The 50,490-nt window shown below is 71.3% G+C and carries 46 protein-coding genes and 2 riboswitches (1 of these 48 running past the window's edge); of the genes, 19 read left to right on the forward strand and 27 right to left on the reverse strand.

All coding sequences use genetic code 11. The features are described 5' to 3' along the window. Together ACFOY2_RS07530 and ACFOY2_RS07535 are read right to left on the reverse strand one after the other, a co-directional pair. Window positions 1–887: the 5' portion of a helix-turn-helix transcriptional regulator gene (locus tag ACFOY2_RS07530; protein ID WP_379527201.1), read on the reverse strand. The gene continues 2,125 nt to the left of window position 1, outside the view; only the first 887 of its 3,012 coding nucleotides appear in the window; the start codon lies at window positions 885–887; the stop codon falls past the left edge of the window. A 489-nt stretch (window positions 888–1,376) separates the two neighbouring features. After that, complete coding sequence (locus ACFOY2_RS07535; RefSeq protein ID WP_379527202.1) at window positions 1,377–2,486, reverse strand: M24 family metallopeptidase; 1,110 nt, start codon at window positions 2,484–2,486, stop codon at window positions 1,377–1,379. A gap of 143 nt (window positions 2,487–2,629) precedes the next feature. On the opposite strand from ACFOY2_RS07535, the gene ACFOY2_RS07540 reads away from it, so the two are divergent. Together ACFOY2_RS07540 and ACFOY2_RS07545 are read left to right on the forward strand one after the other, a co-directional pair. Next, the gene (locus ACFOY2_RS07540) at window positions 2,630–3,865 is read left to right on the forward strand and encodes a PP2C family protein-serine/threonine phosphatase (RefSeq protein ID WP_379527203.1); all 1,236 of its coding nucleotides are present in this window, start codon (window positions 2,630–2,632) and stop codon (window positions 3,863–3,865) included. A 10-nt stretch (window positions 3,866–3,875) separates the two neighbouring features. Continuing rightward, window positions 3,876–4,772 carry a 5'-3' exonuclease gene (locus tag ACFOY2_RS07545; RefSeq protein ID WP_379527204.1) on the forward strand — a complete coding sequence of 299 codons (897 nt, stop codon included), beginning with the start codon at window positions 3,876–3,878 and terminating at the stop codon, window positions 4,770–4,772. Here the strand turns inward: ACFOY2_RS07545 and menD are convergent. Beyond that, complete coding sequence (menD, locus tag ACFOY2_RS07550; RefSeq protein ID WP_379527205.1) at window positions 4,759–6,420, reverse strand: 2-succinyl-5-enolpyruvyl-6-hydroxy-3-cyclohexene-1-carboxylic-acid synthase; 1,662 nt, start codon at window positions 6,418–6,420, stop codon at window positions 4,759–4,761. The two genes, ACFOY2_RS07545 and menD, sit on opposite strands and share 14 nt — an antisense overlap. Then, a complete protein-coding gene (locus ACFOY2_RS07555; protein ID WP_379527456.1) occupies window positions 6,417–7,310 on the reverse strand; it encodes an o-succinylbenzoate synthase in 894 nt (297 codons plus the stop codon). The genes menD and ACFOY2_RS07555 overlap by 4 nt, the downstream gene beginning before the upstream one ends. A gap of 100 nt (window positions 7,311–7,410) precedes the next feature. Here ACFOY2_RS07555 and ACFOY2_RS07560 point away from each other — a divergent pair, with 100 nt between their 5' ends. From ACFOY2_RS07560 to ACFOY2_RS07570, 3 genes are all read left to right on the forward strand, one after another. Further along, the gene (locus ACFOY2_RS07560) at window positions 7,411–8,550 is read left to right on the forward strand and encodes an AMP-binding protein (RefSeq protein ID WP_379527206.1); all 1,140 of its coding nucleotides are present in this window, start codon (window positions 7,411–7,413) and stop codon (window positions 8,548–8,550) included. Between the two features lie 43 nt (window positions 8,551–8,593). Beyond that, complete coding sequence (locus ACFOY2_RS07565; RefSeq protein ID WP_379527207.1) at window positions 8,594–8,908, forward strand: hypothetical protein; 315 nt, start codon at window positions 8,594–8,596, stop codon at window positions 8,906–8,908. Between the two features lie 166 nt (window positions 8,909–9,074). Further along, the gene (locus ACFOY2_RS07570) at window positions 9,075–10,469 is read left to right on the forward strand and encodes an RNA polymerase sigma factor (RefSeq protein WP_379527208.1); all 1,395 of its coding nucleotides are present in this window, start codon (window positions 9,075–9,077) and stop codon (window positions 10,467–10,469) included. A gap of 172 nt (window positions 10,470–10,641) precedes the next feature. Here ACFOY2_RS07570 and ACFOY2_RS07575 read toward each other — a convergent pair whose 3' ends face one another. Then, window positions 10,642–11,040: a hypothetical protein gene (locus ACFOY2_RS07575; protein WP_379527209.1), complete on the reverse strand. Its 399-nt coding sequence runs from the start codon at window positions 11,038–11,040 to the stop codon at window positions 10,642–10,644. A 113-nt stretch (window positions 11,041–11,153) separates the two neighbouring features. On the opposite strand from ACFOY2_RS07575, the gene ACFOY2_RS07580 reads away from it, so the two are divergent. Both ACFOY2_RS07580 and ACFOY2_RS07585 read left to right on the forward strand, forming a co-directional pair. Next, the gene (locus ACFOY2_RS07580; RefSeq protein WP_379527210.1) at window positions 11,154–11,714 is read left to right on the forward strand and encodes a TetR/AcrR family transcriptional regulator C-terminal domain-containing protein; all 561 of its coding nucleotides are present in this window, start codon (window positions 11,154–11,156) and stop codon (window positions 11,712–11,714) included. 204 nt (window positions 11,715–11,918) lie between these two features. Beyond that, on the forward strand, window positions 11,919–12,110 hold the full coding sequence (locus ACFOY2_RS07585) for a DUF5999 family protein (protein ID WP_080040273.1): 192 nt from the start codon (window positions 11,919–11,921) through the stop codon (window positions 12,108–12,110). Between the two features lies 1 nt (window position 12,111). Here ACFOY2_RS07585 and ACFOY2_RS07590 read toward each other — a convergent pair whose 3' ends face one another. Continuing rightward, a complete protein-coding gene (locus ACFOY2_RS07590; RefSeq protein ID WP_379527211.1) occupies window positions 12,112–12,702 on the reverse strand; it encodes an alpha/beta hydrolase family protein in 591 nt (196 codons plus the stop codon). Between the two features lie 83 nt (window positions 12,703–12,785). On the opposite strand from ACFOY2_RS07590, the gene ACFOY2_RS07595 reads away from it, so the two are divergent. After that, window positions 12,786–13,127 (forward strand): hypothetical protein, encoded by a 342-nt coding sequence (locus ACFOY2_RS07595; protein ID WP_379527212.1) that lies wholly within the window; start codon window positions 12,786–12,788, stop codon window positions 13,125–13,127. Between the two features lie 10 nt (window positions 13,128–13,137). On the opposite strand, the gene ACFOY2_RS07600 is transcribed toward ACFOY2_RS07595, so the two are convergent. The 13 genes from ACFOY2_RS07600 to ACFOY2_RS07660 form a co-directional block, all read right to left on the reverse strand. Beyond that, entirely contained in the window at window positions 13,138–13,926 is a 789-nt protein-coding gene (locus ACFOY2_RS07600; RefSeq protein ID WP_379527213.1) for a tetratricopeptide repeat protein, read from the reverse strand. 95 nt (window positions 13,927–14,021) lie between these two features. Next, window positions 14,022–16,847, reverse strand: a complete 2,826-nt coding sequence (gcvP, locus tag ACFOY2_RS07605) for an aminomethyl-transferring glycine dehydrogenase (protein ID WP_379527214.1) — start codon at window positions 16,845–16,847, stop codon at window positions 14,022–14,024. Between the two features lie 55 nt (window positions 16,848–16,902). Further along, window positions 16,903–17,015: riboswitch (glycine riboswitch) on the reverse strand. Beyond that, window positions 17,016–17,115, reverse strand: a riboswitch (glycine riboswitch). A 116-nt stretch (window positions 17,116–17,231) separates the two neighbouring features. Continuing rightward, window positions 17,232–17,852: a MerR family transcriptional regulator gene (locus ACFOY2_RS07610; protein WP_379527215.1), complete on the reverse strand. Its 621-nt coding sequence runs from the start codon at window positions 17,850–17,852 to the stop codon at window positions 17,232–17,234. Window positions 17,853–17,999: 147 nt separating this feature from the next. Further along, window positions 18,000–18,470, reverse strand: coding sequence for a bifunctional nuclease family protein (locus tag ACFOY2_RS07615; RefSeq protein ID WP_020539830.1), 471 nt, complete (start codon window positions 18,468–18,470; stop codon window positions 18,000–18,002). A gap of 130 nt (window positions 18,471–18,600) precedes the next feature. After that, window positions 18,601–19,254, reverse strand: coding sequence for a transcriptional regulator FtsR (ftsR, locus tag ACFOY2_RS07620; protein WP_379527216.1), 654 nt, complete (start codon window positions 19,252–19,254; stop codon window positions 18,601–18,603). Window positions 19,255–19,321: 67 nt separating this feature from the next. After that, the gene (locus tag ACFOY2_RS07625) at window positions 19,322–19,834 is read right to left on the reverse strand and encodes an FHA domain-containing protein (protein ID WP_357821604.1); all 513 of its coding nucleotides are present in this window, start codon (window positions 19,832–19,834) and stop codon (window positions 19,322–19,324) included. Between the two features lie 264 nt (window positions 19,835–20,098). Continuing rightward, the gene (locus tag ACFOY2_RS07630) at window positions 20,099–22,603 is read right to left on the reverse strand and encodes a sugar phosphate nucleotidyltransferase (RefSeq protein ID WP_379527217.1); all 2,505 of its coding nucleotides are present in this window, start codon (window positions 22,601–22,603) and stop codon (window positions 20,099–20,101) included. Window positions 22,604–22,607: 4 nt separating this feature from the next. Next, a complete protein-coding gene (locus tag ACFOY2_RS07635; RefSeq protein WP_357821600.1) occupies window positions 22,608–23,189 on the reverse strand; it encodes a CDP-alcohol phosphatidyltransferase family protein in 582 nt (193 codons plus the stop codon). 295 nt (window positions 23,190–23,484) lie between these two features. Continuing rightward, a complete protein-coding gene (locus tag ACFOY2_RS07640) occupies window positions 23,485–24,327 on the reverse strand; it encodes a GNAT family N-acetyltransferase (protein WP_379527218.1) in 843 nt (280 codons plus the stop codon). Continuing rightward, on the reverse strand, window positions 24,317–24,910 hold the full coding sequence (locus ACFOY2_RS07645) for a phosphoribosylanthranilate isomerase (protein WP_379527219.1): 594 nt from the start codon (window positions 24,908–24,910) through the stop codon (window positions 24,317–24,319). The genes ACFOY2_RS07640 and ACFOY2_RS07645 overlap by 11 nt, the downstream gene beginning before the upstream one ends. A gap of 10 nt (window positions 24,911–24,920) precedes the next feature. Then, on the reverse strand, window positions 24,921–25,334 hold the full coding sequence (locus ACFOY2_RS07650) for a hypothetical protein (RefSeq protein ID WP_379527220.1): 414 nt from the start codon (window positions 25,332–25,334) through the stop codon (window positions 24,921–24,923). Between the two features lie 189 nt (window positions 25,335–25,523). Next, a complete protein-coding gene (locus tag ACFOY2_RS07655; RefSeq protein ID WP_357821592.1) occupies window positions 25,524–26,210 on the reverse strand; it encodes a response regulator transcription factor in 687 nt (228 codons plus the stop codon). Further along, window positions 26,207–27,799 (reverse strand): sensor histidine kinase, encoded by a 1,593-nt coding sequence (locus ACFOY2_RS07660; RefSeq protein ID WP_379527221.1) that lies wholly within the window; start codon window positions 27,797–27,799, stop codon window positions 26,207–26,209. The genes ACFOY2_RS07655 and ACFOY2_RS07660 overlap by 4 nt, the downstream gene beginning before the upstream one ends. Window positions 27,800–27,927: 128 nt before the next feature. On the opposite strand from ACFOY2_RS07660, the gene ACFOY2_RS07665 reads away from it, so the two are divergent. Continuing rightward, window positions 27,928–28,518 carry a class I SAM-dependent methyltransferase gene (locus ACFOY2_RS07665; protein WP_379527222.1) on the forward strand — a complete coding sequence of 197 codons (591 nt, stop codon included), beginning with the start codon at window positions 27,928–27,930 and terminating at the stop codon, window positions 28,516–28,518. 302 nt (window positions 28,519–28,820) lie between these two features. Here ACFOY2_RS07665 and ACFOY2_RS07670 read toward each other — a convergent pair whose 3' ends face one another. From ACFOY2_RS07670 to ACFOY2_RS07685, 4 genes are all read right to left on the reverse strand, one after another. Beyond that, window positions 28,821–29,600 (reverse strand): enoyl-CoA hydratase/isomerase family protein, encoded by a 780-nt coding sequence (locus ACFOY2_RS07670; RefSeq protein WP_379527223.1) that lies wholly within the window; start codon window positions 29,598–29,600, stop codon window positions 28,821–28,823. Continuing rightward, the gene (locus ACFOY2_RS07675) at window positions 29,597–30,511 is read right to left on the reverse strand and encodes an alpha/beta hydrolase (RefSeq protein ID WP_379527224.1); all 915 of its coding nucleotides are present in this window, start codon (window positions 30,509–30,511) and stop codon (window positions 29,597–29,599) included. The genes ACFOY2_RS07670 and ACFOY2_RS07675 overlap by 4 nt, the downstream gene beginning before the upstream one ends. Before the next feature lie 9 nt (window positions 30,512–30,520). Then, window positions 30,521–31,207 carry a gamma-glutamyl-gamma-aminobutyrate hydrolase family protein gene (locus ACFOY2_RS07680; protein ID WP_379527225.1) on the reverse strand — a complete coding sequence of 229 codons (687 nt, stop codon included), beginning with the start codon at window positions 31,205–31,207 and terminating at the stop codon, window positions 30,521–30,523. Between the two features lie 120 nt (window positions 31,208–31,327). Then, window positions 31,328–31,621 (reverse strand): hypothetical protein, encoded by a 294-nt coding sequence (locus ACFOY2_RS07685; RefSeq protein WP_379527226.1) that lies wholly within the window; start codon window positions 31,619–31,621, stop codon window positions 31,328–31,330. Between the two features lie 334 nt (window positions 31,622–31,955). Here ACFOY2_RS07685 and ACFOY2_RS07690 point away from each other — a divergent pair, with 334 nt between their 5' ends. Beyond that, window positions 31,956–33,077: a globin domain-containing protein gene (locus ACFOY2_RS07690; RefSeq protein ID WP_379527227.1), complete on the forward strand. Its 1,122-nt coding sequence runs from the start codon at window positions 31,956–31,958 to the stop codon at window positions 33,075–33,077. Window positions 33,078–33,154: 77 nt separating this feature from the next. Beyond that, entirely contained in the window at window positions 33,155–34,585 is a 1,431-nt protein-coding gene (locus tag ACFOY2_RS07695) for a sialidase family protein (protein ID WP_379527228.1), read from the forward strand. A 29-nt stretch (window positions 34,586–34,614) separates the two neighbouring features. Here ACFOY2_RS07695 and ACFOY2_RS07700 read toward each other — a convergent pair whose 3' ends face one another. Further along, entirely contained in the window at window positions 34,615–35,406 is a 792-nt protein-coding gene (locus ACFOY2_RS07700; protein ID WP_379527229.1) for a helix-turn-helix domain-containing protein, read from the reverse strand. Window positions 35,407–35,557: 151 nt separating this feature from the next. On the opposite strand from ACFOY2_RS07700, the gene ACFOY2_RS07705 reads away from it, so the two are divergent. Continuing rightward, entirely contained in the window at window positions 35,558–36,637 is a 1,080-nt protein-coding gene (locus ACFOY2_RS07705; protein WP_379527230.1) for a WD40/YVTN/BNR-like repeat-containing protein, read from the forward strand. Window positions 36,638–36,640: 3 nt separating this feature from the next. After that, a complete protein-coding gene (locus tag ACFOY2_RS07710) occupies window positions 36,641–36,949 on the forward strand; it encodes a molybdopterin synthase sulfur carrier subunit (RefSeq protein WP_357821571.1) in 309 nt (102 codons plus the stop codon). Here ACFOY2_RS07710 and thyX read toward each other — a convergent pair. The 3 genes from thyX to ACFOY2_RS07725 form a co-directional block, all read right to left on the reverse strand. Further along, window positions 36,946–37,728 carry an FAD-dependent thymidylate synthase gene (thyX, locus tag ACFOY2_RS07715; RefSeq protein ID WP_379527231.1) on the reverse strand — a complete coding sequence of 261 codons (783 nt, stop codon included), beginning with the start codon at window positions 37,726–37,728 and terminating at the stop codon, window positions 36,946–36,948. The two genes, ACFOY2_RS07710 and thyX, sit on opposite strands and share 4 nt — an antisense overlap. Window positions 37,729–37,882: 154 nt before the next feature. Beyond that, complete coding sequence (locus tag ACFOY2_RS07720) at window positions 37,883–39,031, reverse strand: amidohydrolase family protein (protein ID WP_379527232.1); 1,149 nt, start codon at window positions 39,029–39,031, stop codon at window positions 37,883–37,885. A gap of 79 nt (window positions 39,032–39,110) precedes the next feature. Next, entirely contained in the window at window positions 39,111–41,237 is a 2,127-nt protein-coding gene (locus ACFOY2_RS07725) for an anthranilate synthase component I (RefSeq protein WP_379527233.1), read from the reverse strand. A 285-nt stretch (window positions 41,238–41,522) separates the two neighbouring features. On the opposite strand from ACFOY2_RS07725, the gene ACFOY2_RS07730 reads away from it, so the two are divergent. The 6 genes from ACFOY2_RS07730 (at window position 41,523) to ACFOY2_RS07755 (ending at window position 50,444) form a co-directional block, all read left to right on the forward strand. Further along, window positions 41,523–42,713, forward strand: a complete 1,191-nt coding sequence (locus tag ACFOY2_RS07730; RefSeq protein ID WP_379527234.1) for a cytochrome P450 — start codon at window positions 41,523–41,525, stop codon at window positions 42,711–42,713. Continuing rightward, a complete protein-coding gene (locus ACFOY2_RS07735) occupies window positions 42,710–43,561 on the forward strand; it encodes an oxidoreductase (RefSeq protein ID WP_379527235.1) in 852 nt (283 codons plus the stop codon). Before ACFOY2_RS07730 ends, ACFOY2_RS07735 begins: the two co-directional genes overlap by 4 nt. Further along, on the forward strand, window positions 43,558–44,148 hold the full coding sequence (locus ACFOY2_RS07740) for a TetR/AcrR family transcriptional regulator (RefSeq protein ID WP_379527236.1): 591 nt from the start codon (window positions 43,558–43,560) through the stop codon (window positions 44,146–44,148). Before ACFOY2_RS07735 ends, ACFOY2_RS07740 begins: the two co-directional genes overlap by 4 nt. Window positions 44,149–44,332: 184 nt before the next feature. Next, a complete protein-coding gene (locus ACFOY2_RS07745) occupies window positions 44,333–47,827 on the forward strand; it encodes a S8 family serine peptidase (RefSeq protein WP_379527237.1) in 3,495 nt (1,164 codons plus the stop codon). 116 nt (window positions 47,828–47,943) lie between these two features. Next, window positions 47,944–49,521, forward strand: a complete 1,578-nt coding sequence (locus ACFOY2_RS07750) for a CocE/NonD family hydrolase (RefSeq protein WP_379527238.1) — start codon at window positions 47,944–47,946, stop codon at window positions 49,519–49,521. Next, window positions 49,503–50,444 (forward strand): helix-turn-helix transcriptional regulator, encoded by a 942-nt coding sequence (locus ACFOY2_RS07755; RefSeq protein WP_379527239.1) that lies wholly within the window; start codon window positions 49,503–49,505, stop codon window positions 50,442–50,444. The genes ACFOY2_RS07750 and ACFOY2_RS07755 overlap by 19 nt, the downstream gene beginning before the upstream one ends. The last annotated feature ends 46 nt before the right edge of the window (window positions 50,445–50,490 follow it).

Consider the following 50,490-nt stretch of genomic DNA (forward strand, 5'->3'; position numbering starts at 1 on the left):
GGCAAACCCGGCGCCCGGTCACCGACCCGACCCGGCTCCGGCACACCGGCGGCCCGCCCGGATACCCGATCGGCGAGCTGCTCCGGATCGCACACGCCCGATGGCCTTTCGGACGGCCCCGCCCCGTCGGACAACCGCACCTGGCCGGACGACTGAGTCCGGTCGGGTGAGTGAGTCGCGTCGGTCAGCCGGGCCAGATCCGGCGAACGTGTCAGATCCGAACAACGAGCCGCATCGGACGAGCGGGTCGAATCGAGTGAACGGGCCGCATCGAACCAGCGGGCCGGATCGGGTGAACGGAGCGGGTCGGACGGGCGGGTCGGATCGGGTGAGGGGGTCGGGGTGGCGAGTGCGGCCAGGTCAGCGGCGGTCAGGCCGTCCAGGGGGATGCGCAGGGTGTCGTCGCCGGTCAGGAGCCGCCGCAGCCCGTCCGGCAGCCACGGGTCGGCCAGGTCGCGGCAGGCGAAGAGCATGAGCACGCGCCCTGTCCGCACTCGCCGCAGCACGTAACCGAGGGCGAGCAGAGACGTCCGGTCCGCCCACTGGGCGTCGTCGACCAGCACGACCAGGGGCCCATCAGCCTGCATGCCGTCGATGAGGTCGCAGAGCGCCTGCCCGGCAGCGCACGGGTCCTGCCTGGTCTCGGCCGGGCCGGCTACCTCGGCCGCGAGCTGACGTAACACTCCGAGCCTGAGCTGCCGCTCGCTCTCCTCGCCGCTGGCCTCCAGCACCCGCACGCCCGCCTCCCCGCCGAGCGTGTGGTGGACGAGGGCGCTCTTGCCGATCCCCTCCGGCCCTTCGACGACCACCCTCCTGGCACGGCCCCCGCCCGCCACGCGCAGTTCCGCGCGCAGCAGGGCCACCTCCGCAGTCCTGCCGACGAACATGCGAACCTCCTCCGCCGCCCCTCGCAATCACCAGAGCGGCGAAGTACTGAACTGATACACCTCACAGGCGGCGGAAACGCAGCGCGGCACCCCATCGCGAACACCCCACCGCCAGGCGTTCGATGGAACGCCTCACCCCCGGACGTTCCGCCTCAAACACCCCGTCGCGGGGAGTTCCACCTCGAACGCCCACTCCCGAGGCACCCCAAACGCCCAGTCCCCGGGCGCTCCGTCTCGAACCCAGTCCCGAGGCGCTCCACCTCAAAGGCCCGGTCCCCGGGCACACCACCTCGAACGCCTCGCCCCGGGCGCTCCGGCGGGAGTCTGACGCGCCGAGCGGGGATCGCGCGGTGCCGCCGGCCGTGGTTCGCCGAACACGTCCTCGTCGAAGCAGCCCGTCCGGATCCGGCCCCGAGGACGTCGTGTGGTCCCGGCGGTGAGCGGTTTCGGCGCCGGGTGACAGCGGCGCGGGCCCCGTCGCCGCAGCGGTCAGATGACCACGAGTTCGCGCGGGGTGTTGTTCAGCCGCTCGCCCGTGTTCTCGCCGCACACCACGATGTCCTCGATCCTGGCGCCGTGGCGGCCCGGCAGGTAGATGCCCGGCTCGACGGAGAAGGCGAACCCGGGCTCCATCGGCTCGCCGTTGCCCGCGACGATGTAGGGCTCCTCGTGCGTCTCGATGCCGATGCCGTGCCCGGTCCTGTGGATGAAGTACTCGCCGTAACCGGCCTCGGCGATGATGTCGCGGGCGACGGCGTCGATGGATTCGCACGACACGCCGGGCCGCACGGCCGCGCACGCCGCGTCCTGGGCCCGTCGCAGCACCTCGTAGTAGGCGGCGAAGTCGGCGGGCGGCTCGCCGACGCTGTAGGTGCGGGTGGAGTCGGAGCAGTAGCCGTTGTGCAACTGCCCGCCGATGTCGACCACGACAGGCTCGCCCGCCTGGATCACCCGGTCGGAGACGTCGTGGTGGGGGCTGGCGGCGTTGGCGCCTGAGGCGACGATCACGAAGTCGACCGTCTCGTGCCCGGCGGCCAGGATCGCCTCGGCGATGTCGCGGCCCACCTCCCGCTCGGTACGCCCGGCGCGCAGCAGTTCGGGCACCCGCCGGTGCACGGAGTCGATCGCCTCCCCCGCTTCGCGCAGCGCCGCCGTCTCGGCGGGCGACTTGCGCATCCGCAGCTCCCGCAGCACGCTCCCGGCCAGCACCTGCTCGGCCTCGGGCAGCACCTGGCGGAAGCGCAGCGACGACATGGCCCACATCCGGTCGGCGAGCCCCACCTTGGCCACACGGCCCAGCCGGGCCGCCGCGATCGCGTAGGGGTCGTCGGTCTCGTCCCATGCCACGAACTCCAGCCCCAGCCGCGAGGCGGGCGACGCCTGGGCGGCGGGCAACTCCAGGCGCGGCACCATCATGTACGCCTCGCCCGCCGCCGGCACCACCAGGCACGTCAGCCGTTCCAGCGGCTTGGCCTCGTAGCCGCTCACGTAACGTAGATCGGGGCCAGGAGTGAGCAGCAGGGCGTCGAGCCCGGCCTTGGCGGTGGCCTCTCGCACGGCGGCCAGACGGGACACGGGATACAGGTCTGAGGACGTCACAGCCCACAATCTATCCCGGAGCCCGCCGCCTAAAATCCGCGAAAAGCTCTCACAACACAGGAACCCATGGCTACACTCCGTTCAATGTTGATCACGTAGTGTGGGGTCAATTGTCCATTTCCACCGCAGTTTGAGAGTGAGACATGGTCGACGTCATAGGCGCGGCCGAGCTGCTCGGCCACGAGAGCGACGCCGAAATGCTCGCCGTACGGCTGGCGCACGCCCAGCGGCTCGGCAACATGGGCTGGGCGGAATGGCATCTCCACACCGGAGAGACGATCTGGTCCGACCAGGTCTACGTGATCTTCGGCCGCGACCCTGCCGACGGCCCGATCGCCCTGCCGGAGCTGGCAGAACACGTCGAGCCGGCGGACGTCGGCTCGCTCGACCGGCTCCTGTGGTCGGCCGTGCAGGGCGTCGAGGCGGTCCACGCCGAGTTCCGCATCCGGCGCGGCGGCGAGCTGCGCGACCTGCGAGTGGTGCTCGAACCGCTGGCCGGCGGTCCTGTCGGCCTGCACGGCGTCATCCAGGACATCACCAGCCGCCGCCGCGCCGAGCGCATGGTCTCGGAGTCGCGCCGCCAGCTCCTTGAGGCCCGCGAGCAGGCGGCCGAGGAACGCCACGTCATGCTCGCCCTGCGCGAGGCCATCCTGCCCGAGCCGCCCGGCTGCCTCGACCTGCCGCACACCAGGATCGCGGTGCGCTACGTCCCCGCGGAGAAGACCGCGAGCCTGGGCGGCGACTGGTTCGAGGTCGCCCCCGCCCCCGACGGCCGCCTGCTGCTGGCCATCGGCGACGTCTCCGGCCACGGCCTGCCCGCGATCGCGCACATGGCCCAGCTCCGCCACGCCCTGGTCGGCCTGGCCATGACGGGGCAGCCCGCGCACAAGCTGCTGGCCTGGCTCAACGACCTCGTCCTGCACCAGCTCCAGGACACCACCGCCACCGCCATCATCGGCCACCTCGATCCGGAGACCCGGGTGTTCGCCTGGAGCCAGGCGGGCAACCTGGCGCCCATCCTGGTGCGCGACGGGCTGGCCCGCCAGCTCGGCCAGCCCAGGGGCGTGCTGCTCGGGGCCACCTCCGGCCGCCCGTACGAGCTGGCGACCACGAAGCTGCTGCCGGGCGACCTGCTGCTGATGTTCACCGACGGGCTGGTCGAGCGGCGCACCCGCGACATCGGCGTCGGCCTCGACCTGGCGCTGGCCGCGGCCAGAGACGTGCCCGCCCGCGACCTGGAGGCCGGACTCGACCGCCTGCTGGCTGACATCGGCGGCCCCAACCCGGAAGACGACGCGTGCCTGCTGGCCGTGCGCATGCTCGGCCCCGGCGACGAACCGCCCGCCACCGGCGAGGACGCGCAAGGAGTGCGACCATAGACGGGTGCTCATGCTTCTGGACACTCCGTCTCTCTATTTCCGGGCCTTCTTCGGCATCCCGGAGTCGATCAAGGCTCCCGACGGCTCGCCGGTCAACGCGGTGCGCGGGCTCATCGACATGATCGCCACGCTCGTGCGCAAGCACTCCCCCGACGAGCTGGTCGCCACCATGGACGCCGACTGGCGGCCCGCCTTCCGCGTCGCGGCGATCCCGACGTACAAGGCGCACCGCCTCGCGCAGGGCGACGCCGAGGAGGTGCCCGACGCGCTCGTGCCGCAGATCGCGGTCATCGAGGAGGTGCTCGACGCCCTCGGCATCGCCCGCCTGGAGTCGCCCGGCTACGAGGCCGACGACGTGATCGGCACGCTCACCCACCGGGCGGGCGGCGCGGTCGACATCGTGACGGGCGACCGCGACCTGTTCCAGCTCGTCGACGACGCCCGCCCGGTGCGCGTCCTCTACACCGCGCGCGGCATCCGCAACCTGCAGATCGTGGACGAGGCGTTCGTCACCGCCAAATACGGCATCCCCGGGCGTTCCTACGCCGACTTCGCCACCCTGCGCGGCGACCCCAGCGACGGCCTGCCGGGCGTCGCCGGCGTCGGCGAGAAGACCGCGGCCGCCCTCATCACCCGCTTCGGCTCCCTGGAGGCCCTGCTGCGGGCCCTCGACGCGGGCGCCGCCGACGGCTTCCCCGCGGGCAGCCGCACCAAGCTGAGCGCCGCGCGCGACTACCTGCGCCTCGCCCCCGCCGTCGTCGAGGTGGCCTCCGACGCGCCGCTGCCCGAGACCGACCTGACCCTGCCGGCCAAGCCCCGCGACCCCGAGGCGCTGGTGCGCCTGGCCGACCGGTGGGGCCTGGACGGCCCGCTCAACCGCCTGCTCGACACGCTCAACTCGCGATGAACGCGCGCAGCGCGGCCTGCGCGGCCTCGCGCAGGCGGGCGTGCACGCGCGCGTTCTCCTCGCGGTCGGTGCGCACCTCGACCACGCGCGGACCCTGGCCGCGCAGCGCCTTGGGCAGGTCGGTGATGTCGCCCACCAGCGTGTACGGGGTGCCCGTCGCCGCCGCCGCGTAACCGAGGTCCACCCCGTGGGGCGTGCCGAAGACGCGCTCGAACGGGTCGCGCAGCGCCGCCTGGGGCAGCAGCGAGAAGATGCCGCCCCCGTCGTTGTTGACCACCACCAGGCACAGGTCGGGTCTGGGTTCGCGGGGGCCCAGGATGAGCCCGTTCTGGTCGTGCAGGAACGACAGGTCGCCCATCAGCGCGTATGAGGGCCCGTTGTGCGCCAGTGCCGCCCCCATCGCCGTGGACACCAGCCCGTCGATGCCCGACGCGCCCCTGTTGGCCATCAGCCTGATGCCGCGCCGCGGCCGCATCGCCTGGTCCAGGTCCCTGATGGGCATCGAGGAGCCGCAGAACAGCAGCGCCCCGTTCGGCAGCAGGTCGACCAGGTCTCTGGCCAGGCGCGGCTCGCTGGTGCCCGACACGTCGAGCACCTCGTCGGTGGCCGCCCTGACCGCCTGGTCCGCCTGCCGCCAGGCGTGCAGCCAGGCGTCGTCGCCCGAGGCGACCGGGATCTCGACCGCCTGCGCCACCTGGGTGGCCGACCGGGTCGGATCGGGCCAGCGGTCGAGGTCGGGCGCCACCACGATGTGCTCGCCCGCCCGCCTCAGCCACGACAGCAGCGGCCGTGACAACCCGGGACGGCCCAGCGTCACCACCACGTCAGGCTGGTAGGCGTCGGCGAACTCCGGCGTGCCCAGCAGGTAGTGGTAGGTCGAGACCGCGTGGTCGCCGTAGCGGCCGCCGCCGTTCGGCTCCGACAGCACCGGCCAGCCGGCCATGCCCGCCGCCGCCACGTAACGGCGCACGTTGGCCGCGCCGTCGCCGACCACGAGCACGCCGCGCCTGGTCGGCGGGATGTGCAGGGCGACCGGCGGGGGCGCCACCCTGGCCCGCACCCAGGGGCCGCCCGCGCCGCCGTCGAGCGGCTCGCACCAGGAGGAGTCGCCGTCGGGGATCAGCGGCTCTCTGAAGGCCAGGTTGAGGTGCACGGGGCCGGGGGCCGCCGGGCCGCAGGCGCGCTGGTAGGCCCGGCAGGCCAGCGAACGCCAGTAGGCCACCTGTCCCGGACGGTCTTCCGGCACGCCGATCTCGGCGAACCAGCGGGTCGCCGCGCCGTACAACTTGATCTGGTCGATCGTCTGGTTGGCGCCGGTGCCGCGCAGCTCGGGCGGGCGGTCGGCGGTGAGCACCAGCAGCGGCACCCCGGACTCGCTCGCCTCGATCACGGCCGGGTGGAAGTTGGCGGTGGCCGTGCCGGAGGAGCAGATCAGCGCGACCGGCCGCTCGGAGCGCTTGGCCAGCCCGAGCGCAAGGAACGAGGCGGAGCGCTCGTCGATGCGCACGTGCAGGCGCACCCGCGACTCGGCGTGCAGCGCCAGCGCCAGGGGGGCCGAGCGGGAGCCGGGCGCCAGCACCACGTCGGTCAGGCCGCAGCGCACCAGTTCGTCGACCAGCACCGTGGCCAGCGCTGTGGCGGGGTTCAAAGTGACGCCTCCTGCATCCGGCGAAGCCACTCGGGGGAATCAATCTCAAAAGCCGACAAATGCTGAGAACTCACGGACGGACGTCGTACGGGCAGCAACCCGTGGACCGGCGTCAGCGACTCCTCCACGACGTCGCCGGACAGCAGCGGCATCGTGCCGAGTCCGCACGCGTAGGGCAGCGACGGCAGCGCGGCGGCCAGCGCCACCCCGGCCGCCAGCCCCACGGACGTCTCCACGGCGCTGGAGACCACCGCCGGCAGCCCGCACGCCTCCACCACCCGCAGCGCCGCGCGCACCCCGCCCAGCGGCTGCACCTTGACCACCGCGATGTCGGCCGCCTCGGCCGCGCGCACCCGCAGCGGGTCTTCCGCCCGTCTGATCGACTCGTCGGCCGCGATCGGCACGTCGCAGGCCCGCCGCACCGCCGCCAGCTCCTCCAGGGTGGCGCACGGCTGCTCGGCGTACTCCAGGTCGTAGCGGTCGAGGCGCTTGAGCCTGCGTATGGCCTCATCGACGCTCCAGGCGCCGTTGGCGTCGATCCGCAGCCTCCCCGCGGGGCCGAGCGCGTCGCGCACGGCCTCCACCCTGGCCACGTCGTCGTCGAAGCTCTGACCTCGCTCGGCCACCTTGACCTTCGCCGTGCCGCATCCCGACCGGCGCACCAGGTCGTGGGCCCGCTCGGGGGTGATGGCGGGCACGGTCGCGTTGACGGGAACGGTCCCGCGCACCGGCTCCGGCCAGCCCTCGAACGCCGCCTCGCGGGCGCAGGCCAGCCATCGGGCGCACTCGCGCGGGCCGTACTCGGGGAACGGCGAGAACTCGCCCCAACCGGCCGGTCCGCGCAGCAGCACGCCTTCCCTGACGGTCTGCCCGCGGAAACGGGTGCGCATCGGGATCCGGAAAACGGCAAGCTGCGCGGCATCTCCGGGAGAACGCCTCACGACCCCTCCCCGCGCCTGTGTCCGACCTGTCGCCATTAACCTTACGAGCATGTGGAGGAACCCGTCGCATCCGGACCGTCCGCTGCATGCCATTGTGCAGCCTCCCGGCCCCGCCCTGTTCGCGGCGATCAGGGAAGCTCTGTCCGGCGACGGGCCCGCCGTCCTCCCGCTGTCGCCCGGGCATGCCGACGACGCCGTCAGGGCGCTGCGCCCCACGCATGTCGACGGCGTCCGCACGGACGAGGGCGAGGGGGTGCCCGGCGACGTGGCGGTGGTGATCGCCACCAGCGGCAGCACCGGCGCGCCGAAGGGCGTCATGCTCTCGGCCACCGCGCTGCGCGCCTGCGCGGCGGCGTCCCTGCGGCGTCTTGAGGCGTCCAAGGGCGATCGCTGGTTGTGCTGCCTGCCCGTCTCCCACGTCTCCGGGCTGCAGGTCCTGGTGCGCGCGCTGATGTGCGAGAGCGAGCCGATCATCCATCCGGAGTTCGACCCCCGCCGGGTGCTCGACTCGGGGGCCGACTACGTCTCCGTGGTGCCCACGCAGGTGCACCGGCTGGTGGAGCTGGGGGCCGACCTGTCGGGGTTCACGTTCGTGATGGGCGGGGCCGCGCCCCGGCCCGGCCTCGTGGACGAGGCTCGCGACCTCGGCGCCCGGGTCGTGACGACGTACGGGATGAGCGAGACGTGCGGCGGCTGCGTGTACGACGGCCAGCCCCTTTACAATGTAGATCTCAAAATCGGCGACGACGGCCTCATCAGGATCGCCGGGCCCGTGCTCTTCTCCGGCTACCGCTTCGCCGACGCGCCCCTCGACGGCGGCTGGTTCGTCACCTCCGACCTGGGAGAACTCACCGGAGGCCGCCTCCGGGTGCTCGGCAGAGCCGACGACGTGATCAACACGGGCGGGGAGAAGATCGTGGCCGCCTCCGTGACCGCCGTGCTCAGCACCCACCCCGAGGTGGCCGACGCGGCCGTGATAGGCGTTCCCGATCCCGAATGGGGCGAGCGGGTCACCGCCATCGTGGTCCCCGCCGACCCCGACACGCCGCCCACACTTCAGCAATTGCGGGCATTCTGCCGCGATAGGCTTCCTCCCCACGCCGCCCCGCGCGACCTGCGCCTGGTTCCAGGGTTGCCACTGCTGCCGAACGGAAAGACCGACTTGGTACGACTGAAGACAGGAACCTGACGAGTTGCGGCTGCGTCATAGTGGGGAGAAGGAGGGAGCCTTCATGAACCAGACCCGCAAGATGTGGGCATCCGCGGCCGTCGTCGGCGCGATAGCCGTCGCAGGCGTCTCCATCGCGGCGGCCGCCTCGGCGGGCAAGCTCGAGGAGACCCGAGCCGTGGTGGAGAAGAACCTTCCGTCCAGTGACGCCTCGCAGACCCCGAAGCCCGAGACCAGCGACGGCGACATCGTGGTCTCGACCGAGGTCAACCCGGATCCCGGCAAGGTCATCGACTACTGGACGGACGAGCGCCTGGAAGACGCCCAGCCGATGCCGATGCCCGTGGTGTCGTCCGGAGACGTGATCGTGAACGAATAACGGGAGCTCGAGGGGCGGTTCGCCTGCGGGCGGTCCGCCCCTTTTTCATCCCCCGGGAACAAATAGCGGCGAACGGCGTTATTGATACTGGTGCGCCGTGCGGACCCCGTGGCAGCCGCCCCACCACAACCTGATCGTCTCGACTCCGTACGGAGGAGGTGTCCTCATGCCCAGAACCGCCGTGGCGACCCCACCCGCGACTCTCGACCAGCTCATTGAACGAGGGCGAGCCCAGGGTCACCTTTCTCTCGCGGAGCTACGGCACGCGTTCGCCGACGCGGGAATCAGCCCTTCGGAAGGGCGCACGATCCTGCGTGAGCTCTCTGAGGCCGGTGTGAGCCTGGCCGCGGAGAACGAGCCGTCTCTCAGCAAGAACACCCCGAAGAAGAAGCCCGCCGCCGAGACCAAGACCGCCCAGAAGAGGCCTGCGCGGGCAAAGACTACCGGCCGCAAGGCGGCCGAGGCAAAAACCGCGGGCACCAAGAACACCGGGGGCACGGCCAAGAACGCCAGGACCGCCGACGTCGCCAAGGGCGTCGTGCCGTCGGAGCGCAAGCCGGAGCACGAGGAGGACGTCCCCGACGACGTCCCCGTGACCGCCGAGGACGCCGAACTCGACAACGAGCCGATCGACCTCGACGACACGCAGTCCGTCATGGGCGACTCCGTGCACACCTACCTCAAGTCCATCGGCCGTCGCACCCTGCTCACCGCCGCCCAGGAGGTCGAGCTGGCCCGGCGGATCGAGGCCGGCCTGTACGCCGAGTACAAGCTGGACAGCGAGCCCGACCTGCCCGCCGCCGCCCGCGAGGACCTGCTCATGGTCATCGAGGACGGCAAGCAGGCCAAGGACCACATGCTGGAGGCCAACCTGCGCCTGGTGGTCTCGGTCGCCAAGAAGTACACCGACCGCGGCATGTCCCTGCTCGACGTCGTCCAGGAGGGCAACCTGGGGCTGATCAGGGCCGTGGAGAAGTTCGACTACACCAAGGGGTTCAAGTTCTCCACGTACGCGATGTGGTGGATCCGCCAGGCCATCCAGCGCGGCTTCGCCGACTCGGCCCGGACGATCCGGCTGCCCGTGCACGTGCTGGAGCTGCTCTCCAAGCTCTCGCGCGTCGAGCGTGACATGCACCAGCGCCTGGGGCGCGAGCCCACGCCCGAGGAACTGGCCGTCGAGCTCGACAAGACGCCCGACCAGATCGAGGAGCTGCTGCGCACCAGCCGCCAGCCGATCTCCCTGAACGCCACGATCGGCGAGGACGGCGAGACCACGATCGGCGACCTCATCGAGGACGTCGACTCGCCGGAGGCGTCGGAGATCGTCGACCGCCAGCTGCTGGGCGACCAGTTGCGCGGCGTGCTCGACAACCTCTCGCCGCGCGAGTCGAAGATCATGGCCCTGCGGTTCGGCCTGGTGGACGGCAAGCCGCACACGCTGGACGAGATCGGCAAGTACCTGGGGCTGACCCGGGAGCGGATCCGGCAGCTGGAGAAGGAGTCGTTGTCCAAGCTGCGCCACCCGAGCAACACCCGCCCGCTGCTCGACTGGGCCAGCTGACCCGCCAAAGCCCCGGCACCCGCCGGGGCTTTGTCTTTTACCCGGGCAACACCCGCCGCCGTCTCCGGGGCGGGGCGCCGGCCTGAACAACGCGAACGTGGCGTCGGCGCCACCCCGGGCAGCCATGCAAGAACGTCCGGCGGATGCCGCCGGACGTTCTTCAAGCCTCGGGTCAGAGGGTTGCGGGGATGGGGCGGGGCACCTGGGGGATGCCCCACATCCGGTTCTCCTCGCGCAGCGTGCGCAGCCGGTCGACCTCCGAGGTCCACCTGGCGCCGTCGGGCCGCGCCTTGGCCTTGCGCCGGGCGATGCGGTCGTCGTAGGCCTTGACCCCGAACGTGGCCCGCTGCCCCGCCTCGGCCGCCCGCAGCGCGTCGGTCAGCGCCGCGTCGAAGGCCCGCCCCGCCGCCAGCAGCTCGATCTCGTCGGCCGCGGCGGCCCGCAGCTCCCGTAGCGTCTGCTCGGTCTGCCTGGCCTTGTCGAGCAATTCGGGGTAGCTCTTGGAGATCTCCTGGTCCGCGTGGTAGCGAACCTCGGCCTCCCGGCTCACCCGCGGACGGAAAAACGCCATCGACCCTGCCCCTTCACAAGCCTGTACACGTTCAACGGCCAAGGGTACGCCGTCCCGCGACACGGCGGGAAATCGGCCCGGCACGGCGCCCTTTACGACGTAAGATGATCACCATGCCCGCCAAGAGACCGCCGGTTCCGCTCTCCCGCGAGCGCATCATCGAGGCCGCCCTGCACATCGCCGACAGCCAGGGCCTGCGCCGGCTGACGATGCGCCGGCTGGGTGACGCCCTGCAGGTGGAGGCCATGGCCATCTACCATCACCTGCCCCGAGGCAAGGAGGCGCTGATGGACGCCCTGGCCGAGCATGTGACGGCCGTCCACGTCGAACAGGGGCCGTCCTGGCAGGAGACGGCCAAGGCGTGGTGCAGGGCCTGCAGGGAACTGCTCAGGGAGCATCCGGGCGTGCTGGCCCTGGCGCTGACCAAGCCGCCCAAGGGCGCCACGACCATCGCGATCAGGGAGCAGACCGAGCAGCTCGCCGACGGGGGCCTGGACGACGCGGCCGAGGCCGTGCGGACGATGCGGGCGTTCGTGTTCGGCAGCGTGGCCGTCGAGGTGCAGCAGTCGGGCTGGGCGGACCCTGAAGTAGACGAATGGGTCAGGCGGGACGAAAGAGCAGATATGGACTTCGAGCGCGGGCTCGAAGCTCTCCTCAAGGGATTGCAAACGTGATGCGCGTGTCACGCTTGGACCGTTATCCTGCTTAAGGCACGCTGTGTCGAAGGTCACACGACTCAGGGATCATCCCGTAACAGTCCAAACGGACTATGTCGGAAACTGTGACATACATCGCACACTTGCCTTAACAACAAACCCGAGCCACGCTCCCGGACCCTCCAAAGCGGGAGCATCCCACGAGATATCGGAGGCACGCCGATGTGCCCGCACGACCCGGCTTGTCCGGATGCCGAGGCGCCTGACCGCGAGGCGGCACGCACCCTCGCCTGTCACCCCGAGCAGGGGTGGAGCCTGCTCTGCAACGGCGTCGTCCTGTTCGAGGACACCGGGGAGCTGCTTCCCAGCGGCACCGCCATCGCCCCGCACCGGCCGGTGGTCGGGGCAGCCTGAACTAGGCGTAGTGGACGACCCACTCCGCCACGACCTCGCCCACCCGGGCGGGGTCCTTCTTCAGGTCGTGCCCCTCTCCCGGCAGCACCACCAGGCGTGCGGCGTCCGCGGCGTCGGGCACGCCGAACGGGTCGCGATCACCGTTCACCACCAGCACATCCACGCCCGCGCCGCGTAGCTCCTCGGCCCTGGAACGTTCCGGCCGCCCCGGCGGGTGCAGGGGGAAGGCCAGCGCCACCACCGCCGCCGCGCCGACCGCCCGGGCCGTACGGCAGGCCACCCTGGCCCCGTTGCTCCGCCCGCCCTGCACAAGCGGCAGCCCGGGATAGCGGGCGCGCAGCTCGCCCAGCACGATCTCCCACGCCTCGTCCTGCTTGGGCGCCGAGCCCGGCGCCCGCGCCCCCGCCACTCTGAACGCCTGCGTCACCCTGGCCACCACCGCCCCGGCCGCCAGCGCGGCCTCGCGGACCGCCAGCAGATCGGGCGCCTCCACTCCCCCGGCGGACCCGTGGGTGAGCACGAGCAGCAGCCGGGGATCGTCGGCCTCGTCGATGTCGACCAGCGCCGGGCCGCGCGGGGTGATGACCTTCATGGCAAGCCACCGTACCTGGGGAGGATCGCATCTTAGCCCTCAGGGCGGATGACGAGGCGGGCAACGGGATGGATGATTTCCCTATGCCAGACAAGCGCCCTATCCGAGATGACCTGCAGGCCACGCTCGACGCCCGCCGTGATCTCGGTCCTGAATACGAAACCGAGCTCGTCGAGTCGTTCGTGGAGCGCCTCGACGAGACGATCGCGGCACGAGTCCGGGCCGAGTTGCACCATCGCGGCGCCACACCGCAGAAGAAGGGCTCGCCGATGATCGCGATCACCTTGGGGTCGCTGGGAATCGGCGTCCCGCTGACGGCCATCGCGGCGGGCACCGCGGGGCTGGTCGGGCTGATGATCGCCTGGCTGGCGATCGTGGTCATCAACGTGGCCGCCGCCGTGGCCGTCCATCGCGGCTGGGGCTGACAGCGCGCCCTCAGTCGTCTCGGTGGTAACGGAGCCTGACCTCCGCGGCCAGGCTCTCGTCGGCATGCTCCAGCCCGTACGTCCACACCCGCCGGGCGTCCTCGTCACGGCCGCGCAGCGGCAGCGTGCGGGCGAGCAGCTCGATCGCCAGGGCGCTCGTGCGCGAATCGGCCCCACCCTCCACCGTCTCGGCGAACTCCGCGCACGCCAGCTCCAGGTGCGCGATGCCGAGCTGCACGCGCAGGGCCGGCACCTCGTCCTGCGGGGCGTACTCCAGGGCGTCCAGGAGCACCTCGGCCGCCTCCGCCGGCTCTCCGTACTCCACCAGCAGCTCGGCGAGCCGCAGCGCCGCGTGGGCGGCGATCTGGTCGTCGCCCGCCTCCATGGCGGCGCGCAGCTCCTTGTCGGCCTCCCCCGGGTCCTGCGCCAGGCGGGCCAGCGCGAGGTGGGCCAGCGGCACGTACGCGGCCGTCCCGACCCCCAGCACGGCCTGCCAGGCGGCCCTGGCCTGCTCGGCGCGTCCTTCGCGCTCGAACCCCTGGGCCAGGTGGCAGGCCGCCTGTGCGGCGTATTCGGGGTGCCCGGTGGCCAGCGCGGCCCTGGCGGCGGCCCTGGCGCCCTCGGCGTCGCCGCGTTCCTCCAGGACGACGGCCAGCCCCACGGCGGCCTGGGCCCGGTCGGGGTCGTCGGGGTCGTTGGCGAGCTCGGTGAGGATGGCGGCGGCGCCGTCGAGATCGCCGTGTTCGGCGAGGCGGCGGGCGGTGTCGAGAGGCGGGGTCTCCAGCTCTGAGGACGTCAAGGGGAGCTCCTTGGGGCGGTGGTCGCACCGAAGCCTAACGACTTCGGGCGATCATGTCTGCTCACTTGACGCCGAAGGACTGGACCGGGCGTGGATCAGTCCTCGTAGGCCTCCAGCGGGGGGCACGAGCAGACCAGGTTGCGGTCGCCGTATGCCTGGTCGATGCGCCGCACCGGCACCCAGTACTTGCCCTCGCGCAGCGACGGCAGCGGGTAGGCGGCCTCGGTGCGGGTGTAGGGGTGGCTCCACTCGTCGGCGCTGACCGACTCGGCCGTGTGCGGCGCGTTGCGCAGCGGGTTGTCGGTGCGGTCGTAGGCGCCGGAGGCCACCTTGGCGATCTCGCCCCTGATGGCGATCATGGCGTCGACGAACCGGTCCAGCTCGCCGAGGTCCTCGCTCTCGGTCGGCTCGATCATGAGCGTCCCTGCCACGGGGAACGACATCGTGGGCGCGTGGAAGCCGTAGTCGATGAGCCGCTTGGCCACGTCGTCCACGGTGACGCCGGTCTCCTTGGTGATCTGGCGCAGGTCCACGATGCACTCGTGGGCCACCAGCCCGCCGCGCCCGGTGTACAGGACGGGGAAGTGCGGGGCCAGCCGCTTGGCCAGGTAGTTGGCCGACAGGATGGCCTGCTCGGTGGCGGCCGTCAGCCCCTCGGAGCCCATCATCCTGATGTAGGCCCACGAGATCGGCAGGATCCCGGCCGAGCCGTACGGGGCCGCCGAGACGGCTCCCACCGGCGTGCCGTCGTGCAGCGCGTGGCCCGGCAGGTAGGGCGCCAGGTGGCCGCGCACCGCCACCGGGCCGACGCCGGGGCCGCCGCCGCCGTGCGGGATGCAGAAGGTCTTGTGCAGGTTGAGGTGGGACACATCGGCCCCGAACTCGCCCGGCTTGGCCAGCCCGACCAGGGCGTTGAGGTTGGCCCCGTCGACGTACACCTGGCCGCCGGCCTCGTGCACCTTGGCGCACACCTCGGTGATCGTCTCCTCGTACACGCCGTGCGTGGACGGGTACGTCACCATGATCGCGGCCAGCCGGTCGCGGTGCTTGTCGATCTTGGCGTCGAGATCGGCCAGGTCGACGTTGCCTTCGGCGTCGCAGGCCACGACCACGACGCGCATGCCGGCCATGACGGCGCTGGCGGCGTTGGTGCCGTGGGCCGAGGACGGGATGAGGCACACCTCGCGTCCGTCGTCGCCGCGCGCCTGGTGGTAGGCGCGGATGGCCAGCAGCCCGGCGAACTCGCCCTGCGAGCCGGCGTTCGGCTGGACGGAGACGGCGTCGTAGCCGGTCACCTCGGCCAGCCAGCCCTCCAGCGTGCCGATCAGCTCCAGGTAGCCCTCGGCCTGGTCGGCGGGCGCGTAGGGGTGGATCGCGGCGAACTCGGGCCAGGTGATCGGCTCCATCTCCGTGGTCGCGTTCAGCTTCATCGTGCAGGAGCCGAGCGGGATCATGGAGCGGTCGAGGGCGATGTCCTTGTCCTGCAGTCTGCGCAGGTAGCGCAGCATCGCGGTCTCGGAGCGGTGGCTGTGGAAGACCGGGTGGGTCAGGTAGTCGCTCTCGCGCGCCAGGGCGGCCGGCAGCGCGTCGGCGTCGAGGTCCACCTCGGAGCGGTCGAGGCCGAAGGCCGCCCACACCTTGGCGACCTCGGCGGCACCGGTCTTCTCATCGCAGGAGATCGAGACGTGGTCGTCGTCGACCTGCCAGAGGTTGACGCCCCGCTCGGCGGCGGCGGCCAGCACGGCGGCGGCCCTGCCGGGCACGCGGACCAGGACGGTGTCGAAGAACTCCGCGTGCACGACCTCCAGGCCCGCCTCGCGCAGCCCTGCGGCCAGGGCCACGGCGTGGCGGTGGACCCGGGCGGCGATGCCGCGCAGGCCCTCGGGGCCGTGGTAGACGGCGTACATGCTCGCGATGACGGCCAGCAGGACCTGCGCGGTGCAGATGTTGCTGGTGGCCTTCTCGCGGCGGATGTGCTGCTCGCGGGTCTGCAGGGCCAGGCGGTAGGCGGGGTCGCCGTCGGCGTCCACCGACACGCCCACCAGGCGGCCGGGGAGCTGGCGCTGCAGGCCCTCGCGTACGGACATGTAGGCGGCGTGCGGCCCGCCGAAGCCGAACGGCACGCCGAAGCGCTGGGAGGACCCGATCGCGATGTCTGCGCCGAGCTCGCCGGGGGCGGCCACGAGCGTCAGGGCCAGCAGGTCGGCGGCGGCCACGACGAGCGCGCCCGCCTCGTGCGCGGCGGCGGCCACGGCGCGGAAGTCGCGCAGCCGCCCGGAGGCGCCGGGGTACTGGACGAGCACGCCGAAGCACTCGGGCAGGGCGCCGTCGAGGTCGTGCTCGACGAGCGTGATGCCGAGCGGCTCGGCCCTGGTGGCCAGCACGGCCTTGGTCTGCGGGAGCGCGTCGGCGTCCACCACGAAGACGTCGCTCTTGGACTTGCCCGCGCGCCGGGCCAGCGTCATCGCCTCGGCGGCGGCGGTGCCCTCGTCGAGCAGGGACGCGCCGGCGACGGGCAGCCCGGTCAGGTCGGAGACGACCGTCTGGAAGTTCAGCAGCGCCTCCAGGCGGCCCTGCGAGATCTCCGGCTGGTACGGGGTGTAGGCGGTGTACCAGCCCGGGTTCTCCAGCAGGCTGCGGCGGATGACCGCGGGTGTGACGGTGTCGTGGTAGCCGAGCCCGATCATGGAGGTGAGCACCCGGTTGCGCCCGGCGATGGCGCGCAGCTCGGCGATGGTCTCGGTCTCGCCGATCGCGGCGGGCAGTTTGAGCCGGTCCTTGGCCCTGATGGCCTCGGGAACGGCCACGGCCACCAGATCGGCGACCGACTCGAAGCCGACGGCCTCGAGCATGCGCTGCTGCTCGGACTCCGACGGGCCGATGTGCCGTGCGGAGAACGGCGGAGCGAACGGATCGATCATGGAGACTGCCTCCCGAGGCTTTGGAGACCGGCGCCAGGGCGCGGGCGAGTGCCGGATCTCCCCCTCTGTCAGCGCGGACACCGCCGCGACCTGAGAGCTTCACCCCGGGAAGGGGCTTGCACCGTCGGTGAGGCACGCCTGGCGGGCGCGCCTGCTTTCCAGAGTCGCCTCGCCCGAGCGGTACTGGGTGCCTGAGAGATTCCGGGGAGGGTTGCTCCTTCGGCGCCCCAGGGCCCGAGGGCCTTGGGGACTCTCCCGCACGGGGTCGTCAGCCTTGCTGTCCCAGATTACTACGGTACGTCCCGTCCATTGGTCCACGGGAGGTTGCGGAATCCGCACTCACGGTGGCCCGCGCGGTGCGATCCACCGTGAAGGGCGGGGAAGCTACCCTATGCGCCGCGCCCGGCGGCGCTGGGCCAGCTCGTCAGCGGGGTGATCGGCCGGGACGGTGTCCTCGACCGCCGCGCGTTCCCCCGGCAGCTCCGCGAGGGAGCCCTCGACCTCCCGCCAGACCCGGCCCAGCGCGATGCCGAACACGCCCTGGCCGCCCTGGAGCAGGTCGATCACCTCGTCGGCCGAGGTGCACTCGTAGACGCTGACGCCGTCGCTCATCAGCGTGATCTGGGCGAGGTCGGCGACCCCGCGGTCACGCAGATGCTGCACGGCCGTACGGATCTGCTGCAACGACACCCCGGTGTCGAGGAGCCGCTTGACGACCTTGAGTACCAGGATGTCGCGGAAGCTGTAGAGCCGCTGGGAGCCCGAGCCGTGCGCGGCTCTTATCGTGGGCTCCACCAGGGCTGTGCGCGCCCAGTAGTCGAGCTGCCTGTAGGTGATGCCGGCGGCCGCGCAGGCCGTCGGCCCACGGTATCCGATGTCGTCCGGCAACGCCGCCGGCTGCTCGTCGAAGAGCAGACCCTGCTCCCCGGCACGCTGCCGTGCGCTCTCGCGCCGCACCGGATCTTCCTGGCCGGCCGTCTTTCCCTCGCCGCTGCTGACCGCCACGCGGACCTCCGGCTTTCTCTCATCCCGTGGCCTGATCTGGGGGTTCGTAAAGGGCGGCCACGAGTTTCACTTGCACCGTAGGACCGTGACCATGCTCAGTCAACGATCCGGCTCGGCGCGTCGTGAAGCGTAAATGCACTGAAATACCTACCCCGCCCTGCCGAAGTCTTCGGGAGTGATCGTGTCAAGGAACTCCCTGAACTTCTCCACCTCGTCCTCTTGGTCGTCGGGGATGACCACGCCGGCCTCCTGGACGACCTCCTCGCTGGCGAAGATGCGCGCTCCGGTGCGCAGGGCGAGCGCGATCGAGTCCGACGGGCGCGCGCTCACCTCCACGCCGTTGGAGAACACCAGGTCTGCGAAGAAGATGCCGTCGCGCAGGGCGACGATGTTGACCGCCCGCAGGCCGACGCCCAGGGCGCTCAGCACGTCTCGGAAGAGGTCGTGGGTGAGCGGCCGCGGCGGCGGCTCCTCCGCCTGGGCCAGGGCGATGGCCGTCGCTTCCGTCATGCCAATCCATATAGGAAGGAACCGCTCCCCGTGTGCCTCCTTGAGCAAGACGATCGGCTGATTTGTGGGCATTTCTACTCGAACGCCCACGACCTCCATCTGCAACACGGGCTGCTCCGTATTCTGACCGGTGACCCGGTACAGCTATTGGCTCGTCGCTTCTGCTGTCTGCTTCTGCAATTCAACGTAACACCAGCCGGGCCTGGAATGTGCCCTCGGCTCCCAGGTCGGTACGCTCTCAACGCCCCAGGACCGAACGGACCCCCGTGCGCACAAGGGATGCGTGCAGGTCGAGCAGGAGCGTGGAAAGCTCCCTGGCGGCCTCGTCGGCCTCCCCGATGGCTCCGGGGGCGCGACGCTTCAGTATGGGGGCCACGCTCTGCTCCACCAGGCCGCACTCGCGCTCGGCGGCGGCCTTGACCGCCCGCAGATGCCTGGCGCGCAGGCCGAAGCGGGCCAGGGCCCCCACGGTGCGCGCCACCTTGAGCGCCTCCTCGTCGTAGCGCCTGGCCACCGCGGCCAGCAGCCCGTAGTCCTCGAGCTCGTCGAGGGTCTCCTCGTCGATCTCCGCGGCCTCGATCAGCTCGGCGCGGCTGAGCTTGATCTCCTGCTTGTCCTGCACCGGACGGGGACGGCCGAAGCTCTCGGCCATCTTGTCCTTGATCACCCGCAGCGGCAGGTAGTGGTCGCGCTGCTCGGTGAGGATGAAGCGCAGCTGCTCCACGTGCAGGTGGGTGAACTTGCGGTAGCCGGAGGGGCTGCGCTCGGGCTCGATCAGCCCCTCCCCCTCCAAGAAGCGGATCTTGGAGATCGTCACATCGGGGAACTCGCCCTGCAGCAGGGCGAGCACCTCCCCGATGCTCATGTGCGAGCGTGCCGCCTGAGAGTTCATGCGGCCTCCTTCGTCAACCGCATGAACGCGCACGTGGCCGTGCCGACGCCTCGCCCGCTCCGCTCGCTCATACGCCGGAGTGGGCTCGCATCAGGAAGACCAGGCGGAACTTGCCGATCTGCACCTCGTCGCCGGAGTGCAGGGGAACCTCTTCGATGCGCTCCCTGTTGACGTAGGTGCCGTTGAGGCTGCCCACGTCACGCACGGAGAACTGGCCGCCGCGCAGGCGGTAGAACTCGACGTGGCGGCGGGAGACCGTGATGTCGTCGAGGAAGATGTCGCTCTCGGGATGGCGCCCGGTGGTGGTGAGCTCCTTGTCGAGCCGGAAACGGCTGCCCTGGTTGGGGCCCCTGGTCACGGTCAGCAACGCCGTGCCCGGCGGCAACTGCTCGACCAGCGCCCGTTCGGCCAGGAGCGTGTCGCCTGCCTCAGCCTCATACGCCTCGATTCCCGCTATGGAGATGGTCGAGGTGGTGTCCCCGGCGACCTCGGGTCTGGTCAACGGTGACCCACAGCGGGAACAGAAACGGGCATCCTCGGGGTTGGCGTGCCCGCACTGCGTGCAGTAGACGCTCGGCATCGATCGGCTCGGCCTCCTACCGCGAAGACGCGGCGACGGTGCTCTGGGGCGCGCCTCGCTTCGCTTTTTCAAGTTTGCGAATGCCGCAACTTACGCTGATCAGCGGCAAAGGTCAAGGCGGGGCGCTGCACTTTGGTTCGGACGCAGACAAAGTTACCGTCGCTTCCGCCCCGGGGTCCATGCCGCCGCGCGTTTCTACATTACGATCTTGCGGCGCTGACCGCGCACATCATCGGCAAACCCCTTTCTCCTCACTCCGTGTGGTCACGTGGCCGCCTGCTCCACGATACGGGCCCAGCGTTCCAGTAACGCCTGGGCTCTGTCCATGTCTCCCGCCTCCGCCCACAGATTCGTGACGGGCTCGGCGGCGGCGGGCAGGACCAGCACCCAGCGCCCGTCGTCGTGCGCCACGCGCACGCCGTCGGTGGTGTCGATGCGGCGACCGCCGGGCTCGGCCTCGGCCGCCTCGATGACCGAGCGCATGACGGCGCCCTTGGCCGCCCACGGCGTGGGCACCGTGCGCTTGAGCATCTTCACCTCGGGGATCCTGGCGTCGATCTGGCTGAGCGACAGGCGGGTGCGGGCGACCAGGCCGAGCATGCGCATGAACGCCGCCAGCCCGTCGATCGCCGGGCTGAACTCCGGCACGACGAACCCGCCGCGCCCGTCCGCCGCGAAGATCATATCTGGCCCCGCGGCCGCCGAGGTCAGGGCGTCGAGGGCGGTCGAGGTCCACTGCACCTGGACGCCGTGGAAACGGCAGACCTGCTCGGCGACCCGGGTGGTGGTGACCGGCAGCGCCACCTGGCCGCCCCTGCGCTCGGCGGCGACCAGGTCGAGCACGACGAGCAGGGCGCGTTCGTCGTCGATGAGCTGGCCCTTCTCGTCCACCAGGGCGATGCGCTCGCCGAGCGGGTCGAACCTGACCCCGAAGGCCGCCCGCGCGGAGCTGACCAGCTCCGACAGGCGCTGCAGGTCGCGGCGGCGCTCGGCCAGCGTCTCGGTGGGCGAGACGTCGTCGAGGCGGGCGTTGACGGTGAGCACCTCGACGCCGACGCGGCCGAGCAGGCTGGGCAGCACCAGCGAGGAGGTGCCGCCCGCGCAGTCCACGACGACCTTCATGTCCCTGACGTCGTCCACGTCCACGTGGCGCAGCAGCTCGTGGGTGTAGTCCTCCACAGCCCTGGCCGGGTAGTTCAGCTCGGCGATCTCGCCGGGAAAGGCCCGGCGGAACTCCTGGCGGGAGAAGACCCGCTCCAGCTTGCGCTGGGCGGCCGGGGGCAGGTCGGCGCCCCGGTCGTCCATGATGACGATGTCGACGCTCTGCGGGTCGCCCGGCGTGGTGCGCAGCACGATGCCGCCCGCGGCCTGCTCGCGGGCGGTGTGGAAGCGGGTGACGGGCAGCGGGGCGGCCTTCAGGTCCAGGACGTTGATCGCGCCGGCGGTGAGCGCGCCGATGACGGCCCGCTTGAGCGACCTGGCGGCCAGGGAGCAGTCGCGGGAGGTGATGACGTACTCGCCCTTCTTCAAGGTGGTGGCGTAGGCGCTGGCCAGTCGGACGCACAACTCGGCGGTGATCTCGACGTTGACCAGGCCGCTGACGCCTCTGGGGCCGAACAGGTTGCGCTGGCCGCGCGACTCCCAGATGACGCTGGTGTTGACGACCGCGCCGGCCTCGATGGTCTTGAACGGGTAGACCTTGACGTCGCTGGAGACGTACGCCTCGGACTCGATGACGCATTCGTCGCCGATGACGGCGTCCTCCTCGATGCGGGCGCCGGCCATCACATCGGTGCTCTTGCCGATGACGCAGCCCCTCAGGTGGGCGCCGGGGCCGAGGTAGACGTTGTCGTGGACGACGGCGCGGTGCAGGAAGGCGCCCTCGCGCACGACGGCGTTGTTGCCCAGCACGGTGAACTCGCGCAGCTCCGCTCCCGCCTCGACCTTGGCGTAGTCGCCGATGAGCAGCGGGCCCTTGAGCACGGCGTCGGGGTCGACGGAGGCGGATCCCGCGACCCAGACGCCGGGCGAGAGCTCGAAGCCGCCGATGTCCAGGGCGACCTTGCCCGACAGGGCGTCGGCCTGGGCCTTGAGGTAGCTGCCGTGGGTGCCGACGTCCTCCCAGTAGCCGTCGGCGACGTAGCCGTAGATGGGGGCGCCGCTGTTGAGCAGGGCGGGGAAGACGTCGGATGACCAGTCGACGGGCTCACCGGCGGCCACGGCGTCGAGGACCTCGGGCTCCATGACGTAGATGCCGGTGTTGACGGTGTCGGAGAAGACCTGGCCCCAGGTGGGTTTCTCCAGGAAGCGCTGAACGCGGCCCTGTTCGTCGACGATGATGATCCCGAACTCGAGCGGATTCGGGACACGTTTGAGGCCAATGGTGACAAGTGCCCCATTTTCGCGATGGAACCGGATCATGTCCGTTAAATCGATATCGGTCAGGGCATCGCCGGAGATGACCAGAAATCGATCGTCGCGGAGGCGGTCGGCGGCGTTCTTGACGCTGCCGGCGGTGCCGAGCGGGACGTCCTCCGTGGCGTAGTAGAGGTTCATGCCCAACTCCTCGCCGTCGCCGAAGTAGTTGCGCACGAGCGCCGCCAGGAACTGCAGCGTCACCACCGTCTCGGTGATGCCGTGCCGTTTGAGCAGGCGCAGCACATGCTCCATGATCGGGCGATTGACCACGGGGAGCAGGGGTTTGGGCTGGTTGGCGGTCATCGGTCGTAGCCGAGTGCCCTCCCCGCCCGCCATGACGACCGCCTTCACCCGATCACTCCTTTTTGGCCGAGGTTACGAGTTGGCGCACCTGTACCGCATACAGCACCCCCGCCCACCAGTACAGGCCCGTTCCCCAGAGCGCGAATGCCCACCCGACAATTCGGGCTATATCGGCATACCACCCAGAGTGGGAGGCAAGGAAGAGGAGAGGGAAGGCGTACATGAGGTTGAACATGGCAGCCTTGCCCAGATAATGCACTTGAAGTGCCCTGTAGCCGTGTTTGCGAAGTACAGGAAAAAAACTCGCGACGAAGAGTTCTCTCCCGAGAATCACCACGACCAGCCACCACGGGATCACGTCGCGTAGCAGCAGCGCGAAAATGGTGGCGAAGACGTACAGCTTGTCCGCGGCGGGGTCGATGACCCGGCCCAGCTTGCTCGTCTGGTTGAAAGCGCGAGCGATCTTCCCGTCGAGCCAGTCCGTGAAACCCGCCACCGCCAGAACGCCGATGGCCCAGCCGTCCGCCTTGGGCCCGAGAACCAGCCAGAGGAACACGGGGACGCCCAGGAGGCGCAGGAAGCTCAGCAGGTTGGGAACCGTCCAGATCCGGTCCTCGGCGGAAGTTTCGCTCACGCAGCAGACCCTACTGCGTGGGGCCTGCAACGCAGCGACCCCCGGTCACCTGCCCGCCCCACACCACAAAAACCCGACACCACCGAACTCCCCCGCCCCTTCGCCAAACCCCGACCATCGCACCCGGCACCTGACGGGCCGGACATGAGGGCCAGACACGAGGGCCGGGCTCGGCAGGCAGCGCGGGCCGGGCCCAGCCGGTCCGGCGCGGCGCAAGGCCATGAGAGACGTGGTGGGCCGGCGTGCGGATCGAGGACAGTGCACCGGCCCGAGAGTGGTGGATGGGGCTGAGGGATCAGGTGCGGAGGAAGGAGTGGGTGCGGCCGAGGAGGTGGAAGCCGAGGCGGCCGTAGAAGTCTTTGGGCCAGTCGTCGGCGTCGGCCACCAGGAAGACCAGCTCGGCCCCGGCCACCTCGGCGAGCAGGGCGGTCATGAGCGTCCGGGCGTGCCCTTGGCCTCGGTAGGCGGCAGCGGTGAAGACGCCCTCGATCTGGGCCACGCCTCCGTGCGCGTACAGGTCGGCCCTGGCGGCGATCTGGCCGTCCGGGGCGCGGACTCCGTGGAAGCTCACCGTGTCGGCCCCGAGGAGGCGGGCCTCGACGCGCCGGGCCAGGCCGTCGACGACCTCGTCAGACGCCTCCGGCAGCGTGTGCCGCCAGTCGCGCCGTAACACGGGCAACAATTCCGCAAGCTCCAACCGCTCAGCCCGAGAAGGTGGAGACGAAGGCAGAGACGAAGCGGAAGGTGGAGACGAAGGCGAGGGCGAAGGCGGAGACGAAGGTGGAGACGAGGGCGAGGGTGGGGGTGCGCCGCGGTGGGCCATGATCAGGTTGGTCTCGTGGGTGTAGCCGGCCGCCGCGAAGGCGGGGGCGAGCGCCGTGCCGATCCGGTCGTCGTCCACGCAGACCAGCCGGTGCTCCCGCGCGGCCAGCACCTCGTCGGCGGCCTTCAGAAGGATCGACGCGGCTTCGGAGTCCGTCCCGTCCCAGGAGGGGACGATCAGCTTGTTGTCGTCGTGCGAGCCCGGATAGCGCTCGTCGAGCACCGCGAACCCACCGGGGACCGCCACCTCCACGGGTGCCCTGCGCCGGGCGAAGTCGTGCAGGAAGCCGAGCGCCCGGCCCAGATCAGCGCTCACTCCGCACCGCCGTGAGGAACGCGGCGATGAGCGCGGAGTCCTTCGCTCCCGGGGACGTCTCCACTCCGCTGGACACGTCCACCCCCCAGGGGTCGGCGGCGGCGATCGCCTCGGTCACGTTCGACGGGTCGAGGCCGCCCGCCAGCATCCAGTGCCCCGACGGGCGGCCTCGGACGGCGGCCCAGTCCCACGGCCGGCCGGACCCGGCGTGCGGGGCGTCGACGAGCAGCAGGTCCTCGTCGTAGGCGCCGCACCGCAGATCGGCCGCCGCGTCGACGGCCCTGACCAGGCGGCGGCCGAGGTCTTTGAGCGCGGTGAAGTCCTCATGCGGGTGTTTGCCGTGGAGCTGGACGGCCCGCACCCCGGACACCAGCGCCGCCGCCCGCACCGTCTCAGGATCCTCGCCCCTGAACACCCCGACCGTCAGCACGTGGCCGGGCACGAGGGCGGCCAGCTCCGCCGCCCGCTCGGGCGTCACCTGGCGGGGGCTCCGGGTCATGACGAACCCGATGGCGTCGGCACCCGCCTCGACGGCCACGGCGACGTGCTCGGGCTCGCTCAACCCGCAGATCTTCACATACACATCTCCGACCTTAGCGGCGGCGGGCGGCCGACGGTGACCAGGCCCAGATCAGCACCGCGACGATGAGGCCGAACAGGATCACCCCGGTGGGCACGTGGGTCCCCAGCCAGAGCCAGGTGACGTGCTGGGCGAGCCCGACGACGAACAGCGCCACGCCGGCCAGTGCGGGCCAGCCCGCCCCGCGCCCCGGCCGCCACACCAGGACCGCCAGGACGATCTGGACGAGGGCCACGAGGTGGACGACCATGCCGGCCATGACGTGGCTCTCGGCGTCACCGGCGGCGACCGCCTGCCCGGCGAGCGAGGCGGCCACGAGCAGCGCGGCGGCCTGGGCGACGACGGCGACCCGCAGGGCGTACAGGAGGCCGGACGGGACCTGGTCGCCGGTTCTGGGGGCCCGGGGTGAGGTGAGGGTTTCCGACATGGTGATCCTTTCCTGGATGGGATGGTTCGGAAGGACCACATGGTCGGGGCGGAGCAGCCGGCCGGTCATCACCCTGCGGGATGACCCGGGTCCGCCACGCGACGGACCCGTTCAGCCGTACAAGACCCACGAAGACGGACCCGGTCGGCCGTGAAGACGCCCGTGAGGGTGGGCGGTCGGCCGGGGCTGTCAGCCCGCTGACTGGCCTCGGTGTGGGCGGACCGGGCGGAAGGAGGCGTCCACCAGGCCCGTGCGGTGGGCCACCACCGCCGCCTGGATCCGGTTGCGCAGCCCCAGTTTCTCCATGGCCGCCGCGATGTGGGTCTTGACCGTGGTGACGCCGACGTGCAGTTCTTCGGCGATCTCGGCGTTCGACAGCCCGGTACCGACCAGCGCGAGCACCTCCAGTTCGCGCTCGGTCAGCCCGGGAGGCGCGGGCGAGGCGGCCTGCTCCTCGGCCGCCAGGAACCGCTCCACGACCCGGCGCAGCACCGACGGCGCCAGGAGTTGTTCCCCGGCCGCCGCCCTGCGCACGGCGTCGACCATGCGCTCCGGGTCGTCGTCCTTGACCAGGAAGCCGACGGCCCCGGCGCGCAGGGAGGCGTAGACGTTGGCGTCCTCGGCGAAGGTGGTCAGCACCACGATCCTGGTGCCGGGACGGGCGGCGAGCACGCGCTTGATCGCCTCCAGCCCGTCGACCCTGGGCATGCGCAGGTCCATGAGGATCACGTCGGGCAGGTGGCGTTCGGCCATGCGGACGGCCTCGGCGCCGTCCTCGGCCTCGCCCACGACCTCCATGTCGCCGGTGGCCTGCAGCAGCATGCGCACGCCCGCGCGGACGAGCGCCTGGTCGTCGGCCACCAGGACGCGGATCATGCGGGGCTCCTGGCGGGCAGGCTGGCGGCCAGCAGCCAGCCGCCCTCGCCGTCGGGGCCGGCGGTGAGGGTGCCGCCGAGGGCGCGTACGCGCTCGCGCATGCCGGCCAGGCCGCGCCCGGAGGACGGCAGGCGTTCGATGGCGGTGGGCGGGCGGCCGTTGCGGATCTCCACGGACAGCCCGTCGTCCAAGGGGGTGACGGCGACGCGGACCCGGGTGCCGGGCCCGGCGTGTTTGAGCACGTTGGTGAGTCCTTCCTGGACGATTCTGGCCGCGGAGGCGCGGGCGGTGAGCGGGGCGGAGTCGCTGGCGGGGTCGAGGTCGAGGTCGACGACGAGGCCCGCGGCGGTCATGCGTTCCGCGGACTCGCGTACCACGTCGGCGGGGTTGGCCAGCAGGTCGGGCTGGCGTTCTGGGTCGCGGAGCAGGTCGAGCAGGTCGCGCAGGTCCTGCAGCACTTGGTGGCCCGTCTCGCGGATGTCGTTGAGGGCGTCGGCGACGGGGCCGTCGGGGGCGGTGTAGCGGGCGGCGCTGGCGCGCAGCACCATGGCGCCGACGTGGTGGGCCACGATGTCGTGCACGTCGCGGGCGATGCGTTCGCGTTCGGCGAGCTGGTCGGCGCGCACCTGGGCGACGGCGGCTCTGGCGGCCTCCTCGGCGCGCAGCCGTTCTGAGGCGGCGGCGGCCTGTTTCATGCCGAGGTAGCGGCCGATGGCGATGGGGGTGGCCACCAGCGTCATGAGGATGCCGACGCGGAACGGGGTGACCTCGGTGTCGTCGCCGACGACGGCGATGGCGGTCAGCATGCAGCCTGCGGCGTAGGCGGCCACGGTCCAGGGCCAGGACATCACCCGCATCGCGAACACGCCGATCGCGATCAGGGTGAGGATCACGCAGGTGTTGACGGCGACGTTCAGGTAGGTGTCGGCCGAGACCAGCAGCACGCCCTGCAGCAGGAAGACCAGGCCGGGCAGGCGGCGGGCGATGCCCAGCGACAGGCCGCCCACCACGGCCAGCAGGCCGACGACCCAGACGGGCTGGGTGCCCGAATGCCAGGAGGTCCACGTGCTGAGCACGGTGATCGCCACGCCGCCCGCGGCCAGCAGCGCGTCGGGCGTGACGTCGCGTTCCTCCAGGGGGCCCGCGGAGCTGCGCAGGTAGGCGCCGAGCACCGCCGGGAAGATCGGCAGGAGGAAGGAGTAGATCACGGCGTTGAGGGTGAGCGGGATGCCGGGGTCGGCGATGTTGATCGAGGTGGCGACGATGGTGGCGGCGATCCCGGCCAGGTTGGCCCGCCAGCTCGCCCGGTATCCGGCCACGCCGAGCGCCACGCACACGAGGATCTGGGCGGTGTTGGAGGTGAAGGAGCCGAGCTGATCGGTCAGGCCCAGGCAGAGGGCCAGGTAGAGGGTGACGGCCACGGGCCGGCGCCGGACCAGCCCCATGGGCAGGCCCACCAGCAGCGCCATGGGGATGTTCCACTCGGCCGACAGGTATTTGGTGTCGCCCACGTGCGCCGTCGTCAGCAGGTCCAGGCTCACCCCTGAGGCCGCGAGCAGGACATCCAACGGCACACCACGCCAACGCATGCACACAAGGTATCGATGGCGGGTGAACGGCTGATCCTCCGCGCGGAGGACTCCGCCTCCTCCAAGTGGCCGGAGTTCCGCCCGGACGGGGGAGCGATCAGGACAGATCCGACCCCTAAGTTCAGGGCATGTCCAACGACACCGCACTTTTCCTCGGCCAGTTCCTGCGCGCCCCCACCACGATCGGGGCGCTGGCGCCCAGCTCGCGGCGGCTGGCCGCGGCGGTCTGCGCTCCGGTGCCCGAGCGGGGCGAGCCGACGGTGGTGGAGCTCGGCCCCGGCACGGGATCGTTCACTTCCGAGATCCAGCAGCGGCTGGGCGGGCGCGGCCACCATCTGGCGGTGGAGGTCAACGAGCCGATGGCGCGGCTGCTGTCGGAGCGTTTCCCCACCGTGGACGTGGCGCACGCCGACGCGGCGCGGGTGGGCGAGCTGCTGTCCGAGCGCGGGCTGCGGCAGGCCGACGTGGTGGTGAGCGGCCTGCCGTGGGCCGCGTTCCCGCAGAAGGTGCAGCATGAGCTGCTGGACGCGGTCGCGGCGGCGATGGGGCAGGGAGCGGCTTTCACGACGTTCTCCTACATCCACGCCATTCCGCTCAGCTCGGCCCGGCGCTTCCGCGCGCTGCTGGCGGAGCGGTTCGAGGAGGTCGTGCCGGGGCGTACGGTGTGGCGCAACACTCCCCCGGCCTTCGTCTTCCACGCCCGCCGTCCCCGTCCCTGAGGCGCTCCCTGACGGGCCGGGAAGGCCGCACCTGCTGACCGCCGGGGAGCTCGTGCTCAACCCCCTCGCGACGCAGGTGCCGGACCCGCCCCGCGGCTATCCGCGGGGCGTCACGGCTTCGGCGTGAACGGTGCTCGCCTCCTCCGCTCCCTCAGGGCCCGCGGGCGCCCCCGCCGGCCGGCGTGCCTCGGTTCGGTCATCCGGGGCGGCGTTCTCGGCCTCGGCGAACCGGGCTTTGCTCTCGGTGACACGCCGTCGCCTTCTCGACCTGCGACTACCCCGGGCGGGGGGAAGCACACGCCTCAGCCGAACGAGGGGGGCCGCTTGTCGCGCAGAGCCCGTACGCCCTCGGCCACGTCGGGTCCTGTGAAGCCGAGGAACTCCATGGCCAGCGAGGCGTCGAAGGTCGGGCCGGCCAGGCGCAGCCAGTTGTTCAGCGAGTATTTGGTGAGCCTGATCGCCTCCTGCGCGCCTTCGGCGAGCCTGACGGCGATCTCCATGGCCTTGTCGTGCACCTGGTCGTCGTCCACGCAGAGGCTGACCAGGCCCATCCGCTCGGCCTGCTCGCCGGTGACGGGCTCGCACAGCAGCAGGTGGTATTTGGCCTTGGCCAGGCCGCACAGCAGCGGCCAGACGATCGCGGCGTGGTCGCCGGCCGCGACGCCGAGCCTGGTGTGCCCGTCGATGATCCGCGCGGTGCGGCCGGCGACGGAGATGTCGGCCAGCAGCGCGACCGCCAGCCCCGCTCCGACGGCCGGGCCCTGGATGGCAGAGACGATCGGCTTGGAGCAGTTGAGGACGTTGTAGACGATGTCGCGGGCCTCGGCGAACACGCGCAGCCTGGTGGCGTGGTCGCGGGTCATCTCCTCGATCATGGACAGGTCGCCGCCGGCCGAGAACGCCTCGCCCTCTCCCCTGACGATCACCGCTTTGACGGAGTCGTCGCGGTCGGCGTCGCGCCAGATCTCGGCGAGCTCGCGGTGGCCGGCCATGTCGACGGCGTTGAGCCTGCCCGGCCGGCTGATCGTGACCCTCAGCACGCCCTCGGCGGGCGTGTCGATCTTGAGTTTCGTGTACGTCACAGCGACTCCCGCAGCCGCTCCGCGACGTATTCGCGGGCCTCGACGGCCTGGTCGAACAGGCCGGGCAGGCCCACGAAGCCGTGCACCGCGCCCTCGAACCTGCGGCTCTCCGCGGGCACGCCCGCCCGGGCCAGGCGGGCGACGTAGGCTTCACCCTCGTCTCTGAGCACGTCGTATTCGGCCGTCACCACGGTCGCGGGCGCCAGCCCCGTGACGTCGGCCAGGCGCAGCGGGGACAGCCGGGGGTCGGCGCGGTCGGCGTCGCCGGCGTACTGGCGGGCGGACCAGGCCATGTCCTTGGCCCCAAGCGCGTAGCCCTTGGCGAACTCCCGGTGGCTGGGGGTGTCCATGGCCAGGTCGAGCACCGGGAAGATGAGGGCCTGGTGGGCCAGCCGCAGGCCGGCGTCGCGTGCCTGCCAGGCCACGACGGCCGCCAGGTTGCCGCCGGCGCCCTCGCCGCAGACCGCGACGTTCCCGTCGCTCTGGTAGAAGGCGGGCCTGGCGAAGATGTCGCGAACAACCGTCCAGGCGTCGTCGGCGGCGGCGGGGAAGGCATGTTCGGGGGCCAGGCGGTAGCCGGCGGACACCACCACGGCGCCGGTGCGGATGGCCAGGTCGCGGCCGAGCGCGTCGCTGTGTTTGACGCCGCCGTAGACCCAGCCGCCGCCGTGGAAGAAGACCACGACGGGCAGCCGGCCGTCGCCGGGGTCGGCGCGGTAGATGCGGATGGGCACGCCCTCGGCCCGCTCGTCGCGGACGTAAGGGAGCTTGGTCGGCGCGCCGCGGTGGCCGGCGTCGGGGTCCCGCACGCGGGCCTGCTGGATCTCCTCCAGCGTGATCGCGTCGTAGTCGCTCTCCTCGTCGTGCGCGTTGGCGGCGAGGTAGGCCCGGGCCTGCGGGTGCAGCGGCATGGTCGGAGCCTATCGGGCCGCTTCGACGAACGCGTCGAAGATCCGGTCGTCACCCTGGCGCTCCGGGTGCCACTGGATGCCCACGCCGAACCGGTGCCCCTGCAGTTCGATGCCCTCGACGATCTGGTCCTCGGCCCAGGCCACGGCCAGCAGGCCGCTGCCGAGGCGGCGTACGGACTGGTGGTGCGGCGCGGTGACCTCGACCCGGTCGCCCACGGCCTTGCCGAGCTTGCTGGAGACGCTGACCTGGATGGCGTGGGGCGTGCCGGGCTCGCTGTGGCGCTCGTTGTCGAGCACATCGGGCAGCCAGGGGATGAGCGTGCCGCCCTGGGCGACGTTGAGCACGTGCATGCCCCTGCCGATGGCCAGGATCGGCACGTCGGCGCGTACGGCGGCCCTGGCCAGGGCCAGCTCGAACTTGTCGCGGCGCATCTGCGGCTCGGGGACGCGCTGGTCCTGCTCGGCGCCGTAGGTGCCGGCCCCCAGCTCCGCGCCGCCCGCCAGCACCACACCCCCCAGGCCGCGCACGTAGTCCTCGATGGCGGGCAGGCCGATCGGCGGCAGGACCACGGGCGCACCTCCCGCCCTGCCGACCGCCTTGGCGTAGGAGGGAGGCGAGAGCACGGCCTCGCGGACGAAGTCGCTCCAGCGGGCGGCCTCGAGGTAGGCGGTGATGCCGATCAGCGGTCGGGACATGCGATCTCCAGGGGCATGGTGGAGTTCATGCTGCCGTCAGCCCGGCCAGGTGACAGCCATACGCCCCATCATGGCGCACAGTCTTTCCGATATGTCACCCCTATCAAAGATCGCCCCGACTTATGAGGGCAGGCGGGCGACGGTTTCGTCGATGAGCTGGGTGAGGATGGCGGCGGTGGCGGGGTGGGTGTCGAGGAGCTCGTCCAGGCGGGCCCGCCACGCGCCCGCCTCGGCGTAGACGGCCTCGGACTCGGCCTGCAGGCGCAGGCGCGTCTCGCAGAGCTGGAGCTGGTACATGATCCCCAGGTAGTGGCCGACGGTGTCGCTGAGCCACCAGTAGGCGTCCGTGTTCGCGGCGCTCACGAAGGTTCGAGCGCCTTCCCAGGCCACCCGCCTGGGATGCAGGACTGCCATGGCCGGATGGTACGCCGACATGGCCGGAAGGTGAACGGGTCGCGGCGGGATCGGCCTGCCGACATATCCGGCAAAGACGAATGTCATTGATTTTCACATTTGCTGTCCGAAAGGGCGCGGCAGCCGGGTGCGGAAAATAACGATGCGACTACTGATAGTTCTGCTTCGCACCGTATTGGCGGGAATCGGTTGTGGCGCGTCATCGGTGGTGTAACACTCACTTTCGAGCGCAACGGATGTGCCGGGGCCCGCCGTGCGTTCACGACCCGGAGCCGTCAGGGAGGTGAACGACAAGACCGGAATGCGTTTCCGGTCCAAGGGTGGGGTTGCATAAATGTCGTTGAATCCGCGCCTGGTGAAGGAGAGCTTCTCCGTCGTCGAGCCGCTGGCCGACCAGGCCACGGCCTACTTCTACGGCCGGCTGTTCGCCGAGAGCCCGCACCTGCGGGGCATGTTCCCGCCGGCCATGGACGTCCAGCGAGACCGGCTGTTCAGCGCGCTGACCCGGATCGTGTGGAGCCTGGACAGCCCCGGCAGCCTGACGGCCTATCTGGGCCAGCTCGGCCGCGACCACCGCAAGTACGGCGTGATCGCCGAGCACTACACGGCGGTCGGCAACGCCCTGCTCGCCACGATCCGCCGTTTCGCCGCCGACGTGTGGAACCACGAGATCGAGGCGGCCTGGGTGGCGGCGTACACGGCGGCCGCCAACCTGATGATCGCCTCGGCCGAGTCCGACTCGGGGGTCTCGCCGGCCTGGTGGCCGGCCGAGGTGATCGACCACGAGCGGCGCCACCGCGACATCGCGGTCCTGACCCTGCGGCCCGCGCAGCGGCTGCCGTACACGGCGGGGCAGTACGTCAACGTGCAGACCGCCCGCTGGCCGCGCGTGTGGCGGACGTTCTCGATCGCGAACGCGCCGCGCCCCGACAACACGATCAGGCTGCACGTGCGCTCGGTGCCGGGCGGCTGGGTGTCGACCTCGCTGATCGGGCACACCCGCATCGGCGACACGCTCCTGGTGGGGCCGCCGATGGGCACGATGACGCCGTGCGAGAACAGCACGCGCGACGTGCTGTGCGTGGCCGGCGGCACCGGCCTGGCGCCGCTGAAGGCGATCATCGAGTCCGTCATCGCCTCCGGCCGCCGTCCCAACATCCACCTGCTGTACGGCGCCCGCACCGCCGCGGAGCTGTACGACCTGCCCGACCTGATCAGGATGGAGTCGTCCTTCCCGTGGCTGCGGGTGCTGCCCGTGGTCTCGCACCAGCCGTCCTACGACGGGATGCGCGGCGACCTGCCCGAGGTCGCCCAGCGTTTCCACTCCTGGACCGAGCACGAGGTGTACGTGTGCGGCCCTTCAGGCATGGTCAACGAGACGGTCAGCCGCCTGCGGAACGACGGCGGCGTGCCCCTGGCGCGCATCCACCGCGACATCGTCCACGCGGAACACTGAGACCGGACTTTTCTTCCAAAGGTTGACAAAGTTTGACGAAAGGTGCCATCTGGAATTGACACGCCAGACGGAGGTTGATGGTGCCATCCCCCGCAAGGCGCCGAGGAATCGGCGGGTTCGTCGTCCTTCCGGTTGTCATAGCCGCGTTCCTGCTCCTGACCTCCGCCCCGGCGGCCGCGAGCGTGCCGCTGACCGAGATCGGGGCCGACCCGTTCACCGGCGGCGCCGGCCGGCGCGGCACGCAGGCCGGCGCCGACACCTTCCACTGGGGCACCACGATCGTCTCGGCGCAGCAGGCCAGGCGCTTCGCCGACGGAGGAGCGGCCGGCATCACGTTCGCGACCTCCTCCGACAACGGCGCCACGTGGAGCAGGGGCGTGCTGCCGGGGATCACCGTGGCGGGCGGCGGGCCGTACCAGCGGGTCAGCGACCCGTCGGTGGCCTACGACGTCCGGCACGGAGTCTGGCTGATCTCCTCGCTGGCGCTCGACGACCTCACCGGGGCGGCGGTGCTGACCAGCCGTTCGGCCGACGGGGGCCGCACCTGGGGCGAGCCCGTCACGACCGCCCCGGCGGTCGGCGGCGACCTGGACAAGAGCTGGATCGTCTGCGACAACGACTCCGGCAGCCCCTTCCACGGCACCTGCTACGCCACCTTCGACGACCACGCCGCCGGGAACGCCGTCAAGGTCGCCCGCTCTGCCGACGGCGGCCTGACCTGGAACGTCACCGGCACCTCCGCCACCGGGCTGGGCGGGCAGCCGGTGGTGCGGCCCGACGGCACGGTCGTGGTGGCGTACCTGAGCAACGCCGATGAGATCCGCTCCTTCCGCTCCCATGACGGCGGGGCGACCTGGGGCCCGACGGTGCTGGTCTCGCGGGTGCAGCGGCACACGGTCGCGGGCGGGCTGCGGGCCGCGCCGCTGCCGTCGGCCGAGGTCGACGCCTCGGGGACCGTGTACGTCGTGTGGCAGGACTGCCGCTTCCAGCTCGGCTGCGGCGCCAACGACATCGTGATGAGCACCTCCGCCGGCGGGAGCGCCTGGGGCTACGTCACGCGGGTCACCTCCGACGGGGGCGACCACTTCATCCCCGGCCTCGGCGTGGACCGGTCCTCCTCGCTCGGCACGGCGCGGCTCGCGCTGGCCTACTACCGCTACCCGTCCGCCACCTGCACGGCCGCCACCTGCCGGCTCACGGTCGGCTACACCTCCTCGGCCAACGGCGGGGCCAGTTGGTCGGAGCCCGTGGAGATCCAGGGGCCGATGGCGCTGGATCGGCTGGTCGCCAGCGCCCAGGGGCCGATGGTCGGCGACTACGTCTCGACCTCCGTGGTCCCCGGCGGCAACGCCTTCCCCGCCTTCACGGTGGCGGCTTCGGACGTGCGGACGTACACGGTCACGGGCGGGCTGCCGATCACGGGCGGCGGGCCCGCCACGATCGCCATCGAAGCCCCCACGGCCTCCTCCACCGAACAAGCCCCGCCCCTGCCCCGCACCGCCCGCTGAGGCCCTCCCCAGCGCATCGTGGGGGGTCATTAGCGGAAGGCGGCTGCGGTTTCTTCGTCGTTGGGCCAGAAGGTCTCGATGGCCAGCTCGGACAGCGTCACATCCACCGGCGTCCCGAAGGTCGCGATCGTGGTGAACATCGACAACACCCGATCGCCGGCCGCGATCCGCAGCGGCACCAGGATGTCGGCGGGTCCCGGCACGTGGGCCACGTTCAGATCCACCCCCGGGTAGGTGTAGGAGGCCAGCTCGTCGTGGAGCTCGGCCAGCCGCCCGTCCCCTGACACCTCGGCCTGCCTGCGGAGCTGGTGCAGCAGGTGGGCGCGGACCTCGGCCAGGTTGATCAGCCGCCCGCCCATCGCCTCCGGGTGCAGCGACAGCCGCATCACGTTGATCGGCTCCTTGAGCAGCTCGGCCGGCACGCCGTCCATGAACATCGCCGCCGCCGAGTTGGCCGCCACCAGGTTCCACACCGCGTCCACCACGAGCGCCGGATAGGGTTCGTGCCCGGCCAGGATCTTGTCGAGAGCCTGGCGGACGACCTGCATCTCGGGCGCGCGAACCTCGCGTTCGGGGTAGATGGGGGCGAACCCCGCCGACACCAGCAACCTGTTGCGGTGCCGCAACGGCACCCCGAGTTCCTCGGCCAGTTTCATCACCATCTCACGGCTCGGCCGGGCCCGCCCGGTCTCCAGAAAGCTGATATGGCGGGCCGAAACGTCGGCCTCGATCGCGAGGTCGAGCTGGCTCACCCGGCGCCGCTGCCGCCACGAGCGCAGCAACTCACCGAAGGACTCTTCACGTATGGCGACGGCTCCCATGCCGGCAACGCTAGCGTCCGGAGGGAAGTGTCACGATTACTCCTCAGGTAATGGGACCTCATAAAGGGCAGGCGGGTGGGAATCTCCCAGTCTTCGGAAAGTGTCGTGCCTGCGTGGCACGATGGCCGCAAGCGAACTTGGGAGCGATGCTATGAGTGACTCAGTGCTCGCGATCGGCACCCGCAAGGGCCTGTTCCTCGCCCGTTCGACGGACGGCGGCCCGTTCGAGATCGAGCCGATCCAGTTCTCCACGGTCGCGGTGCCGTCGGTGGCCATCGACACGCGCGGCGCCACGCCGCGGCTGCTGGCCGGCATCGAGTACGGCCATTTCGGTCCGTCCGTCATGTACTCCGACGACCTCGGGCAGACCTGGGGCGAGGCGGAGCGAGCGCCGATCGCCTTCCCCGAGAAGACCGAGGCCACCCTCGCCAAGGTCTGGCAGCTCCTCCCTTCGCCGTCCGAGCCCGAGGTGGTGTGGGCGGGCGTCGAGCCGGGCGCGCTGTTCCGCTCCGAAGACCGCGGCGTCACCTACCGCCTCGTCGAAGGGCTGTGGGAGCACCCGCACCGGCCCCTCTGGCAGCCGGGCGGCGGCGGCCTGTGCCTGCACACGATCGTCAACCACCCCACCGACCCCGGCGTCCTGGGGGTGGCGATCTCCACGGGCGGCTTCTACCGCTCGAGCGACGGCGGCCTGTCCTGGGAGGCCGCCAACAGCAACATCCGGGCCCCGTTCCTGCCCGAGGGGCAGCAATACCCCGAGTTCGGGCAGTGCGTGCACAAGGTCACGATGGCCGCGGCCCGGCCCGAGCGGCTCTACCTGCAGCACCACTTCGGCGTCTACCGCAGCGACGACTTCGGCGGGAGCTGGCAGGACATCGGCGCCTCGCTGCCGTCCGACTTCGGGTTCCCGATCGTGGCACACCCCTCCAGGCCGGACACGGTCTACGTGCTGCCGCTGACGGCCGACATCGACCGCACGCCCGTCGGCCACCGCTACCGCGTCTTCCGCAGCGACGACGCGGGCGCCACCTGGCAGCCGTTCTCCGAGGGCCTGCCCGAGGCGCCCGTGCACGCCGCCGTGCTGCGCGATGCGATGACCGCCTCGGAGGCGGGCCTGTTCTTCGGCACCCGCGACGGCGAGGTCCACTGCTCGCGTGACGACGGCCAGAGGTGGTCGCTGGTCGGCCGGCACCTGCCCGACGTGCTCAGCGTGCGCGCGGCGGTGCTCTAGTCGATGGCCAGACCCGTGATGATGGTCGTGTTCGTGCTGCCCAGCTCGCTGCGGCGGTGGGTGAGCGGGCGGACGGAGGTCAAGGTCTTCGCCGTCGGCGCCGACCGCGACTCCCCGCCCACGCTGGGCTCGGCCCTCGACATGCTGCGCCGCACGCATCCCCGGCTGGAGGAACGGCTGCGCGACGACTACGGGCGCATCCGCCGCCACATCAGCATGATCGTGTGCGGGGAGAACGCCCGGGCCTTCGGCGGCCTCGACTGCGCGCTGCCGCCGGGCGCAGAAGTCTACGTCCTGCCCGCGCTCGCCTAGACCTTGCGCCAGCCCGGAACCCAGGCCCCGTCCTCGACGACGTAGTCGCCGAAGAGGGCGGGCGCCTCCTTGCGCATGAGCTCGCCGATCCGCTGGAACAGCAGGCGGATCTCCTCCTCCGCGCCGGCGGCGGTGCGGGCCTCGATGGTGTGCCGCAGCGTGCGCACGTTGGCCGTCCACACCAGGCCGGTCGCCACGCCCTCGGGCGCGAACCTGCGCATGAACGAGGTGCGGTGCTTCTTCTCGGCGAACTTCACGCCTTCCTCGTCCAGCCCGAAGTGATCGGCCATCCAGAGCTGGAACTGCTCCAGCTGCTCCAGCATGGCCGTGGCGCGCTTCATCAGCTCGGGGTCCTCGCGCGCCCACTCGGGGAACCAGAACGGCAGCTCCTCCAGCCGCACGAACCGCATCGACTCCTGGGAGATGGCCACGCCGGGCCGGTGGCGCACCAGCTCGTGCGTCAGGACGCGGCTGACGTTGTGCAGCACGAAGCTGAAGTTGAGGTGTTCGAGGACCGAGCCGTGCGCGCTGGCCAGGATGTTGCGAAGGTAATCGTCCTGGTTGTCCCTGATGCGCACCACGTTGGGGTTGAGACCCGGCTCGAACGAGCGGTAGCAGAGCCGGCCCGCGAACTCGGCGAGGTTCTGCGCGTCGAGGTCACCGCGGTCCAGCCGCTCAAGCCAGCTCTCGCCGCCGACCTCGCTGAGGTAGCGGGCCAGCTCGTCGTAGTCGAGCGCCGGCCGGGAGACGATGAAGACCTCGGGTTCGACAGTGCGCATGAGCAGCCCCCGCTCGGATTGGGTGATGTGACGGCCCCAAGCAAACCACATCGCGGGTCCGCGCGATCCGGCGCCCGCCGCCGGGTGCGGCGGGCGCCGGGGCCGGTCAGCAGCGGTGGGCGGGCCCCGGCGGAAGCGGCGCGGTCGGAGGATGTCAGAGGCGGTAGATGCGGCGGGCGTTTCCTGAGCCGATCATGTGGGCGATCCGGACGGCGTCGGTGGAACTCCACTCCCCCGCGCCGAGCCGCCCCCGCAGGACCGTCCCCAGCGCCCGCCGGTAGTACAGCGCCCCCAGGTAGGCCGACTCCGCCACCCCGTGGCATCCCGAGCTGAAGAGCTGCTTGTGGAAGGGCGCCAGCTCCAGCAGTTCGTCCATGACGCGGGCCGAGCCGGCGGCGGTGTGCGGGAGGGCGAGCCCGACGTCCACGTACACGTGCGGGTGCACCGAGGCCAGAAAGGCGGCCTGGCGGTGGTAGGGGTAGCAGTGCAGCAGGATCACCGGCACCCCGAGCGGCTGCAGCCTCCTGACGAAGGCTCCCAGCCGCGCCGGATCGGCCCGGTGCGGGTCGAGGGCGGAGCCGCCGAGCCCGGTGTGGAACTGCACGGGCAGCCCGCGTTCCCTGGCCACGTCGATCGCGCTCCAGAGCAGGTGCCGCAGCAGCACCGGGTCGGTCAGCGGCTCCTTGGGGTCGGCCAGGCGGCGGTTGGCCGCGGCGAGAACCGAGCCCGTGGCCGGCCGGGAAGGGTCGAAGTCGAGGCCGAACAGCGACCCCACGACGGTCTTGAGCCCGACCGCTCTGGCGGCCCTGGCGGACAACTCCTCGCCGAGGCTGTCGAGGTAGTCGATGGCGGCCTCGGACAGCTCGGCCACGTCGCGTTCGATCTCCTCGATGCGGACGAGCTCGTCGGCGGCCGCGCCGCCGTGGCGGCCCATCTCGGCGGCCGACAGCAACTCGATGTCCCCGGCGGCCGCGTCGACCAGGAAGGCCACCACGCCCGCCCCCGCCAGCAGCCGCCGGTTGACCTCGGCCGCGCCCAGCTCGGCCCGGCGGGCGAGGTAGACGGCGGGCGGCGCGTGCGGCTCCAGGTCGAGCAGCGGCGCGCACCAGCGGCGCACGGCCGCGCCGAAGGGCGTGTCGAAGTGGGTGGTGCCGGGCGGCGAGGGGCTGCCGTCCTCGCCGCCGATGAGCAGCTCGAACTCCGCTCTGCTCAGGTCGTCTCGCCGCACCCCGTGGCAGTGGTGGTCGACGAGCGGGGCCAGCAGCGCCTCACGCACCGTGCCGGGCAGGTCTACGGGGAGCATGCGGAGACTCTAGGGGGAGCTCCGCGCGCCCCGAGGGGGTTTTGCCTTCGGCAGACCCGATCTTCGTACGGACCCGGCCCTACCTGCGTGACAGCCGCAGCACGTTCGCGATGACCTTCGCGCCCGCACTGCCTTCCTGCGTCAGGATCGACTCCGGGTGGAACTGCACGGCGAAGCGCCGCCGCTCGACGTCCTCGATGGCCATGACGTTGCCGTCGGGGGTGAGCGCCGTCGGCGTGAAGCCGACGACGCCGGGCCGCTTGGCGTGCAGCGAGTGGTAGCGGGCGGCGGTGAACACCTCGGGCAGCCCTTCGAGCAGCGCGCTGTCGCCCAGGCGCGAGACCTGGCCGCGTTTGCCGTGCTCGGGGTAGTCGAGCAGCTCCAGTGTGCCGCCGGCGTGCTCGACCATGGCCTGCAGGCCCAGGCAGACGCCGAACACCGGCAGGTCGCGGGCGTAGATCTCGCCGATCAGCGCCGCCATGCCGAAGTCGGTCGGCCAGCCGGGGCCGGGCGAGAGCACCACGAGGTCGGGCGCGATGTCGTCGATCATGTGGGTCGGGAAGCCGTGGCGCAGCGTCACCACGTCGGCGCCTTCCTGGCGGAAGTAGTCGGCCAGGGTGTTGACGAAGGAGTCTTCGTGGTCGACGAGCAGCACCTTCATGCCCTTGCCCGGCTGCGGCCTGGGCTCGGGGACCGGCATGGTGTCCGGCCGGTTGACGGCGGCCAGGGCGCCGAGCAGGGCGCTGGCCTTGAGTTCGGTTTCGCGCTCTTCGGCCTCGGGGTCGGAGTCGAACAGCAGCGTGGCCCCGGCCCTGACCGTCGCGACGCTGTTCTTGATCTGGGCGGTGCGCAGCGTCAGGCCGGTGTTCATGGAGCCGTCGAAGCCGATGAAGCCGATGGCGCCGCCGTACCAGCGGCGGGTGGTGGCCTCGTGGTCCTCGATGAACTGCATCGCCCAGGTCTTGGGCGCGCCGGTGACCGTGACGGCCCACATGTGGGTCAGGAAGGCGTCGAGCGCGTCGAACTCGGGGCGCAGCCGGCCCTCGATGTGGTCGACGGTGTGGATGAGCCGGGAGTAGAGCTCGATCTGGCGGCGGCCGATGACCTTGACGGTGCCGGGCACGCAGATGCGCGACTTGTCGTTGCGGTCGACGTCGGTGCACATGGTCAGCTCCGACTCCTCCTTGATGCTCGACAGGAGGGTGCGGATGGCCTCGGCGTCCTCGACCGGGTTGCTGCCGCGGGCGATGGTGCCGGAGATGGGGCAGGTCTCGACGCGGTCGCCGCTGACCCGGACGTACATCTCGGGCGAGGCGCCGACCAGGTGCTCGCCCTCACCGAGGCTGATGATGAACTCGTAGGGGGCCGGGTTGCTCTGGCGCAGGCCCCGGTAGAAGGCGGACGGGTCGGTGCAGGTGGCGTGGAAGACCTGGCCGGGCACGACCTCGAACAGGTCGCCGCGCTTGAAGCGCTCCTTGGCGGCGGCCACGACCTTGGCGTACTCGCCTCTTTCCGGGTTGGGCGGCAGCGTTCCGGGGGCGGCGGGCGGGGCGGCGGCGCCGGTCCTTTCCAGGCCGCGGGTGGTGGCGCCGTCGACGGTGAACTCGTAGCGGTATTCGACGCTGCTCTCGCGCTGCCGGTCGATCACGACGATCCGGTCGGGCAGGTGCAGCACGAGGTCGCGCTGGTCGTCGGGGCGGACGAGTTCCTGCCTGATGGGCTCGAACTGGAAGGCCAGGTCGTAGCCGAAGGCCCCGTAGAGCCCCAGGTGGGGGTCTTCGCCGCGGAAGGCGGCGATGACCTCGCGGATCGCGGTGAAGACGGTGGGCCTGCGGCTGCGCATCTCCTCCGGCAGCATCTCCTCCGACTCCGGCACGTGTACCTCGACGCGGTCGGGGGTCGGCTCGGTGACCGGTTTGCCGGCGGCGAGCAGGCAGGAGGCGACGGCGGGCAGCACGACCCTGCCGCGCGCGTTGAGGGCGGTGGCGGAGATGGTACGCCCCTTGGCGACCAGTTCCAGGCATGGATCGACGTAGCCGAAGGCCCATCGGCTGTAGCGGCCCGGGTAGTCCATGCCCGAGGAGAAGGCGCCGCCGCGGCGTTCGCCGAGGGCCGTCACGATCTCTTCGAGCGCCGCCTCGTCGACGTGCCTGGTCTCGAGCTCGACGCTGATGCCCCCGGCGGTGGTATATCCGCTCGTCTCCACTTGCTGCCCCTTACCACGTCACATGAACAAGCCCCGGGGGCGGACATACGAAAGGCCGCCATCGGGGCGGCCGTTATCGGGAAATGCGAAAACACGCGCCGCCTAGGAGCGGCGCCACCACTGGAGCTGAGCGCGATTTCGCATGCAGACAGATTATCCGCCCGACCATGATCGCGCAACGCGACCCGCCCGTCCGGCGGCGCGGCCTTGGCCCGCCCCGGGTGGCGACTTACAATACAGAGCTGTACTGTATTTTTGTACGCATCGGTCGAGAGGAGACCCGAGATGGCAGAAACCGAGGCGATCACGCTGCCCACCAGGCGCCCGACGCCCTTCGACCCGCCCTGCGACCTGGCCGGACTGCGTGAGAGCCGGCCCATCGCCCCGCTCGCCTACCCCGACGGCCACCGGGGCTGGCTGGTGACCAGCCATGAGCTGGTGCGCGAGGTGCTGGCCGACCGCCGCTTCAGCGCCCGCTCCGAGCTGCGCCACATCCCCATCGCGGACAACCGCCAGGCCGGCCGGCCCGCGCCTCCCGGGATGTTCCTGTCGATGGACCCGCCCGACCACACGCGCTACCGCCACCTGCTCACCGGCGAATTCACCGTGCGCAGGATGCGCCTGCTCACCGAGCGCATCGAGCGGATCACCGAGGAGTACCTGGACGCCATGGAACGGCAGGGCCCGCCGGCGGACCTGGTCGAGGCGTTCGCCGCGCCGATCCCGGCCGTGGTGATCTGCGAGTTGCTCGGCGTGCCGCAGGAGGAGCGCGAACGCTTCAGGGCCCAGGCCACCACCCTCATGCGCGCCGACGTCCCGCAGGAGGAGAAGATCTCCGCCTACATGGCGATGCAGGCGCACATGACGCAGCTCGTCCAGGCCAAGCGGGCCGACCCCACCGACGACATGCTGAGCGGGCTGACCAAGAGCGACCTCACCGACGAGGAACTGGCCAACATCGGCTTCATGCTGCTGGGCGCGGGCCTGGACACCACCGCCAACATGCTCGCGCTGGGCACGTTCCTGCTGCTGCGGCACCCCGGACAGCTCGCCGTGCTGCGCTCCGAGCCCGGCAGGGCCGCTCAGGCGGTCGAGGAGCTGCTGCGCTACCTCAGCGTCATCCCCTTCCTGGTCCGCAGCGCGCTGGAGGACGTCGAGCTCGGCGGCGAGCTGGTCAAGGCCGGGCAGACGGTCACCATCCACCTGCCCGCGGCCAACCGCGACCCCGGCCGTTTCCCCGACCCCGACCGGCTGGACCTGCTGCGGGCCGCCGGCGGCCACGTGGGCTTCGGCCACGGCGTGCACCAGTGCCTCGGCCAGCAACTGGCCAGAGTGGAGATGCAGGCGGGCTATCCGGCGCTGTTGGCCAGATTCCCGTCGCTGCGGCTGGCCGTCGACCCGGCCGAGGTGCCGCTCCGTACCGACATGCTGATCTACGGCGTGCACCGCCTCCCGGTCACCTGGGAGGCGAAATGACGGGCCGTGACATGACGGGCCCTGAAATGACGGGCAGGGTCTGCCTCGTCACGGGCGCGTCGTCGGGAATCGGCCAGGCCATCGCGCTGGAACTGCTGCGCGCCGGCCACACCGTGTACGGCGTGGCCCGCCGCGTGGAGAAGATGGAGGTCCTGCGCACGGCCGGCGGGCACGCGCTCGGCATGGACGTCACCAGCGAGCGCGACCTCGAGCGCGTCGTCGCGACGGTCGTCGCCGAGCAGGGGCGCATCGACGTGCTGGTGAACAACGCCGGCACCGCCGTGCACGGCGCCACCGAGGAGGTGCCGATCGCGCGGGCGCGTGAGGTGTTCGAGGTCAACCTGTTCGGCCCAGCCCGGCTCACCCAGCTCGTGCTGCCGCACATGCGCGAACGGCACGCGGGCGCGATCGTGAACATCTCCTCGATCGGCGGGGAGATCGCGCTGCCGCTGGGCGCCTGGTACTACGCCTCCAAGCACGCCATGGAGGCCTTCTCCGACACGCTCCGGCAGGAGATGGGGCCGTTCGGCGTGCGCGTGGTGGTCGTGCAGCCGGGGATCATCAGGACGGGGTTCGAGTCGGACATGCCGCGCCAGGTGCGCGAGTACTCGGGAAGCGGGCCGTACGCCAAGCTCGCGGAGTTCTCCGCGCGCAGGGCCGAGCAGTCGTTCGAGCCGGGCGCCAAGGCGTCCGACCCGCTCGTGGTGGCCAGGGCGGTGCGGCGGATCGTGGAGGCACGCGACCCGAAACCGCGTTACGCGGTCGGCTACCTGGCCAAGGCGCTGCTGCGGCTCAATAGACTCCTGCCGGACCGGCTCTTCGACAAGATGGTGACGCGAAACGCATGAAGACCAGCACACCGCGCCCTGCGGGCCGGCCGCGCAGCCAGGAGGCCGACACGGCCATCCTCTCCGCCGCCCTCGACCTGCTCATCGAGAACGGTGCGGGGCAGACGAGCATCGAGCAGGTCGCCAGGCGGGCCGGGGTGACCAGGGCGACGGTCTACCGCAGGTTCGCCGACAAGACCGCGCTGCTCGTACGGGCTCTGGAGTGGATCAACCACGACCACGATCCCGACTTCACCGGCTGGCGGGACATCGACCACATGTTCGACGACTGGGCCGCGCACCTGGCCGTGACGCGCAACCGCCGTCTGCTGCGCCGGCTGTACGGCAGCGTGGACGACTACCCCGAGCTGATGAAGACCTACCACGAGGTCAACGGCGGCCTGCGGGCGACGGTGGTGCGCCAGATGCTGGTCCGCACGCGCGAGGAGGGGCTGCTGCCCGCCGAGCGCGATCTGGACGTGGTGCAGGAGATGCTGACCGCCGCGGTGATCAACCATCTCGGTTCCCACCCCGATGACGAGGGCGCCCCGGCCATCAAGGCGTACTTCCTGGCCATCATGCGGCAGTTCGGCTACCGGCCGGCCTAGCGCCGTCCCGGCCCGCCGTCCGCCCGGCGGACGGCGGGCGAACGCCCGACGGCAGTTTCTCTGACCAGATTACATTTCCGCACGCCACGTTACATTTCGCCTCAACTCTTGCTTTCCCCACAAGATCTCTTCACCCTTCTCGACAGAGGCGTAAAGATCGCCTTTTGTCTCGAAGGAGAGGCGCGTGCCGAACACCCTCCGCTGGCGTGCGATCCTGACGGGAATCGTCACGATCGCAGGCTTATTGGTCCCCCAGGCCGCCGCCCACGCGGCGCCCGACCCTGTGAAGATCGACTCGACCGTTCAGGCGCAACTCGCGCGGGACGACAAGGCCACATTCTGGGTCCGGATGAAGGGCGCCGCCGACCTGAGCCGCGCCCGCCGGGCCGTCACCAAGGACGACAAGGCCGAGCTGGTCTTCGAGGCCAAGACCGCGCAGGCCGACTCCTCCCAGGCGGGCCTGCGCAAGCTGCTCGACTCCCACCAGGCCGACTACACCTCCTACTGGATCGTCAACGCGATGCGGGTGACCGCCGGTGAGAAGCTGGCGGCCGAGATCGCCGCTCTGCCCGAGGTCGAGAGCATCGAGCCGGTCCGTACCCTGACGCTGCCCAAGCCCATCGTCGGCAAGGCCGAGAACAAGACCAACGCGGTGGAGTGGAACATCGACCGGGTGGGCGCCCCGCGCGTGTGGAGCGAGCTGGGCAACCGCGGCGAGGGCATCGTGATCGCCCACATCGACTCCGGCGCCCAGTTCGACCACCCCGATCTGGCCGCCAGTTACCGGGGCAGGAACCAGGACGGCTCCTACAGCCACGACTACAACTGGTTCGACCCGGCCGGGGTCTGCCCGACCGACGCGCCGTGCGACAACAACGGCCACGGCACGCACGTGATGGGCACCATGGCCGGCGCGAACGGGATCGGCGTCGCGCCGGGCGCGAAGTGGATCGCCGCCAAGGGCTGCGAGCTCAACACCTGCACCGACGCCTCCCTGCTGGCGGCCGGGCAGTGGATCCTGGCCCCGACCGACCTGAACGGCCAGAACCCGCGCCCTGACCTGGCGCCCGACATCGTCAACAACTCCTGGGGCGGCGACGGGTTCGACCCCTGGTACAAGCCGACGGTCGAGGCGTGGGTGGCGGCCGGGATCTTCCCCGCGTTCGCCATCGGCAACGAGGGCCCGGCCTGCGACACCGCGGGCTCGCCCGGCCAGTACGTGATCAGCTACGCGGCGGGCGGCTTCGACGTCAACAACGCGCTGTACAACCGGTCCAGCAAGGGTGAGGGCGAGGGCGGCGAGACCAAGCCGAACATCTCCGCGCCCGCCGTCAACGTGCGCTCCTCGACGCCGGGCAACACCTACGCCAGCTACACCGGCACGTCGATGGCCTCGCCGCACGTCGCCGCCACGGTGGCGCTGATCTGGTCGGGTTCGCCCGGCCTGCAGAACGAGGTGGAGGCCACCCGGCCGCTGCTCGACTCCACGGCGATCGACGTCGACGACACCAGTTGCGGCGGCACCGCGACCGACAACAACGTCTGGGGCGAGGGCCGGCTGGACACCTTCGCCGCCGTCCAGGCCGCTCCCGACGAGGGGCTGGGCGACCTGTCTGGCACGGTCACCTCGGGCGGCGAGCCGGTGTCCGGGGCCACGCTCACCCTGTCGGGGCCGCTGAGCCGCACGATCACGACCGGCGCGGACGGCCGCTACGCCGTCGCGCGCCTGCTGCCCGGCGAGTACCAGATCAGCGTGGCGAAGTTCGGCTACCAGACGGCCACCGCCACCGCGACGATCACCGCGGACCAGACGGCGACCGCGGACCTTTCCCTGACCAGGCAGCCCTCGGCCGTGGTGACGGGCACGATCACCACGGCGGGCACCCCGGAGGCGGGCGCGTCGGTGGAGGCCGTCGGCACGCCGGCCGGCGCGGTCACCGACGCCGCCGGCCGCTACAGCCTGACGCTGCCGCACGGCGACTACCAGCTCAAGGTCACGCCGTCCTCGCGCTGTTCGAGCGGCGCCACGTCGGCGCTCACGGTGGCCGGGAACATCGTCAAGGACGTCGAGTTGCCGCTGCGCGGCGACAACTTCGGCTACACCTGCAAGAGCGACGGGCAGGCGTACGTGGCGGGCACCGACAAGCTGGCCCTGTCGGGCGACGACGAGGCCGTTCAGGTGAACCTGCCGTTCCCGGTGCCGTTCTACGGCACGGGCCAGAGCAGGGCGTGGGTCGGCACGAACGGGTTCCTCACCTTCGCCGCGGACCGGATCACGACCGCCAGCAACGGGCGGCTGCCGAGCACGGCCACGCCGAACAACGCGCTCTACCCGTACTGGGACGACCTGACCGTGGACGCCCAGGCCGGGGTGTACACGGGGGTGACGGGCACGGCGCCGCACCGGGTGTTCGTCGTCGAGTGGCGCAACGTCGGCTTCTACAACGCCGCCGACCAGCGGATCTCGTTCGAGGCGCTGCTGGGCGAGGACGGCTCGATCGCCTTCCGCTACAAGGACGTCGACAGCGAGCGTGAGCAGGGCAGCAGCGCCACGATCGGCATCGAGAACGCGACGGGCACCGACGCGCTGCAGTACTCCTACGAGGAGGCGGCGCTGTCCAACGGGCAGAGCCTGGCGTTCACGGCCAGCAGGCACGGCCTGGTCACCGGCACGGTCACCGATGTCAACGACGGCAAGCCGCTGGCCGGGGCGAGCGTGAAGATCGGCGAGGTGGCCACGTTCACGACCGGCGAGGACGGCGCCTTCTACGGGCAGGTGCTGGCGGGCGACTACGAGGTCGTGGTCTCCAAGGAGCACTACGGCACCTTCACCAAGACCGTCACGATCGCGCCCACCACGGTGACGCGGATCGACACGGCTCTGGTCACGGGCCGGGTGAGCGCTTCGACGGACGAGCTGACCGTGGTGATGCCCGGCGAGTCGACCCGTAAGCGCACGCTCCAGCTCACCAACCTGGGCGCGCCGACGCCCTACACGGTGACCGGGGAGCCGTGGGCGGCCGTGACGCCGACGGCGGGCCAGCTCGCCAAGGGGCAGGCGGTGACGCTGCAGGTCACGCTCTCCAGCGCCGGCGTGGCGCCGGGCACGTTCCGCGAGGGCAAGGTGCTGGTCAAGTCGGCCAGCGGGCGACAGCCGACCATCGAGGTCAAGGTGACGGTCGTGGTGCCGAAGGTGCAGGTGGCCGTCGACGCGGGCGCCACGAAGAGCCTCGTCGACAGCGCCGGTGACACCTGGAGCCCGGACAAGAAGTACGCCACCGGGTCCTACGGCTACGTGGCCGGCCAGAACAAGACGCAGAGCACGTCCAAGACCATCAGCGGCACCACTGATCAGGCGCTGTTCAGGACGGCCAGGGAGGGCATGCTGGAGTACCGCTTCGACAACGTGCCCAACGGCACGTACACCGTCGAGCTGGACTTCGCCGACCTGAAGAGCACGCAGATGGGCAAGCGGGTCTTCGACGTGCTGGTCGAGGGGCAACTGGCCATCCCGGCGCTGGACCTGGCGCTGGAGGCGGGCACGTTCACGGCCGTGAGCAGGCAGTACACGGTGAAGGTGACCGACGGCCAGCTCAACGTGCGCTTCGCCACCCGGCAGGGCGCCACGATCGTCAACGCTCTGCGCGTCTCGGAGCGTCCCGACAAGGCGACACCGTAAGTGATCACGGAGCCCGTCCCCTCGGGGCGGGCTCCGTCCTTTTCACAGGGCCGCTCAAATACCTACAAACACCCCCGGTCTACCCCATACCCGGATCATCTGGTACTGGGTAGTACATGAGACGCGTGCGGCTCCAGCGGGACCTTCCCGTGCCGATGCCCGACGGCGTGACGCTGCTGGCCGACCACTACGCCCCGGCCGGCGGCGAGCGGGCGCCCGTCATCCTGATGCGCTCCCCCTACGGCCGGCGCGGCCTGTTCGGCTGGTACTACGGCCGAGGCTTCGCCCGGCAGGGCTTCCACGTCGTGATCCAGAGCTGCCGGGGCGGTTTCGGCTCCGGCGGCCTGCTGGACCCGCTCGGCGACGAGCACGAGGACGGGCTGGCCACCGTCGCCTGGCTGCGCGAGCAGCCCTGGTACGGCGGCTCGTTCGCGATGTTCGGCCCGTCCTACCTGGGCTACACGCAGTGGGCCATCGCCCCCTACGCGGGGCCGGAGCTGAAGGCCATGGCCACGCAGATCACCGCCTCCCAGTTCAGGGACGCGGCCTACGTGGGCGGCGCGTTCGCGCTGGAGTCGGCGCTGAGCTGGACCACGCTCACCGAGCGCATGTCGCGCCGCTTCGGCGGCACCGCGGGGCTGACCGCCCCCAGGCTCACCCGCAGGGCGGTCCTGTCGGGCCGGCCCGTGGGCGAGCTGGACCTGGCCTCGGCCGGGCGGCCGCTGCCCTTCTACCAGGATCTGATCGCCCACCACTCCGACCCGTCCGTCCCGTACTGGGACAAGCGGGACTTCTCCCCGAAGGTCGGCGAAGTGGAGGCGGCGGTGAACATGCTGGGCGGCTGGTACGACGTGTTCCTTCCCTGGCAGCTCAAGGACTACGCGGCGCTGCGGGCGGCGGGCCGGCGGCCATACCTGACGATCGGGCCCTGGTACCACATCGACTCCCGGCACGGCCGGCCCACCATGGCCGAGGCGAGCGCCTGGTTCCGCGCGCACCTGCTGGGCGACTTCTCCCTGCTGCGGCCCGACCCGGTCCGGCTGTATGTGACGGGGGCCGAGGAGTGGCGTGACTACCCGGACTGGCCGGTGCCGGGGGTACGGGAGCAACGCTGGCACCTGCGGGACGGGTTCGGGCTGGGGGTCGAGGGGCCGGCCGCGTCCGCGCCCGACCGCTTCCGCTACCACCCCGCGCATCCGACGCCGGTGCTCGGCGGGCCCGTCCTGCTCGGCGACTCCAGGCCGAGGGATCAGCGGCGGCTGGAGCAGCGCCGCGACGTGCTGGTCTACAGCTCGGCCGCGCTGGAGTCGGAGGTGGAGATGATCGGCCCGGTACGCGCGGAGCTGTTCGTGCGCTCCAGCACCCCCTACGTGGACGTGGTCGTGCGGGTGTGCGACGTGTGGCCGGACGGGCGCTCGTTCAACGTGTGCGAGGGCGTGCGCCGCCTGGGCCCCTCCGCGGACGACGTGCGGCGGGTGGAGGTGGACCTGTGGCCGATGGCGCACCGATTCGGGCGCGACCACCGGATCAGGGTGCACGTGGCGGCCGGGGCGTACCCGACGATCGCCCGCAACCCCGGCACCGGCGACCCGCTCGGCGCGGACGGCGCGATGGTGCCGGCCGACGTCGAGGTCCACCACACGCCCGGCCTGCCGTCGGCCGTAGTCTTGCCGATGTGCGAGCTTCGAGGCTGATGTCACTGGTCCTGCTGCTGCAGGGCCGGGGCGGGATGACGGCGGCCGAGCTGGCCGGAGAGCTGGAGGTCTCGGAACGCACGGTGCACCGCGACGTCCTGGCGCTGGCCGAGGCGGGTGTTCCCGTGTACGCCGACCGCGGCAGGGGCGGCGGCTACCGGCTGCTCGACGGCTACAGGACCCGGTTGACCGGGCTGGACAGGACCGAGGCCGAGGCGCTGTTCCTGTCGGGGGTGCCGGCGGCGCTGCGCGAGATGGGGCTGCAGGAGGTGGCGGCCACCGCCAGGCTGAAGGCCGCCGCCGCGCTCTCCCCCGCCCTGCGCGACGCGCCGGCGACCGCGGCGCAGCGCTTCCACCTGGACGCGCCCGGCTGGTTCGCCGGCGACTCCCCGCCGCCGGCCGCGCTGGCGCCACTGGCCAGGGCCGTGTGGAACGACCGCCGCGTCGCCGCCGTCTACAAGGGCTGCCTGCGCACACTGGACCCGTACGGGCTGGTGCTCAAGGCGGGCGTGTGGTACCTGGCCGCACGGCTGAAGGACCGGCTGCTGATCTTCCGGGTGCCCCGGTTCGAGGAGGTCGCGGTCCTGGACGAGCCCTTCGACCGCGATCCCGGCTTCGACCTGGCGGCCTTCTGGGCTGGGCAGGCGGCCGAGTTCACCCGGTCGCTGCTGCGTGAGGTGATCACGCTGCGGCTCAGCGAGCACGGCCGGCGGATGTTGCGCCACATCGCCGATCCGGCCGCGCTCGACGACGCGCTGGCCTCGATGGAGCCCGACGGGACCGTGCGGCTGGCGGTGGAGTCGCTGCCGGTGGCCTACTCGCAGGTGCTGCGGTTCGGGCCGGAGGCCGAGGTGCTCGGCCCGCCGGAACTGCGGGCGATGGTCGCCGAGGCCGCCGCCCGCATGTCCGGCCTCTACCGGTAGGCCCTCAGCCGGTGTCCCGGGCGGCCCGGAACGCCCGGGAGGGGGC

This window comes from Nonomuraea purpurea (assembly GCF_042650645.1).
Lineage (GTDB): Bacteria > Actinomycetota > Actinomycetes > Streptosporangiales > Streptosporangiaceae > Nonomuraea > Nonomuraea purpurea.

Excerpts from the sequence above, each read along its gene's own strand:
- ACFOY2_RS07540 (WP_379527203.1), top strand. The coding sequence starts at position 2,630 with ATGGTCGACGTCATAGGCGCGGCCGAGCTGCTCGGCCACGAGAGCGAC.
- ACFOY2_RS07545 (WP_379527204.1), top strand. The coding sequence starts at position 3,876 with ATGCTTCTGGACACTCCGTCTCTCTATTTCCGGGCCTTCTTCGGCATC.
- ACFOY2_RS07555 (WP_379527456.1), bottom strand. The coding sequence starts at position 7,310 with ATGCGCACCCGTTTCCGCGGGCAGACCGTCAGGGAAGGCGTGCTGCTG.
- ACFOY2_RS07560 (WP_379527206.1), top strand. The coding sequence starts at position 7,411 with ATGTGGAGGAACCCGTCGCATCCGGACCGTCCGCTGCATGCCATTGTG.
- ACFOY2_RS07565 (WP_379527207.1), top strand. The coding sequence starts at position 8,594 with ATGAACCAGACCCGCAAGATGTGGGCATCCGCGGCCGTCGTCGGCGCG.
- ACFOY2_RS07570 (WP_379527208.1), top strand. The coding sequence starts at position 9,075 with ATGCCCAGAACCGCCGTGGCGACCCCACCCGCGACTCTCGACCAGCTC.
- ACFOY2_RS07575 (WP_379527209.1), bottom strand. The coding sequence starts at position 11,040 with ATGGCGTTTTTCCGTCCGCGGGTGAGCCGGGAGGCCGAGGTTCGCTAC.
- ACFOY2_RS07580 (WP_379527210.1), top strand. The coding sequence starts at position 11,154 with ATGCCCGCCAAGAGACCGCCGGTTCCGCTCTCCCGCGAGCGCATCATC.
- ACFOY2_RS07585 (WP_080040273.1), top strand. The coding sequence starts at position 11,919 with ATGTGCCCGCACGACCCGGCTTGTCCGGATGCCGAGGCGCCTGACCGC.
- ACFOY2_RS07590 (WP_379527211.1), bottom strand. The coding sequence starts at position 12,702 with ATGAAGGTCATCACCCCGCGCGGCCCGGCGCTGGTCGACATCGACGAG.
- ACFOY2_RS07595 (WP_379527212.1), top strand. The coding sequence starts at position 12,786 with ATGCCAGACAAGCGCCCTATCCGAGATGACCTGCAGGCCACGCTCGAC.
- gcvP (WP_379527214.1), bottom strand. The coding sequence starts at position 16,847 with ATGATCGATCCGTTCGCTCCGCCGTTCTCCGCACGGCACATCGGCCCG.
- ftsR (WP_379527216.1), bottom strand. The coding sequence starts at position 19,254 with ATGAACTCTCAGGCGGCACGCTCGCACATGAGCATCGGGGAGGTGCTC.
- ACFOY2_RS07625 (WP_357821604.1), bottom strand. The coding sequence starts at position 19,834 with ATGCCGAGCGTCTACTGCACGCAGTGCGGGCACGCCAACCCCGAGGAT.
- ACFOY2_RS07650 (WP_379527220.1), bottom strand. The coding sequence starts at position 25,334 with ATGTCGGAAACCCTCACCTCACCCCGGGCCCCCAGAACCGGCGACCAG.
- ACFOY2_RS07655 (WP_357821592.1), bottom strand. The coding sequence starts at position 26,210 with ATGATCCGCGTCCTGGTGGCCGACGACCAGGCGCTCGTCCGCGCGGGC.
- ACFOY2_RS07660 (WP_379527221.1), bottom strand. The coding sequence starts at position 27,799 with ATGCGTTGGCGTGGTGTGCCGTTGGATGTCCTGCTCGCGGCCTCAGGG.
- ACFOY2_RS07665 (WP_379527222.1), top strand. The coding sequence starts at position 27,928 with ATGTCCAACGACACCGCACTTTTCCTCGGCCAGTTCCTGCGCGCCCCC.
- ACFOY2_RS07675 (WP_379527224.1), bottom strand. The coding sequence starts at position 30,511 with ATGCCGCTGCACCCGCAGGCCCGGGCCTACCTCGCCGCCAACGCGCAC.
- ACFOY2_RS07680 (WP_379527225.1), bottom strand. The coding sequence starts at position 31,207 with ATGTCCCGACCGCTGATCGGCATCACCGCCTACCTCGAGGCCGCCCGC.
- ACFOY2_RS07685 (WP_379527226.1), bottom strand. The coding sequence starts at position 31,621 with ATGGCAGTCCTGCATCCCAGGCGGGTGGCCTGGGAAGGCGCTCGAACC.
- ACFOY2_RS07690 (WP_379527227.1), top strand. The coding sequence starts at position 31,956 with ATGTCGTTGAATCCGCGCCTGGTGAAGGAGAGCTTCTCCGTCGTCGAG.
- ACFOY2_RS07695 (WP_379527228.1), top strand. The coding sequence starts at position 33,155 with ATGGTGCCATCCCCCGCAAGGCGCCGAGGAATCGGCGGGTTCGTCGTC.
- ACFOY2_RS07700 (WP_379527229.1), bottom strand. The coding sequence starts at position 35,406 with ATGGGAGCCGTCGCCATACGTGAAGAGTCCTTCGGTGAGTTGCTGCGC.
- ACFOY2_RS07705 (WP_379527230.1), top strand. The coding sequence starts at position 35,558 with ATGAGTGACTCAGTGCTCGCGATCGGCACCCGCAAGGGCCTGTTCCTC.
- ACFOY2_RS07710 (WP_357821571.1), top strand. The coding sequence starts at position 36,641 with ATGGCCAGACCCGTGATGATGGTCGTGTTCGTGCTGCCCAGCTCGCTG.
- thyX (WP_379527231.1), bottom strand. The coding sequence starts at position 37,728 with ATGCGCACTGTCGAACCCGAGGTCTTCATCGTCTCCCGGCCGGCGCTC.
- ACFOY2_RS07720 (WP_379527232.1), bottom strand. The coding sequence starts at position 39,031 with ATGCTCCCCGTAGACCTGCCCGGCACGGTGCGTGAGGCGCTGCTGGCC.
- ACFOY2_RS07730 (WP_379527234.1), top strand. The coding sequence starts at position 41,523 with ATGGCAGAAACCGAGGCGATCACGCTGCCCACCAGGCGCCCGACGCCC.
- ACFOY2_RS07735 (WP_379527235.1), top strand. The coding sequence starts at position 42,710 with ATGACGGGCCGTGACATGACGGGCCCTGAAATGACGGGCAGGGTCTGC.
- ACFOY2_RS07740 (WP_379527236.1), top strand. The coding sequence starts at position 43,558 with ATGAAGACCAGCACACCGCGCCCTGCGGGCCGGCCGCGCAGCCAGGAG.
- ACFOY2_RS07750 (WP_379527238.1), top strand. The coding sequence starts at position 47,944 with ATGAGACGCGTGCGGCTCCAGCGGGACCTTCCCGTGCCGATGCCCGAC.